The organism is Microbacterium sp. MMO-20 (assembly GCF_037147735.1).
Classification (GTDB): domain Bacteria; phylum Actinomycetota; class Actinomycetes; order Actinomycetales; family Microbacteriaceae; genus Microbacterium.
In genome coordinates, this window is record NZ_JBBCUU010000011.1 from 1 (window position 1) to 57,332 (window position 57,332).

56 protein-coding genes and 1 pseudogene (1 of these 57 running past the window's edge) are annotated in these 57,332 nt (G+C 67.6%); 26 read left to right on the top strand and 31 right to left on the bottom strand.

Annotation, left to right across the window (positions count from 1 at the left end; all coding sequences use genetic code 11):
• Together WFI52_RS12740 and WFI52_RS12745 are read left to right on the top strand one after the other, a co-directional pair.
• The coding region (locus WFI52_RS12740; RefSeq protein ID WP_336637415.1) for a hypothetical protein at positions 1–264 on the top strand (264 nt) is incomplete at its 5' end.
• A gap of 234 nt (positions 265–498) precedes the next feature.
• Positions 499–882 carry a hypothetical protein gene (locus tag WFI52_RS12745; RefSeq protein ID WP_336625010.1) on the top strand — a complete coding sequence of 128 codons (384 nt, stop codon included), beginning with the start codon at positions 499–501 and terminating at the stop codon, positions 880–882.
• On the opposite strand, the gene WFI52_RS12750 is transcribed toward WFI52_RS12745, so the two are convergent.
• The 6 genes from WFI52_RS12750 to WFI52_RS12775 form a co-directional block, all read right to left on the bottom strand.
• Entirely contained in the window at positions 883–2,121 is a 1,239-nt protein-coding gene (locus WFI52_RS12750; RefSeq protein ID WP_336625009.1) for a S1 family peptidase, read from the bottom strand.
• Between the two features lie 320 nt (positions 2,122–2,441).
• A complete protein-coding gene (locus WFI52_RS12755) occupies positions 2,442–2,837 on the bottom strand; it encodes a single-stranded DNA-binding protein (RefSeq protein ID WP_336625008.1) in 396 nt (131 codons plus the stop codon).
• 208 nt (positions 2,838–3,045) lie between these two features.
• Entirely contained in the window at positions 3,046–3,891 is an 846-nt protein-coding gene (locus tag WFI52_RS12760) for a CPBP family intramembrane glutamic endopeptidase (protein ID WP_044659927.1), read from the bottom strand.
• Complete coding sequence (locus WFI52_RS12765; protein ID WP_044659928.1) at positions 3,884–4,288, bottom strand: hypothetical protein; 405 nt, start codon at positions 4,286–4,288, stop codon at positions 3,884–3,886. Before WFI52_RS12765 ends, WFI52_RS12760 begins: the two co-directional genes overlap by 8 nt.
• Positions 4,289–4,336: 48 nt before the next feature.
• Positions 4,337–5,140, bottom strand: coding sequence for a hypothetical protein (locus WFI52_RS12770; protein WP_336625007.1), 804 nt, complete (start codon positions 5,138–5,140; stop codon positions 4,337–4,339).
• 109 nt (positions 5,141–5,249) lie between these two features.
• A complete protein-coding gene (locus WFI52_RS12775) occupies positions 5,250–5,417 on the bottom strand; it encodes a sodium-dependent bicarbonate transport family permease (protein ID WP_235281301.1) in 168 nt (55 codons plus the stop codon).
• A gap of 111 nt (positions 5,418–5,528) precedes the next feature.
• Between WFI52_RS12775 and WFI52_RS12780 the strand changes: the two genes are divergently transcribed.
• Complete coding sequence (locus WFI52_RS12780; RefSeq protein ID WP_044659931.1) at positions 5,529–8,267, top strand: cation-translocating P-type ATPase; 2,739 nt, start codon at positions 5,529–5,531, stop codon at positions 8,265–8,267.
• Positions 8,268–8,675: 408 nt separating this feature from the next.
• Positions 8,676–9,401, top strand: a complete 726-nt coding sequence (locus tag WFI52_RS12785) for a glycosyltransferase (RefSeq protein ID WP_336625006.1) — start codon at positions 8,676–8,678, stop codon at positions 9,399–9,401.
• A 116-nt stretch (positions 9,402–9,517) separates the two neighbouring features.
• On the opposite strand, the gene WFI52_RS12790 is transcribed toward WFI52_RS12785, so the two are convergent.
• From WFI52_RS12790 to nrdH, 4 genes are all read right to left on the bottom strand, one after another.
• Positions 9,518–10,774, bottom strand: coding sequence for a hypothetical protein (locus tag WFI52_RS12790; RefSeq protein WP_336625005.1), 1,257 nt, complete (start codon positions 10,772–10,774; stop codon positions 9,518–9,520).
• A 593-nt stretch (positions 10,775–11,367) separates the two neighbouring features.
• The gene (locus WFI52_RS12795; RefSeq protein ID WP_336625625.1) at positions 11,368–11,688 is read right to left on the bottom strand and encodes a helix-turn-helix domain-containing protein; all 321 of its coding nucleotides are present in this window, start codon (positions 11,686–11,688) and stop codon (positions 11,368–11,370) included.
• A gap of 5 nt (positions 11,689–11,693) precedes the next feature.
• Positions 11,694–12,692, bottom strand: coding sequence for a tyrosine-type recombinase/integrase (locus WFI52_RS12800; protein ID WP_336625004.1), 999 nt, complete (start codon positions 12,690–12,692; stop codon positions 11,694–11,696).
• 237 nt (positions 12,693–12,929) lie between these two features.
• A complete protein-coding gene (gene nrdH / locus WFI52_RS12805; RefSeq protein WP_336625003.1) occupies positions 12,930–13,217 on the bottom strand; it encodes a glutaredoxin-like protein NrdH in 288 nt (95 codons plus the stop codon).
• Positions 13,218–13,899: 682 nt separating this feature from the next.
• Here nrdH and WFI52_RS12810 point away from each other — a divergent pair.
• Positions 13,900–14,460, top strand: coding sequence for a hypothetical protein (locus tag WFI52_RS12810; protein ID WP_336625002.1), 561 nt, complete (start codon positions 13,900–13,902; stop codon positions 14,458–14,460).
• A 248-nt stretch (positions 14,461–14,708) separates the two neighbouring features.
• The gene (locus tag WFI52_RS12815; protein ID WP_336625001.1) at positions 14,709–14,978 is read left to right on the top strand and encodes a hypothetical protein; all 270 of its coding nucleotides are present in this window, start codon (positions 14,709–14,711) and stop codon (positions 14,976–14,978) included.
• Positions 14,979–15,074: 96 nt separating this feature from the next.
• On the opposite strand, the pseudogene WFI52_RS14235 reads toward WFI52_RS12815, so the two are convergent.
• From WFI52_RS14235 to WFI52_RS12850, 8 genes and pseudogenes are all read right to left on the bottom strand, one after another.
• Positions 15,075–15,662 (bottom strand): annotated as a pseudogene (locus WFI52_RS14235) (DUF6349 family protein); the annotation flags it as partial.
• A gap of 8 nt (positions 15,663–15,670) precedes the next feature.
• The gene (locus WFI52_RS12820) at positions 15,671–15,982 is read right to left on the bottom strand and encodes a hypothetical protein (protein WP_336625000.1); all 312 of its coding nucleotides are present in this window, start codon (positions 15,980–15,982) and stop codon (positions 15,671–15,673) included.
• Between the two features lie 260 nt (positions 15,983–16,242).
• Entirely contained in the window at positions 16,243–21,030 is a 4,788-nt protein-coding gene (locus tag WFI52_RS12825) for a DEAD/DEAH box helicase family protein (RefSeq protein WP_442927770.1), read from the bottom strand.
• A 134-nt stretch (positions 21,031–21,164) separates the two neighbouring features.
• On the bottom strand, positions 21,165–21,689 hold the full coding sequence (locus WFI52_RS12830; RefSeq protein WP_336624998.1) for a hypothetical protein: 525 nt from the start codon (positions 21,687–21,689) through the stop codon (positions 21,165–21,167).
• Between the two features lie 245 nt (positions 21,690–21,934).
• Positions 21,935–22,372 (bottom strand): ParB family protein, encoded by a 438-nt coding sequence (locus WFI52_RS12835; protein ID WP_336624997.1) that lies wholly within the window; start codon positions 22,370–22,372, stop codon positions 21,935–21,937.
• A complete protein-coding gene (locus WFI52_RS12840) occupies positions 22,369–23,253 on the bottom strand; it encodes a ParA family protein (protein ID WP_336624996.1) in 885 nt (294 codons plus the stop codon). Before WFI52_RS12840 ends, WFI52_RS12835 begins: the two co-directional genes overlap by 4 nt.
• Before the next feature lie 436 nt (positions 23,254–23,689).
• Entirely contained in the window at positions 23,690–25,522 is a 1,833-nt protein-coding gene (locus WFI52_RS12845; RefSeq protein WP_336624995.1) for a hypothetical protein, read from the bottom strand.
• A 645-nt stretch (positions 25,523–26,167) separates the two neighbouring features.
• Positions 26,168–26,491, bottom strand: coding sequence for an ArsR/SmtB family transcription factor (locus WFI52_RS12850; protein WP_336624994.1), 324 nt, complete (start codon positions 26,489–26,491; stop codon positions 26,168–26,170).
• Positions 26,492–26,963: 472 nt separating this feature from the next.
• On the opposite strand from WFI52_RS12850, the gene WFI52_RS12855 reads away from it, so the two are divergent.
• From WFI52_RS12855 to WFI52_RS12920, 14 genes are all read left to right on the top strand, one after another.
• The gene (locus WFI52_RS12855) at positions 26,964–29,579 is read left to right on the top strand and encodes a hypothetical protein (RefSeq protein WP_336624993.1); all 2,616 of its coding nucleotides are present in this window, start codon (positions 26,964–26,966) and stop codon (positions 29,577–29,579) included.
• Between the two features lie 122 nt (positions 29,580–29,701).
• Positions 29,702–30,844 carry a hypothetical protein gene (locus WFI52_RS12860; RefSeq protein WP_336624992.1) on the top strand — a complete coding sequence of 381 codons (1,143 nt, stop codon included), beginning with the start codon at positions 29,702–29,704 and terminating at the stop codon, positions 30,842–30,844.
• Between the two features lie 11 nt (positions 30,845–30,855).
• Positions 30,856–31,473, top strand: a complete 618-nt coding sequence (locus WFI52_RS12865; protein WP_336624991.1) for a hypothetical protein — start codon at positions 30,856–30,858, stop codon at positions 31,471–31,473.
• On the top strand, positions 31,470–32,189 hold the full coding sequence (locus WFI52_RS12870; protein WP_336624990.1) for a hypothetical protein: 720 nt from the start codon (positions 31,470–31,472) through the stop codon (positions 32,187–32,189). Before WFI52_RS12865 ends, WFI52_RS12870 begins: the two co-directional genes overlap by 4 nt.
• A 27-nt stretch (positions 32,190–32,216) precedes the next feature.
• Complete coding sequence (locus WFI52_RS12875; protein ID WP_336624989.1) at positions 32,217–32,801, top strand: M23 family metallopeptidase; 585 nt, start codon at positions 32,217–32,219, stop codon at positions 32,799–32,801.
• A 17-nt stretch (positions 32,802–32,818) separates the two neighbouring features.
• Positions 32,819–33,112, top strand: coding sequence for a hypothetical protein (locus WFI52_RS12880; protein WP_336624988.1), 294 nt, complete (start codon positions 32,819–32,821; stop codon positions 33,110–33,112).
• Between the two features lies 1 nt (position 33,113).
• Positions 33,114–34,598 (top strand): hypothetical protein, encoded by a 1,485-nt coding sequence (locus WFI52_RS12885; protein WP_336624987.1) that lies wholly within the window; start codon positions 33,114–33,116, stop codon positions 34,596–34,598.
• A gap of 29 nt (positions 34,599–34,627) precedes the next feature.
• Positions 34,628–36,088 (top strand): SCO6880 family protein, encoded by a 1,461-nt coding sequence (locus WFI52_RS12890; RefSeq protein WP_336624986.1) that lies wholly within the window; start codon positions 34,628–34,630, stop codon positions 36,086–36,088.
• Positions 36,085–37,719: a hypothetical protein gene (locus tag WFI52_RS12895; RefSeq protein WP_336624985.1), complete on the top strand. Its 1,635-nt coding sequence runs from the start codon at positions 36,085–36,087 to the stop codon at positions 37,717–37,719. The genes WFI52_RS12890 and WFI52_RS12895 overlap by 4 nt, the downstream gene beginning before the upstream one ends.
• 5 nt (positions 37,720–37,724) lie before the next feature.
• A complete protein-coding gene (locus WFI52_RS12900; RefSeq protein WP_336624984.1) occupies positions 37,725–38,498 on the top strand; it encodes an FHA domain-containing protein in 774 nt (257 codons plus the stop codon).
• Positions 38,495–40,276 (top strand): type IV secretory system conjugative DNA transfer family protein, encoded by a 1,782-nt coding sequence (locus WFI52_RS12905; protein WP_336624983.1) that lies wholly within the window; start codon positions 38,495–38,497, stop codon positions 40,274–40,276. Before WFI52_RS12900 ends, WFI52_RS12905 begins: the two co-directional genes overlap by 4 nt.
• Complete coding sequence (locus WFI52_RS12910; protein ID WP_336624982.1) at positions 40,273–40,653, top strand: hypothetical protein; 381 nt, start codon at positions 40,273–40,275, stop codon at positions 40,651–40,653. The genes WFI52_RS12905 and WFI52_RS12910 overlap by 4 nt, the downstream gene beginning before the upstream one ends.
• The gene (locus WFI52_RS12915; RefSeq protein ID WP_336624981.1) at positions 40,650–41,132 is read left to right on the top strand and encodes a hypothetical protein; all 483 of its coding nucleotides are present in this window, start codon (positions 40,650–40,652) and stop codon (positions 41,130–41,132) included. Before WFI52_RS12910 ends, WFI52_RS12915 begins: the two co-directional genes overlap by 4 nt.
• A gap of 148 nt (positions 41,133–41,280) precedes the next feature.
• Positions 41,281–41,967, top strand: coding sequence for a DsbA family protein (locus WFI52_RS12920; RefSeq protein ID WP_336624980.1), 687 nt, complete (start codon positions 41,281–41,283; stop codon positions 41,965–41,967).
• A gap of 578 nt (positions 41,968–42,545) precedes the next feature.
• Here the strand turns inward: WFI52_RS12920 and WFI52_RS12925 are convergent.
• Positions 42,546–43,394 carry a hypothetical protein gene (locus WFI52_RS12925; protein WP_336624979.1) on the bottom strand — a complete coding sequence of 283 codons (849 nt, stop codon included), beginning with the start codon at positions 43,392–43,394 and terminating at the stop codon, positions 42,546–42,548.
• A 504-nt stretch (positions 43,395–43,898) separates the two neighbouring features.
• On the opposite strand from WFI52_RS12925, the gene WFI52_RS12930 reads away from it, so the two are divergent.
• A complete protein-coding gene (locus WFI52_RS12930; RefSeq protein ID WP_336624978.1) occupies positions 43,899–44,618 on the top strand; it encodes a hypothetical protein in 720 nt (239 codons plus the stop codon).
• 70 nt (positions 44,619–44,688) lie between these two features.
• Here WFI52_RS12930 and WFI52_RS12935 read toward each other — a convergent pair whose 3' ends face one another.
• Together WFI52_RS12935 and mobF are read right to left on the bottom strand one after the other, a co-directional pair.
• The gene (locus WFI52_RS12935; RefSeq protein ID WP_336624977.1) at positions 44,689–45,141 is read right to left on the bottom strand and encodes a hypothetical protein; all 453 of its coding nucleotides are present in this window, start codon (positions 45,139–45,141) and stop codon (positions 44,689–44,691) included.
• A gap of 84 nt (positions 45,142–45,225) precedes the next feature.
• Positions 45,226–48,417 carry a MobF family relaxase gene (gene mobF / locus WFI52_RS12940; protein WP_336624976.1) on the bottom strand — a complete coding sequence of 1,064 codons (3,192 nt, stop codon included), beginning with the start codon at positions 48,415–48,417 and terminating at the stop codon, positions 45,226–45,228.
• A 223-nt stretch (positions 48,418–48,640) separates the two neighbouring features.
• On the opposite strand from mobF, the gene WFI52_RS12945 reads away from it, so the two are divergent.
• From WFI52_RS12945 to WFI52_RS12955, 3 genes are read left to right on the top strand one after another with little or no spacing between them, the layout of a single operon-like run.
• A complete protein-coding gene (locus WFI52_RS12945; RefSeq protein ID WP_336637416.1) occupies positions 48,641–49,039 on the top strand; it encodes a hypothetical protein in 399 nt (132 codons plus the stop codon).
• A 10-nt stretch (positions 49,040–49,049) separates the two neighbouring features.
• Positions 49,050–49,361 carry a hypothetical protein gene (locus tag WFI52_RS12950; protein ID WP_336624974.1) on the top strand — a complete coding sequence of 104 codons (312 nt, stop codon included), beginning with the start codon at positions 49,050–49,052 and terminating at the stop codon, positions 49,359–49,361.
• Positions 49,358–49,615, top strand: a complete 258-nt coding sequence (locus WFI52_RS12955; RefSeq protein WP_336624973.1) for a hypothetical protein — start codon at positions 49,358–49,360, stop codon at positions 49,613–49,615. The genes WFI52_RS12950 and WFI52_RS12955 overlap by 4 nt, the downstream gene beginning before the upstream one ends.
• On the opposite strand, the gene WFI52_RS12960 is transcribed toward WFI52_RS12955, so the two are convergent.
• The 7 genes from WFI52_RS12960 to WFI52_RS12990 all read right to left on the bottom strand — a co-directional run bounded on the left by WFI52_RS12960 (position 49,612) and on the right by WFI52_RS12990 (position 53,318).
• Complete coding sequence (locus tag WFI52_RS12960; RefSeq protein WP_336624972.1) at positions 49,612–50,850, bottom strand: hypothetical protein; 1,239 nt, start codon at positions 50,848–50,850, stop codon at positions 49,612–49,614. The genes WFI52_RS12955 and WFI52_RS12960 overlap by 4 nt on opposite strands.
• Before the next feature lie 3 nt (positions 50,851–50,853).
• Positions 50,854–51,141: a hypothetical protein gene (locus WFI52_RS12965; protein ID WP_336624971.1), complete on the bottom strand. Its 288-nt coding sequence runs from the start codon at positions 51,139–51,141 to the stop codon at positions 50,854–50,856.
• Positions 51,138–51,626, bottom strand: coding sequence for a hypothetical protein (locus WFI52_RS12970; protein WP_336624970.1), 489 nt, complete (start codon positions 51,624–51,626; stop codon positions 51,138–51,140). Before WFI52_RS12970 ends, WFI52_RS12965 begins: the two co-directional genes overlap by 4 nt.
• On the bottom strand, positions 51,619–51,903 hold the full coding sequence (locus WFI52_RS12975; RefSeq protein WP_336624969.1) for a hypothetical protein: 285 nt from the start codon (positions 51,901–51,903) through the stop codon (positions 51,619–51,621). Before WFI52_RS12975 ends, WFI52_RS12970 begins: the two co-directional genes overlap by 8 nt.
• Complete coding sequence (locus WFI52_RS12980; protein ID WP_336624968.1) at positions 51,900–52,484, bottom strand: recombinase family protein; 585 nt, start codon at positions 52,482–52,484, stop codon at positions 51,900–51,902. The genes WFI52_RS12975 and WFI52_RS12980 overlap by 4 nt, the downstream gene beginning before the upstream one ends.
• Entirely contained in the window at positions 52,481–52,756 is a 276-nt protein-coding gene (locus tag WFI52_RS12985) for a hypothetical protein (RefSeq protein ID WP_336624967.1), read from the bottom strand. Before WFI52_RS12985 ends, WFI52_RS12980 begins: the two co-directional genes overlap by 4 nt.
• Before the next feature lie 133 nt (positions 52,757–52,889).
• A complete protein-coding gene (locus WFI52_RS12990; protein WP_336624966.1) occupies positions 52,890–53,318 on the bottom strand; it encodes an ATP-binding cassette domain-containing protein in 429 nt (142 codons plus the stop codon).
• Between the two features lie 231 nt (positions 53,319–53,549).
• On the opposite strand from WFI52_RS12990, the gene WFI52_RS12995 reads away from it, so the two are divergent.
• Positions 53,550–53,729 carry a TetR/AcrR family transcriptional regulator gene (locus WFI52_RS12995; protein ID WP_336624965.1) on the top strand — a complete coding sequence of 60 codons (180 nt, stop codon included), beginning with the start codon at positions 53,550–53,552 and terminating at the stop codon, positions 53,727–53,729.
• A 35-nt stretch (positions 53,730–53,764) separates the two neighbouring features.
• Here WFI52_RS12995 and WFI52_RS13000 read toward each other — a convergent pair whose 3' ends face one another.
• From WFI52_RS13000 to WFI52_RS13010, 3 genes are read right to left on the bottom strand one after another with little or no spacing between them, the layout of a single operon-like run.
• Complete coding sequence (locus WFI52_RS13000; RefSeq protein WP_336624964.1) at positions 53,765–54,052, bottom strand: DUF6262 family protein; 288 nt, start codon at positions 54,050–54,052, stop codon at positions 53,765–53,767.
• Positions 54,049–56,004, bottom strand: a complete 1,956-nt coding sequence (locus WFI52_RS13005; protein WP_336624963.1) for a tyrosine-type recombinase/integrase — start codon at positions 56,002–56,004, stop codon at positions 54,049–54,051. Before WFI52_RS13005 ends, WFI52_RS13000 begins: the two co-directional genes overlap by 4 nt.
• Positions 55,967–57,055 carry a tyrosine-type recombinase/integrase gene (locus WFI52_RS13010; RefSeq protein WP_336624962.1) on the bottom strand — a complete coding sequence of 363 codons (1,089 nt, stop codon included), beginning with the start codon at positions 57,053–57,055 and terminating at the stop codon, positions 55,967–55,969. Before WFI52_RS13010 ends, WFI52_RS13005 begins: the two co-directional genes overlap by 38 nt.
• Before the next feature lie 163 nt (positions 57,056–57,218).
• Here WFI52_RS13010 and WFI52_RS13015 point away from each other — a divergent pair, with 163 nt between their 5' ends.
• Positions 57,219–57,332, top strand: the start of a protein-coding gene (locus tag WFI52_RS13015) for a hypothetical protein (RefSeq protein WP_336625015.1). Its footprint extends 195 nt past the window's final position; only the first 114 of its 309 coding nucleotides appear in the window; the start codon lies at positions 57,219–57,221; its stop codon lies off the right edge, out of view.

The following is a 57,332-nucleotide window of genomic DNA, read 5'->3' on the forward strand; positions in this document are numbered from 1 at the left end:
GCGTGCTTGACGGTGCTAGCTGCAGGCACCGCAGCCACCGCCGTAGTCCAAGCAACTGCACGACAAACCGAATACCGCGATGAGGGGCTTTCGCAGATCGTTGGATGGGCCCATAGCGCGGCTGCGCTCGGCATTCTGATCGGCGTATGGATCGGCCTGATTCTGGGTGTGTCAGAGATGCCGCTCATCGGATCGGTGGTCGCCGCGGGGTTGATCGCCAGCTCGGCTCTCTTGATACAGACGCCCTCAAGTCGCGAAGACTAACTGCAGGCGAAGTTGAAGTCCTGGCCGCCGGATCCTGCCGATATGACGCGGCGCGTCGCTGGGGGCCATAGAGCGATCCCCAAACGAGCACGCGTGGCCCCATTACAGGCGGGCACGCACGGAAGGGTGACCCGCTCCGAGTGATCAAGTGCTCGAGGGGAGCGAGCTACATCGCCTCGTTCTTCCCACCCGATCGTCAGTGGTTTCGGGTTTGATAGAAGAATGAGAGTTCCGATGAGTGCGTCGATCCTCTTGGTGCTGGCTCTCTTCGGCCTCAGCGCTTGCACGTCATACCCCAGCAGCGGATCGCTCCAATCCAGCGCTCCCGGCTATCAGGGGATGCCAACGGCCCAGGGAATTCCGCTCACGGTTCGAGGGAGCGACACGGTTCAGGCTCGGGCAATCGAAGGATCGCTCTTCATCACCACCCTCGGGCCCAGCAGCTGCCCGATCATTCCCGAGGTCGACGATGTGGACTCAGAGGATGAGTTGGTCCGGATCACCCTGACAGGCGACTTCGCAGGTCCGTGCACCGCAGATGAGAAGCCACGGACCTTTGAGTTCGCGATCGACGGTGACCTCGTCGGGTTCGTCGTCGAGGTCACCGTCGACTATTGATCAGTTCGCGTAGTAATTCACGCCGTACCCCAGATCGAACGCATCGGTAATCGGGGCATATAGAAGGTCCGCGCTGCACAGTCTTCCCTGGTCACCAGTGCAGTTGCTGGTGCCGTTGATCAGCCCGCTGATGATGCCGACGGCGTACGGTCCGCCGCTCGTGCCATAGACGGGGCCACCACTGTCGCCCTGGCCAGCTGCGGGCAGGCCGCCGCCCTGGAGCGTGCGTGCCAGGCGGTCATAGCAGAAGCTCATACCGGTGTAGCAGGCTGTCACGTTCACAGCCGTGACCTGGCTGCCGCAAACAGTTCCGCTACGGCTTCCCGAGTAGCACACGCTCGCACCCACAGTCGTGCCCATCACGCCCCTGATCGCATAGAGATACGAACCCGAAACCGTGTTGTTGCCAATGAAAATTCCCGCCGTCATCTGAGCCGTTCCAGACCCTGACCAGATCGCGACATCCGGTAGCCCGTTCATCGTCGGCGGAGGATTCGTACCCTGATACTGGCCGATCGTGTGAGTAGTCAGAGTCGAGTAGTACCACTGCTGACCTATGGTGCTTTCGCAGTGGTTCGCCGACAGCATTGCGGCAGTACCGTCCGAGATCTTCGTACCCCGGAAGCCAGTGGTGCACGCAGCTGAGCCGTGCATGTAGGCACCGGAGTAGCGCGCCGGGTCCGATGGCGGGTTGGGAGCGTGGTTGCGCGTAGCTGGCTCCAGGGCAGGTCCGTACTCGACACTGACCGCGATGCCAACGTCAGGCAGCGAAGGCTCCGCCTTGGTGCGTTTCGCGTCGTCCAAGACGAGATCGATTCGCTCACCGTCGAGTGAGGGTGTCGCCATCACGACCTTATGACCTGAAGCAAGTTCGCCATTCTTCCCGATGATCCGATCAATCTTCGCCTGCATCTCGGCATATCCGTGCGTCGCGCGTCGGTACTCGACCGCGCCAGCAAGCCCATACGCGTCGATCGCCTTCTCGACCGCCTGGCGGTTACCAGCGGCATACAACGAGACAAGTCCCGTCGTCGCGTCCCACGCCGTGCCCGAAATTGAGAGCTCGGGGTGATCGAATTCGAGGCGGACGAGCGCCTCGGACACGGCGAGCGGCACAGTGGGCTTCGATTGGTACTCAGGTGACGGATCCCCGTCGATGGCTCCGACCGGCAGATCACCCGGAACCAAATACGGGGCACCACCGGCTGCTGCGGCCTCGGGAGACTCCGTGGCTGCCACCGCCGTAGGCGCAACGATCACCCCCAGGACCAGCGCCCCCATGACTGCCGTACCCAGAAGTCGTATGCGTCTTTTCACCACGGTCCATCTCCATTCAGTCGATTGATGAGCAGTCCCTGAGGCGTGAGCCCCGTATGCGGAAGGCTATGGAATTCTCATGAGTAGGTCTATCCAACGAAAGGATGAGGAGCGTGAACCGCGGGCCTCGGAAGCGGGTGTGCGGAGTTCGGTGGCGAGGGTGACGGCTCCGCAGCCGGCGTGGAGCTCTCACCTCACGTGCGCGACTGCGCCCCCTGTAGGGCTCCCCTCTCAGAGTGGGTTTAGAAGGGGGTGTCGTCGCCGTGGTCGGCGGGGTCGGGGGTGGTGGTCTTGATGACGCGGATGGTCTGACCGGTGAGGCTGACAGCGATCTCGTCGGCGTTGACGCGGTGCTGCAGGCGGGTGCCGTTCTCGCCCCGGTACTCGGTGACCCGGTACCGGCCGGCGAACATGACGCGAATGTTCCCCGACTCGGTCGCGACGTCGACGAGCTTCACAGCCTTGTCCCCGCTCACGGCGACGTCGTAAGCGATCGCCGGCCCATCGACGTAGCTGCCGTCGTCCTGGCGGACGCCGTCGCTGACGAGGATGCGAGCGAACGCGTAGGGGCCTTTGTCTCCCTGCTTGAGTTCGGGGGTGGCGGCGAGGTTCCCGGTGCGGACGATGTAGCTGCTCATGATGTTCTCCTTGGTTGGTGTTTCTCAGTGGGTGAGGTGGGAGACTGGCGGAGAGGCAGTATTCCGGGTTGCGTTATTCCTGGTGCGAACCGTTGTCGCAGGAGGAGTCCGGCGCGGAGTATTGGCACCGATCCGCGTAGCAGTCCCTTCACCAGGCCACGCTTGGTGCGACTCCGCAGCTATCAGCTCAATTCTGCGGAACGCCAAATCAGCTCGCCCGGAAGGTTGGGCCTGTGACGGTGAGGGGTGTTGTTGCGGGATCGTCGCCGCGTGTTCGCCAGAGTAGCCAGGCGGCGAGGACGCCTTGCAGGATGACGATGGCGCTGATGGTGGAGGCGATGATCCCGGCGGACTGGTCGGCTGCGGTGAGCAGATCGAACCCGGCGTGCCAGATCAGCACGGGGATGATGCTCCACGCCGCCCTCGCAGTAATCCAGGACAGCAGGAGCGATCCGGCGACCAAAGCGATCATCCACCCGATGAGGCTCCACCCCATCTGCATGTAAGTGGGGTTGAAGAAGAACGCCGGCAGGTGCCAGCAGATCCAGACCCCCGCGACTACCAGCGCCGCGGTCAGCACGCTCATCCGACGAGCCAGATGGGGAAGCAGCCAGCCCCGCCATCCTGCTTCTTCACCGAGACCGAAGGTGAGCGTCCACACCAGCGCGACGGCGGCCGCGTTCATGCCGGGGAGTTTGTCGGTGAGCCCGAGCCGGGACAGGTCGGGCCAGGTGCCGGTCACGGCCCAGGCTGTGACGTACCCGATCACCCCGTACGCGAGCGGCATCCCGACCGCCGCAGCCCACCAGATCGGCGGGAACCGGACAGAGAACGCCCGCCGCACCCACACCCGCAGCTCGAGGAACCCTCCCGCGGACAGGGTCGCCGCAACCGCACCCAGGAGCGGGCCGAAGGAGGCAAGGAAGAACTGGTACGGCATCACGCTCAGCGCACTGCCGGTCTGTGCGTTCAGCAGCAGGGGAAGCCAGAGCAACCAGGTGACCCCGAACGAGACGATGAGGAACACCGGCAACGGTGCACGCAGCCTACGCATCCGTCCGCACCCGATCTCGCGGTGTCACGGCGGCAGCTGCAAGGAGAAGGATGCCAGGTCCGAGGTAATACAGGCCGAGCCCGAGGGCCGTAAGCACACTCCAGAAGAGCACGAGGATTCCCGCGATCCAGGTGACCGCCCGAACCGGGCGGCCGGTGCACTCAAGGACCAACACGGTCGTTCCCGCCACCGCAGGAACCCCGACGAGAACCAGCGAGAGCTCGCCGCTGTCCTGCCACGCTGGCACCAGCAGGACGACCGAAAGGGTTGTCGCGGCCAGTGCCGTGACGATGCGGACTGTGGCTGCCGCCTGGCGGCGCCGACTCGCCTCGGCACGAGCAGGGATCGCGGCGATGGCCAGCGCGGCGACGGCAAGTACGCCGACCAACACGATCATCGCCCCAGCTGGCCTCCTGTGCGAGAGGGACCTGCGCGCCGTGCTGACCTAAGGTGTGTGATGCCTCTTCACTCGAAGGACGATCGTGGCGCCGATCACAACGGCGACGCCGGCACCGAGTGCGATGGCGAGAGCGGTGAAACCGCCCGCGCTGGAGGAGATGCCCGCGCCGATCAGCGCGTAGCACGCCGCGGCCGCGAACCACGCCGAGCCGGCCGTAATCACGACGAACAAGACAGCGACCCCCGCGGCGGCAGCGATGACGAGCAGCTGCCATGTCGTTCCCCACACGCCTTCGATGGGGGCGCCGGCGGCTTGGAGGACGGTGGCGATGTTGACGAAGAACGCCATCGACGTCCACCCCGCGTACAGCCCCTGCGACAGGTACAGGACGACCCGGTCTACCCGCTTCCATGTGGCGATCTCGTCCCGCGCGGCGGTGATCCGCCGCCACGCGACGAAGTGCGCGGTGACGATGAAAACGAACACGACCAGGGTGAGCGGGAACGATTGGCCGAGCGCCGCCGCGGACAGCCAGAGCGCGAAGCCCGCGTAGACGCAGCTCAGCGGCACCACGAGGCGGTCTCGCAGCGGGGAGGTGCGGACGGACGGACGGATCTGCAGGATCGCCCACAACACACTGGCGGCGATGATGACACCCCAGATCGCGAACATCGGCCCGGGCGGGACCAGCGGGGAGAACTGCACCCCGGACTGCAGCTCGGTGGGTGACCACAGGTCAAACACGACGGTGGAAACGATCTGACCAATCGCGAAGACGAGGACGATCGCCCGTCCGGCGAACACCCTTTTCGCGGAGGGAGCGCGGTGGGTCTGCTGCCGGGTGGTCATGCGGGTCTCCCTAGGGGAATCGACGACGGGTCCGGGTGACGGGGTGAGTGTTGTCACCGTGCCACCTGTTCGGCGAGCCAGGTCAGCAGCGGGACACCGAGGACGAGATTCAGGGGGAAGGTGATGCCAATGCTGCGGTCAGCGACAGGGCGACGTTCGCGTCGGGAAGGGCGAGGCGGACCGCGGCGGTAGCGGCGATGTAGGACGCGCTCCCACAGAGCGCCTCGAGGACCACCGCACCACCGATGCCCATTCCGGTGAGGGATCCGGCGATCACGCCGAGGGTTCCGGCAGCCAGCGGGAAGAGCAGCGCGAATACGATCAGTCCGGTCCGCCGTCCGGAAGGATCTCCCGCGGGAGTTTGCGAAGTGAGCAGTACCCTGAGTGCATGAGCACTCCGACCTCGACCGTGCCGGAAATCTCGACTGCGTGGTGGTCGCTGGAGCCCGGAGCGGTCGCCGCCGATCTCGGCACCGACGCCGAGCAGGGCCTCGCCGCGGCCGAGGCTGCCCGACGGCTCTCGGCAGCCGGTCCCAACGCCCTCGTCAGCGCGCCGCCGCCGAGCGCGCTCAAGATCGCTCTCCTGCAGCTCGCCGAGCTGATGACCCTCATGCTCATCGCCGTCGCGGTGGTGTCGCTGCTGATCGGCCAGGTGTCGACGGCGATCATCGTCGGGGTGCTGGTCGCGTTCAACGTTGTGCAAGGCACTCGGCAGGAGCTCAAGGCGCGCCGCAGCGTCGACGCGCTGGCGAAGCTGCAGACGCCGCAGGCTCGCGTGCTGCGCGACGGGCGGATCGTGCTCGTGGATGCGACCGCCCTGGTGCCCGGCGACATCGTCGATCTCGAGGCCGGCGACCTCGTGCCCGCCGACGGGCGGATCGTGCGCTCCGCGACCCTCGAGACGCAGGAGTCGGCCCTCACGGGCGAGTCGCTGCCGATCGAGAAGGGTCGCACCGCGAATGCGCCGGGCGCCGCCCTCGCCGACCGGACGGCGATGCTCTTCCAGAACACGTCCGTCACACGCGGCACCGCGCGCATGATCGTCGTCGAGACCGGCATGCGCACCGAGGTCGGGCGCATCGCGACGCTGCTCTCGTCGGTGTCGAACAAGCGCTCGCCTCTGCAGCGCGAGCTCGATGGCCTCACCCGCGTCATCGGCATCGTGGCGTGGCTCGCCGTCATCGTCATCATCGTGATCGGCGCGCTGCGCGGGCAGGAGCTCAGCGAGCTGCTCTTCCTCGGCACGGCGGTCGCGATCTCGGCGATCCCGACGGGCCTGCCGACGTTCGTCCAGAGCCTGCTGTCCTGGGGCGCGACGCACCTCGCGAAGGAGAAGGCGATCGTCGCGAGCCTCGCCGACGTCGAGACCCTGGGCGCGACGAGCGCCATCTGCTCCGACAAGACCGGCACGCTGACGCTCAACGAGATGACCGTGCGCACGGTGTGGTTCGGCGGCCAGCGCTACCAGGTGACAGGAGGCGGCTACTCGTTCGACGGCAAAGTGCTCCACGCCGCGGGCGAGCCCGTCGAGGCGAACCGCGTGGGCATGGCGGTATCGCTGCCGAACGATGCGACCGTCTCGCCGGAGGGCGCCGTCGTCGGCGACCCCACGGAGGCTGCGCTCATCGTGCTCGCCGCGAAGTTCGGCGTCGACGCCGACGCGACGAGACGCGACCACCCGCGCATCGCGGAGGTGCCATTCGACTCCGAGTACAAGTTCATGGCGACGTTCCACCACTTCACCCTCGACGGCGAAGAGCGCATCCTCGAGTTCGTCAAGGGCGCGCCCGACATCATCGTGGGGCGCTGCGCGGCCCGCTACTCGACCGACGGCACGAAGTCCCCGATCGACCCCGCGGAGGTCACGGGGGTCCTGGAGGAGATGAGCTCGAGCGGCCTGCGCACGCTCGCGATCGGCATGCGCGTCCTCGATCCGGCGGACGAGGCATCCATCGTCGCCGACCCGATGTCGTACGTGACCGGCCTCGACCTCATCGGCGTCGTCGGGATCGTCGACCCCCTGCGGCCGTCGTCGAAGGTGGCCGTCGACATCGCCCAGCGCGCCGGCATCGAGGTGCGCATGATCACGGGCGACCACGCCGTGACGGCGGGCGCGATCGGCAAGGAGCTCGGTCTCGGCGCCGGCGCGATCAGCGGCGCCGATCTGCACAAGCTCGACGACACCGAGCTGCTCGGCGACCTGCCCGACCTGCACGTGTTCGGGCGCGTGACCCCGCAGGACAAGCTGCGCCTCGTGCAGCTGCTGCAGTCGCAGGGCGAGATCGTCGCGATGACGGGGGATGCCGTCAACGACGCCGCCGCCATCAAACAGGCCGACGTCGGTGTCGCCATGGGCTCGGGCTCGGAGGTGACGAAGCAAGCGGCGAAGCTCGTCCTCACCGACGACAACTTCGCAACGCTCGTGCGGGCGGTCGAACTCGGCCGCGTCGTCTATGACAAAATCACGTCATACCTGCGCTTCCAGATGTCGCAGCTCGTGTCGCTGTTGCTGCTGTTCCTCGCGGCATCCGCTTTCAACATCGCCGACGGCGTCGCGCTCACCCCCGGCATGGTGCTGTTCCTCAACTTCTTCGTGACGCTGTTCGCCGTCTTCGCGATCGCCGCCGACGCGCAGCCCCCGGGGATCATGGACCGCCCGCCCCGCAACCCGAAGCTCGGCGTCGCGAACGGCGGAGCCCTCGCCGAATGGGGGCTCTACGGCTTCGCGATCTTCCTCGCCTCGTGGATCCCGCTCGTCTGGGGGCCCGACGAGCCGAGTCCGACCGAGCCGTCGCACGCCATGACGATGGCCTACGTCGTGGTCGGCCTCGGCACCGTCATCAGCGCCGTGCTCATGCGCCGCTCCCCCGAGACCGGGCTCGCCGCACCGATCGCCGCCGTCGCGAAGCTGCTCGTCTGGCCCGTCGTCATCATCGTGCTGTCGACCGAGATCTCGTTCCTGCAGAACGTCGTTGGCGCCACCTCGCTGACAGGTGCGGAGTGGCTGATGTGCTTGGGCCTGCTGGTCCTCGTCACCGGGTTCGTCGAAGGCCACAAATGGACCCTCCGTCGCATCAGCCAAAACAGGTCTGCGAGGGCGGCCAGCCCTTCGGAGCCTGCAAGGTGAAAGGTCCCACCGGATGCGCTGGTGAGAATTGCTGTGGACGGCTTGACCCACCAAGGCGAGCGTCGCGCCTCAGCCTCCGCGGGGGCGCGCACGACATGGAATATCGGTGACTTACTGGGCACTGTGAACACGCTGCGTTCAGAGTGTTTCCTTCGGCCGGCGAGGGCGCCGCCCCTCAGACGAAACGATCGAGTCGTCGGGAACTTCCGACTACCCAACCGGGATTCGGTGCAAGATTGGCTGCATGATGGTGAGCGAATGACGACGCAGGGTACGTTGATGCGCGCTCACCTGCAACCCTTGGAGGCCCCCAGCAGCCACTACCCCGGCGCCCTCTTTCCTCGACTGGACGGCAGCGCCCTGACCCGCCGCATCTCTCACCGCCTCACTGCCACCGGAGTGCGCCTGATGACACAGGCACCGGAACACGCCGCGCGGGACGAGCTCGGCGTCAAGGGCACAGGGTCCGTGCTCCCTGAGATCATCTACGGTTTCAGTCCCGCCGTCATCCCCGTGGCCTCAGACCCCCGCACCGAACGCACCGCCACCGGATACTGGACCCTCCCCACACCCGACGTCCGCCTCCCCGAGCTCGAGGCGTTCCTCGCAGGTGGGCGTCCAGTCGTCTCGGTCGGTTTCGGCAGCATGCACGGCCACGACCCCGACGCGCTCCGCGAGGTAGTCGTCGGCGCAGCCCGCCGGGTCGGTGTTGCGGTCGTCCTGATCTCCGGGTGGGGCGCCCTCACCCCCGGGGACAGCGCTGACCCGGACGTGTTCACCATCGACTCCGTCCCACACTCCTGGCTGTTCCCCCGCGTCGCCGCAACCGTGCACCACGGTGGGGCCGGGACAACCGGCGCCGCCCTCGCCGCCGGGGTCCCCACCATCGTGGTCCCCTTCGGCGCCGACCAACCCTTCTGGGCCAGACGCGCCCACGAGCTCGGAGTCTCTCCCGCCCCCATCGCCCGAACGAGACTGACCGCGGACCGGCTCGCTGAAGCCATGGACACCGCGCTCACCAACGCACGAATGGAGCAATGTGCCTCCGAGCTCGCCACCGTCTTTGGCGAAGAAGCCGGCACCCCAACCGCCCTCGACATCATCGAGAGCGCGGCCAGCAAGCAGCGACGCTAGGACTCCCTCGCTCAACCGCGGGTGACCGTCCGCCCACCCCCGGTTGCGGGCTCCATGTGTCCGTGTAGTCGCGGCTGAACTGCTCCAGGGTGGTCGCCGGACGGCTGGTCAGTTCATTACAGCAAGCCTTCGCGCGTTGGAGTGCGTGCTCTCGCGACGATGTATTCGACGCTGTCGCGTTGCGCGAACTGCGCCCAGCGGCCGGCGGCCTGCGCTGTGATTCCCACCTGCGTCGCCACCACAGCGGCGGGGAGGTCGCTGGTGAGAGCGAGCATGGCGTAGTTCCGGGCGATCCGCGGACTGACCCCGGCCCGCGCCATCCACCGCCCCAGGGTCGTGGGATGGATCGGTTCGTGATGCCGCCGAGGAGACACGAAGAGATATGAGCCTTCGCTGTCCCGGCGCAGCGCACGCGGATCGCGCTCGGCATCAGCGACGAGCCGTGCGAGGAGCCCCGCAACCGGGCTCGGGATCTCAATGGGCTCTGCCGCTAGCGTAAGGTATGTTCGTTCTCCCACTGTGCTGGTGTCGGCGGTGGTCAGTCGGTGGATGCGGTCGATTCGGGCGCCGTAGAGGAGTACAAGCAGCGCGGCAACTCTCGTCGTGAGGTTCGCCGTCTCGTCCGATCCGGCTATGAAGCTGCGAATCAGAGCGTGATGCTCCTCCGCGTCGCTGATCTCGCTCGGCTTGGCCATCTTTCCGCGCTCGACGTGGAGTCCCGGGTAGCGACCGGTTCTGCTGAGCCATGAAATGAATGGTGCGATGTCGCCGCTGCGGGCGGCGTTGCCGCCGGTCCACCGGTCCAGGGCCTCCTGTGTCAGCGATGAGAGACCGTCGCCGTCTTGCTCGAGGTGGTGCAGGAGTCGCGCGGCCGCACGGATGCGCCCCCGCGCGGAGTCTGCGACACCGATCGACGTGCGACGACGCGCCGTCCGCCGTCGCACAGTGCGCAGCACTCTCCATTGCGCGTAGGGAGTGATCACGGCGGCATGCTGGGGAGGAAGCTGGGTAAGGTACTCCTCCATCCAGGTTTCGAGGCGCTCCGTCTGTTCGTCCCGTATCGGGAGGACGCCGACGTCGACCAGCAGAGCACGGAGGTGATGTCGTGCCTGCCCGGGCGGACACGCATCGACGCTGGCATGGGTGATCGACTCTTCCGCTCCGATCTCTTGGAGCAGGGCTCGCGGGGTGGGCTTGAGGAGCCATCTCATGGTGGAGTCGACGCGACCTCGCTGAACGAGCGCGTCCGGGAGCCCAGCCAGGCGCTCGGGGGTCACTCCGGTCGCGGACGCGAGGAGGTCGCCGGCGGCGCGGATGACGGAGCAGCGAACACAGGTGTTCTCGAAGTGCTGGTCACCCGCGGCGCCGCACACGCCGCAGATGTAGTCGCGTGCAGATCCGGCGCACGGCCCGCAGACGCGCTCTCCCCGGTCGTTGCGGCCGATGAGCGCTTTCCGCTGCCCACAAGACCCGCAGTCGACGGGGTGGCGGAGCTCCCGGCGGTAGCAGCCGCCACACGCAGGCCCGAGGGGCCAGGTCGTATGGATCGCGCGCTCTTCCTGGCAGATGGCGCACTCGGCGATGGTGGTGCGGTAGCAGCGGTGGCACAGGTCTGCGACGCCGTCCTGTCGGCGGGTTGCGATGCGGCGGTTCCGCCCGCATTGCCCGCACGCCCTGACCGGTGCGGGGTAGCAGCGCTGGCAGAGATCTTCGCCGTCAACGATGGCGGTGACGTGATCGACGCGGCCGCAACCGGCGCACGGACGCTTCGGCCGCGCGCAGTGCCCGCACAGCGGCGCGCCGTCTTCTGTTCGAGCGCTCGGTGCACGGACACGACTGCACCGCGAGCATTCCACCCGTCGGCTGACGTTGTAACACGGGCGGCAGAGCCCTCCCCCATTTGGCAGTCGCTTCACCCGAGGTGCGCGATTTCCGCACTCGGAGCACGGATGCTCCGGCGCCTTGGTCACTTCGCGTGCCCGGGCCGGTTGATCGTCGTCCGGCGAGCGGATACCCGGCTCTTCAGCGGGACGACTTCTCCCGATACCTTCTTGGCCGAGGCATCGACGATGCGACGCTCGATGAGGTCGTTGGGTGTGCACGCAAGGATGTCGCACAGTGCGATCAGCGTCGCCATGCTCAGACGCTGCGGCTGACCCGTCACCAGCCGGTAGGTCTGCTCACGAGAGAGCGCAACACCACGCTCAGCGAGCAGCGGCTGCAGGTCCGTCGTGGCGAACATCCCGCACTCCGCCATCTTCGCTCGCAGATGCCAGACGTAGTCCATCTCCTTCACCGTGCTGCCTCCTCAAGGTCAGCGCCGTAGCGGGTATGGATCGCTTGGGTGAGTAGGCGGTTCCGGTACTCGTTGGAGACGCCCACATAGATCGCGGTCGTTGAGGAGAAGGAGTGCCCCACCTGCTCCTGAATGAACCGCTCCGGGTAGTCGAACTCCACAAGGTGCGTCACGTACGAATGCCGCAGCGAATGCAGATCAAGCGAAGAGTCGATGCCCGCTGCGTCCCTAGCTGTGCAGAACGCCTCATTCGCCGCACGCCTACTCAATCTCGTGCCCCGCTCCGTCACCCACAGCGCAGGCGACGAAGCCGGCGAGGACGACAGCGCCGGTCGGACCTCTTCGAGGTAGTGCGCCAACGTCACCGCAACCCACCCCATCTCAGGAACGGTAAGCACCGTGCGCCGCTTCGACGGCCCACCACGGCTGGCTTTGCCATGTCGCACCGACAGCGCGCCGAACCGGTCCAAGTGCGGCAGCTTCGCGTTGCGGCGCAGATCCACGAGATCAAGCATGACCGCCTCACGTCGTCGCAACCCGAACGCGTAGACGCACTTGAGCAGCGCAGCATCCCGTACCGCCTGCACCGCGCCCTTCCGCCGCCGCGACCGGATCCCAGCGGCAAGCCCATCGGCCGCATCGAACAGCGCCTGGACCTCGTCGAAGGTCAACGGGCGCCGCGTAGCATCGCCCTCGTACTCGCCAACATGCACGATCGAGTTGTCCTCAAAAAACACCTGCCGAGGCGCGACGCCGAACCGCCCTTCGCACTCCAACATCCACGGGTATCGACGATCAGAGATGTACTCGCAGAACATCTTGATGTCGATCTCGTACCCGCGCAGCGTAGACACCCGCAACGGCTTCGCACCCGAACGAAGCTCACTGATCCACGCCTCCGCCTCCACCGGCGTCCACTGCCACGGGTACATGCCCGTGAAATCCACGAAACGGCGCACGAGCCGCTCTCTCGCCGCAATCGTCGGAGACTTCAAGAAGCGTGCAGTCTGCTGAGCTCGCCACCCATCCAGCATCCCGTCAAGCACGGCCCTTTCCGGGTCAAGGTGAACGACGTTCCGCGCGGATACGCGCCGCTGCGCAGGCGATTGATGAACTTCAAGCACATCTCCATGTTGCATCCAACACAACATTGATGCAAATGAACCAGGTTGGATGAATCGAGGGCGGCGCAGCGAACTCAGCCTCCTCGATATCCCCTTTGAACTCAGGCCCTACCGCGCGCTCGTTCGTGCTTCGCGTGTTGCATCGGATGGCAATATCGCCCGCTTGGCGATGCGGTCGATGTGGTCGGGCCGGAACCCGGACCAGTGGTCCTGGTCGTCGACGACAACCACCGGCGCCTGCTGGTAGCCGAGGTCTTTGACGTACTCGAGCGCGGCCGCGTCTTCCGCGAGGTTCACGACCTGGTAGTCGATGCCTTTCGCGTCGAGCGCCCGGTAGGTGGCGTTGCACTGCACGCAGCTGGGCTTGCTGTACACGACGATCTGCGGCTTGGTCATCTGGGCCACCTTCCTTTCTTGTCTCTTCCCCCCGTTGTTTTCCCGGTGGGTGCCGGGGGCACGTAGTGGCCGGTACCGGTGGCGGAGCGCAGTGCCCGGAGGACGCGGTACCGGACTGACCAGAGCGCAGCGGAGGGAGGGAGGATAAGGAGCGTCCGGAGGGAACGGAGCGACAGAGCCGGTTTAGGCTCGGAGTCCCCCGACACACCCCGGGCGCCCGCCCGAGGGGCGGGCTGAGATGGGGGCCGTGGAGCGGCCCTGGGGCGGCGTAGGCGCCCCATCGGCGGCAGCGCGTCGCGGTGCCGCGTGGCTTGTGGAGCGGCAAGGCCCATCCCAGCACGGCAGCTCCCGTCGAGTCACCCATTCGCGCCTGAACCTTCAAGTCGAGATTGAAAGTTGGGGTCGGGTGCTGATGCCCGCGCGCGTCGCCACGGTTACGCTCCCCACGCAGTTCATCGATGTGATGGATTGCGCGCCGAGATCCGCGTCATAGAACTCGGGTTCGTGCATCTCATGAGTGCGACCGCTTCACGTCTGCGGCGGTCGCGCGGGACGGTGGGTGGCCGGGGGGCCGCTCACCGTGCGGATGACGTCGATACCCCTTCCCCAGGGGTAACTCTCCGCCCGTGCGGGGCCCCGGCCCCGCACGGCCCGCCCAACAGCAGGCGGGTACGGGGAGAAGATGGGCAAGCACCGACCCGGTACGCCTCGAGGCGTCGCAGCAGACCTCCGGTTCGAGCGCACGCTCGACGAGCTCGCCGACCTGGTTCGTCGGCTGGGCGTGCTGCCGTCTGCGGGATCGAAGGAACCGGACGAGGTGCGCTTGGCCCGGTGGCTCGCGAAGCGACGCTGGGAAGCGAACACCGGCATCCTTCCTCCGAACAGGGCAACCGCCCTCGACGCCGCGGCGCCGCGGTGGCGGGAATCGACGCACTCCCGTGAGGGGTTCGAAGCCACCCTCGCCGCGTGCGCCGCGTGGCGGTACGAAACCGGATGGCTCCCCCGCTCCGCGGGCGGGGGCGACACCGAGACCCGCTTAGGCGCGTGGCTCGTCGCACGCCGCTACGACGCACGCGTCCGACGGATGCCCTCAGAGCTCGAGCAGCTGCTCGACACGCAACTCCCGGGGTGGAGATTCAGGCCCACCCCGTTCACCCGCGTCACCGAGGCCTCCGCGTCCGCGCAGCGGACCGCGTGGGATATCCGGCCCCGCTCGATCACACCGTCCCGGAAGTCCGCCTGACGCCAGTCCCGGTGGACAGTCAGGAATGGACGCGGTGCACGTGCCACTCCCCCACCCCGCCATACACATCGAACACGAGCGACTCCCCCTCCCCATCCGCGCCTTGGAATCGCCACCCATAGAGCCCGAGGCCTCGGCGGAGACGCGGAGCCCGCGGCGAGGTCGACTGCGTGGTGTGGCGCATCGGGCGGCAGCCCAGACGACGGCGGAGGGGCGCGGTAGACTGGGATCTCCGATAGGAGGCTCGCATGTCGCACGTGATCACTCACCGCCCCTCCTCGGATGCCGCGCAGATCCCGACCGTCGTTCTCTACGACGTGATGCGGGAGGCCGCGAATCGTCTGCGTGGTGAGCTCGTGCACCTCGAGCGGGAGCACCCCGAGGATGCCGGTAAGTACCGTCAGGCACGGTTCGATGTGTCCGACCGTGCGGATGCGGTCGACGCGCGGGACCGGCGTGCGATCACTGCGGCCGACGCCGCATTCCGGGCAGAGTTGGCCCAGCTGCACGCCGCGTGAGCGCGGAGGACAGCTGGATCGAGGCCGACTTCGAAGCCCTCGTACTCCCTGAGCTTTTCCGTGCCGCCCCCTCGAACGCCAAGCCGGTCTGGATCGGGATCGGGGGCCGCGGTCGGTGAGGATCGGGGCGCCCTGCACGCGGAAGCTGGCGGGGTAGTTCGCCTCGAACCATTCCTCGTGCTTGGGGGTCATTTTCGCGGTGCCCATCTGGCCGCGGAGCTTGCTCGGGAGGATGGGAAGGTCGCGCCATCCGGGGAAGGCGTGGTCGTGCCAGGCTTCCACGATCGCGTTCCAGTCCCGGTCTATCCAGTGCCGTTCGCACGTGTCGCAGACAACGAGGTAGAGCAGGTCCCCGATGCATTCGCAGGGGACGCGCTCGGAGACGAGGCGGGGCCGCTGGCCTTCCTCGAGCTGGTGGTAGTCCCACATGCACCGGGTGTCGGACATGTACGTGGTCATCGTGTGCGCGCCGAGGGTGCCGCGCATTCCGCACGGGTCGGCGTTCCACCCGTGGCGGATGCGCTCGCGCCAGGGCTTGAGGCTGTTGATCTCTGCGCGTCGGACCGCGGCCGCGTCGAGGTCGGCGGTGGAGTGGTAGTGGCTGGTGAAGCCGAGGGGCGCGCCCTCCCAGGTGGGAAGAGCGGCCAGGGCGTCTTCGGCGATCAGCTGGTCGATCGCTTCCATGAGCGTGCTCACTTGCCGTCCTCCGTCCGGATCTGGTCGGCGCTGAGGTCCTCGTACGTGGTGTCGCGGGTGATGACGATCGCGGGGCGGTTGCTTGCTCGGCCCAGGTAGTGGCGGAGGAGTTCTTCGGCCAGCCCACGGCGGAGTTCGTGGAGGGGGGCGCCGATGAAGGTGGCGGTGTTCTCGGCGGCTTGCCAGGCCCACAGCACCTGGTAGTTCGTGAGGCCGGTCGGCGCGTCGAGGCCGTAGGCACCCTCGATCAGCCGGTGGGCGATGTTCGCGTACTCGAGCGGTGTCGGTGTCAGGTCGATCGTTTCCATGCGCTTCCTCCTCGTTGTTTTCCCGGTGGGTGCCGGGGGCACGTAGTGGCCGGTACCGGTGGCGGAGCGCAGTGCCCGGAGGGGGCGGTACCGGACTGAGCGGAGCGAGGGAGGATAAGGAGTCCCCGGAGGGACCGGAGCGACAGAGCCGGTTTAGGCTCGGAGGTCCCCGACACACCCCGGGTGCCCGCCCGATGGGCGGGCTGGGAGGCTGCCGCAGAGCGGTCGTCGAGGGGAGCCCGCGGGGCTTCCCTCCCCTGTCAGTTCAGGCCGGGGCCGGAGCTGGCAGGTGCGGCGGGACCGGTGTGTGGTGCCGGCGCGTGCTCGTGGGCCGGTGTCGGGGCGTCGGGCACGGCTTGCTGCGTGAGGGCCTGGTCGATCGTGTCGAGGCGCTCACGGGCGGCGTGGAGCGCGTCACGGTGCTTGAACGGGGCTTCGAGTCCTCGTTCGGCGTCGGCGCGGGCGTCTGCGATGGAGGCGAGGTCGCCGCGGGCCCGCCCGATTTGCTCGTCGATGGTTCCCACACGGTGTTCGAGGCTGCGGAGTAGGCCGAGGTCGGCGGGATCGAGGGCGCGGTCCGTATTGACGCGGACGGGCGGTCCGGGGATCCCGTCGACGGTGACGTGCAATTGCACGATCCCAGTGTCCGTGACGGTGCGGGCGTGCAGAGGGAATCCGCTGATGCTGCCGAGGGTGCCGCGGGACCGGTCGTCGACCATGGGTCTGGCCCATTGGATGCCGGCGGATGCCGCCCAGCTGGCGATCGCGCGTTGCGCTTCGGCCCGGGTGGTGTACTCGCGACCGTCGATGGTGATCCGGAACCGGTCGCCGGTGAGGTGGCGGGCGTGGGGTTTCGCTTCCTCGAGCTGGGAGATGCGGTTGTCGGTGCGCTGTCGGTCGTGGTCGAGGGAGCTGATCGTGGCGCGGAGGGTGCGCTGGTTGCGGTGGTAGGCGCGTTCTAGGCGTTCAAGGCGGCTGGTTTCGTTGAGCGCGGTGGAACGGGCGAGCAGGAGCGGGTTGCCGCTGGCGAGGGCTTTCGCTTCCGCGGCGGTGAGCGAGTCGGAGCCGAGGTCGTTGATCTCGCGCACGTCGAGCCGGCCCCGCATGACCTGGTTGATGAACCGGCTCTTGCGTTCGATCGCCTGCCACATGTACGCGGCGAAGGTCTGCTTCACGACGTACTGGTAGATCTCGATTTCGGCGTTCTGGTTGCCTTGCCGTTCGATGCGGCCGTGGCGTTGGGCGACGTCGGCGGGGCGCCACGGGCAGTCGACGTCGTGGAGGGCGACGGCGCGCAGCTGCACGTTGGTGCCGACGCCCATCTTCGAGGTCGACCCGAGCAGCACGGCCACGCGACCTTCACGGGCCGCGGCGAACAGGCGCGCCTTCTCCTTGTCGTTCTTGGCTTCGTGGGCAAACCGGATGCCACCTTCTGGGACCCCGCGTGTGACGAGCTGAGCCTTCAGCTCGTCATACACGTTCCACCGGTCCTTGTTCGGGGTGCCGAGGTCGCAGAACACGATCTGCAGCGCACCCCGCAGCGGGGACTCCTCGCCAGTGCGCGGGTCGGTGAACACGTCGTCCTGGTGCTCACGGTGGATGCGGGCGATGTTGTCGGCGACGACGGCCAGCGGCACGGAGGTCGGGATCGCGGTGTCGTCGACCATGCGGATGTCCAGTGCGGCTTTCCGGCCGTCGCCGGAGATCTTCAGCATGTTGTCCTGCTCGGGCGACACCTGCTTGGCGGCGACCTTATCGGCGCGCTCCCCCAGCTGACGCACGTAGTCGAGAACCTCGGGCGACGGGTCGATCGCGATCGTCTCCGGGGCGCGCCGGCCGTCGGCACGCATCCGCAGCGGCGGAGTGGGCAGGTCGAGATCCTCGGCGGTCTTCACGTCGGCGAACACGTGCCACATGCGCAGCATCTCGGGGACGTTGCGGAACCGGGCGAACCGGGTCTTCAGGCGGAACGACTCGCCGCCCTGGGGTGCCATCTCGACCTCGTCGACGGTCTCCCCGAACGTCGCCGCCCACGCGTCGAACGATTCGACGCCAGCGTCGCGCAGCAGGTCGGGGCGCAGGAGTCGTTGCATGACGTGAGCTTCGGTGATGCTGTTGGCGATCGGCGTGGCGGTCGCGCCGGTGATGACCCGGTCGCCGTGGGTGCGGCGGAGGTAGTCGAGCTTGACGGCCAGGTCGGTGGCGCGGGCGGAGCCGGTGATGTTCGCGTCGCGGATGCGGCTGACGGTGGCGAGGTTCTTGTAGTCGTGGATCTCATCGACGATGAGGTAGTCGATACCGGTCGACTCGAACGTGATCCCTGCGTCGCGGGGCGCGTCGAGGAGACGCTTCTGCGTTTCCTCGGCCGCGGCGATCCGCTTCTCGATCTGCTTGACCGTGAGCCGGTCCTCGGAGTCCAGGTTCGCTAGGCCCTGCCGGAGAGTATCGACCTCGTTGTCGATGTAACGGGCCATGGTGTCCGGTTCGACGGGGAGGCGTTTGAACGCCTCCCGGGTGAGGATGATCGCGTCCCAGTCGTTCGCGGCGGCGCGGGCGATGAAGATGCGGCGCTTGTCGCCGGAGAGGGTGTCGGTGTTGGCGGCGAGGATCCGCGCCTGCGGGTACAGCTGCAACCACTCCCGGGTGAACTGCTCGAGCATGTGGTTCGGCACCACAACACCGACCTTGTTCACCATCCCGCGGCGACGCAGCTCCATCGCACCGGCGACCATCTCCGCCGTCTTCCCGGCGCCGACTTCGTGGAACAAGCCGACGGCGGGTTCGCTGACCATGCGGGCCACGGCGGTCTTCTGGTGGGCGCGGAGCTCGAACGAGGCGACCATTCCGGGGAGGGTGAGCGTCTCCCCCTCGGGGGTGTAGTCGCGGAGCACGATGCCGTTGAAGCGGCGGTTGTACTCCGCTGCGAGGTCAGCGGCGCGAGCGGGATCTTCCCACACCCATTCCTCGAACCGTTCCCGGATGAGGTCGGCCTTCTCCTGCGCAGCAGTGGTTTCGATCGGGTTGAAGACGGAGCGTTCGGTGCCGTCCGCGTCGCGGACCTTGTCGTCGACGCGGATCTGCGACTGGTTGGCGAGCTGCTCGAGGATGTCGTGCGCCGGGCGACGCTCGGTGCCCCATTCGCTGGTCGCTCGGATGCTGCGGCGGGTGCCGCCGCGGACCTGCCAGGTGCCCGGGAGCGGGTTCGATACCGTGGCGGTCGTGTCCGCGACGAGTTCACGGAGGAACTGCTGATGGTAGGCGGCGCTGATCCACACCGCACCGGGACGGGCGGTGATCTCTTCGGGGGTGAGCGGGGTCGGCAGCACCTGTTCGAGGGCGCGCACGTTCGCCCGGAACCGGTCGTCGGTCTCGGCCGCGGCACGGGCCGCGTCGAGCTTGGGCGGGATCACTCCGGACAGGTACTCGGCCGCGGTGAGCAGCTGGCCAGTGTCGGGGTCGTCGTACACGAGCGTGCCCAGCTGGGTGCGCGCCTGCTCGGGGCTCTCCCCGAGGAGGGAGGCGATGTAGTCCAGATCGACGCGACCGTCGTGGTGGAGGCTGATCTGGAGGGCTTCAGCGGCGGTGTCAGCGCCGAGCTTCTCCGGGCGGGGCAGGATCACCCGCCGGCTCATCATCGCCGCAGGGTGGGCTTCCTGCGACTCGTCGTCGAACACTTCGAGGGCGAACACGAGCGGCCCGAACGGGTCGTCACGCAGCAGCCGCGGCGCGGTCGGCATCCGCCGTGCGAGGATCGGTTCCCCGTCCTCCCCGGTGCGCCCGGTGCCGGAGAGCGTGTACCGGTTGATGGGCCCGAAACGGGCGATGTAGCCCTCCCACGAGGCTTTGAGCTCGGCGCGGGCGGCGACGATCTCATCGGAGTCGTCGAGGCTTGCCCGTTCCAGCTCGAGCTGTCGCACGGCCCGGTCGCGCAGCTGCAGCAGAGCGCGAAGCTCACGGGAAGCGGACGCGGGGACCTTCAACGGCTGCGGGCCCTGCCGTGTGGCGGTCGTGAAGGTGCCGGTGGCCTCGTCGTAGCGGATCGTCCCGTCCCACTCGTCCAGCGCCGGCAGCTGGTCGACGACGGGGCCGGCGGATGCGGTGCGTGCGGTGGCGCGCAGGCCTCGCTCGGTCGCGGAGGTGACGATCTGTCCGAGCGCGCCGCGGAGGCGCTCGTCGACGGTGGCGAGGTCGCTGCGCACGTGGAGGCTCTGCGCGCCGTACATGCCGTGCTCGACGGTGAGATCTCCGAAGATGTGCTCGGGACGTGAGTCGAAGTAGCTGTTGATCTTCACCAGCTGCTCCCCCACCATCCGCGGCGTGACGCTCTCCCACGCCGTATCAGCCGGATCCGTCCCCGGTTCACGGCGGCGGAAGATGAGAACGTCGGTGAGCGCCTCAGTGCCGGCAGTGCGACGATGCGCACCCGAGGGAAGACGAACGGCGCCGATCAGGTCCGCGTAGCGGCCCATCTCCCGGCGGGCGGCAGGGTTGCCGGCGTCGAGGGTGTAGTGGCTGGTGAGCACCGCAACGATCCCGCCCGGACGGGTCGCGCGCAGCGACTTCAGGATGAAGTGGTTGTGCAGCGAGTGCCCATTGGCGTTGTCGATCGGATCGTGCAGCACCAGGTCCGCGAAGGGGACGTTGCCGACCGTGGCGTCGAAGAACCCGTCCGGGATCCTCGTGTCCGCGAACGATTGCGCGTGGATCGTCGCTTGCGGGTACAGCAGCTGGGAGATCCGTGCGGTCGTCTCGTCGAGCTCAACACCGGTGAGCTCGTACCCGGATGGGGCCAAACCGATGAACGTGCCGCTGCCCGATCCGGGCTCGAGCACCCGCCCGGACTCCAGGCCCAGACCGTCGACGGCATCCCACACCGCCGCGACGTAGCGAGGATCGGTGTAGTGGGCGTTCAGGACGGTGCGGCGCGCCTGCGCGTACTCGTCCGCAGTCAACAGTGCGGCAAGGATCGCCCGGTCGCCGGCCCACTCGTCGCGGGCGTCGTCGAACACCTGCGGAACAGCACCCCAGCTGGACCACCGCGACAACACCGTTTGCTCGGCAGGCGTCGCCGGCCTGCTCTCCGCCTCGCAGGCGCGCAACACACGAAGCGCGGCGATATTCGCGTCGACGCGGGAGCGTTGGCCCGACGGGACCAACGGCACGGACGGGTCAGGACGAAACGCTACCGACCCTGAAACGCCGCCCAGCGGGCTTCGACCGACCCTTCCCACACCGCCCGGTTCTCCGACTCGTTCAGGAACTCGTACGGCGACGTCGCCGCGACCAGAGCCTTCAGAAACGGCACCGGCAGCAGGTACTCCGCCGCGGTCTCCTCGAACGAGAACGTCGTCTGCTCCAGGCCCTCCAGCTGCGCCTGCATCCGCCACGCCCACTCCTGCAGACCCAGAAGCGTCTGCTGAGTGTCGCTCTCCCACTCCTCGCGGGAGGCCTCCACCTGCAGCAGACCCGACTGCGCCCACGCGATCTCCGTCGCGGTCGCCTGAGCGTTGCGCAGTCGCGCGACCTTCTCGAGGTACTGCTCCCCCGGCAGATCCGGGCCGGCCATCTGAGCGGACAAGGTGGCGATCGTCGTCGACAGCTCCTCCCCCGCCTCCGTGAAGAACCGTTCCGGATCCTCCAACGCGGCCAATTCCTCGGGCCGGTACGTCTCCCAGTGCGCCCGGATCCTCTGCCCGTAGTGATTCATCGCTCTCCCAATCGACGCCGAACAGACCACCATCGCCGCCCACACCAGCGGGTACGCGATCAACGGAAGACGCTGCCGGCTCATGCGCCGCCCCAACCGTCAGCGCCGCACCGACAGCGTCGTCGCTGACGCCCCACAGATCGAACTCCAGCTGAGTCGGAGGCACACGAGGGCGACGGCGAGCCATTAGGGCAACGTAACAAAGTCACTCCCCCGCACGTCGGAAAACGGCCCATATTGACCACCTAGCCTCCCGCGCGGCGCCCGCGGGGGAGTTCTTCGGTTGCGGGGCGCAGAGGTGACCCGTCGTTGTACGCCTTCTCGATGCGCTTGATCTCGGCTTCGAGGGCGTTGGCGACGAACTGGCTGAACGTTGACACTGACTCGTGGAACGCGGCGTGACGGAACGCTGCTCGAGCTCGTCCGCGCAAGTCGGTCGTCACGTCTGCGGCGAGTTGTACCCGGGTCGGTGTCGGCGCGGATGCCGGCTTGGTCGTGCGCTTTCGCGGTGCGCGCTTCGGTTCCGCCTCAACTGGTGTGTCGGGAGTCCGCGGCGGCGTCTCTACGGACTCCTTCTGGGGCGGCGGTGTCACGGCGGTGCGATCCGCGGCCTGGAGATTGTGAGCTGCGCCCTGGGGGCGTGCTCGGGGGGTCAGTACGGCGATCTTCCGCTCGTCGTTCATGCTGTGGCGCCCTCCAGTGCGGCCTCGCGGGTGACGAGGCGTTCCATGATCTCTGTGGTCAGGGCATGCAGGTCGTCCGCGACACTGGAGGCCGTCCGCGTTACGCGTTCCCCGCTCGCTTCGCCTCTCCGAATCCGCCACCATTCGGGCTGGGCCTTCGCGTACTCGTCGAGCTCATGGACCAGTTTGCCGAAGCGTCGCGCCTGCTGCGCAACGGAGGTTGAATGCCGGATCGCGGTGTTGAACAGCACCTCCTCGGTGCCGACTACCTCGCTGATCATTCGGCGCGCCTCCTGCTCAACTCGCGTCGCGGACTTCTCGACGTCGAAGAGGGCGACGCCCAGCAGATCGAGGTTGGGGTTCACCTCGACGACGCGTTCGAGGCGTTCGGCGAGCTCCATCAGCCCGCGTCCTGTGCCTTCGTCAGCCTTGGAAGGGGCGATGACCCACCGTGCCGCACCGATGGCGGCGGTCTGCAGGGATTCGTTGCCGGGCGGGCAGTCGACCAGGATCAGGTCGTAGTGATGAGCTATCGGCGCGAGGACCCGCGCGAGCGCATCGCGCGCGTCTGAGCCACGCTGGGACGCCGCAAGGGCGGCAGCGGCGCCGTGGAGCGCCGCGCCGCCGACGACGACGTCCAGGTTCTCTCGAACCGCGCTCAGTACGCGAACCTCGACGGTGAGCTGCTGGAGCGCGGCCGACAGGCCACGACCCGCATCGTCATCGGATCCGTCCGCGTATCCGAGGTCGAGGCCGAGGTTGCCCTGGGGATCCATGTCGACGATCAGGACGCGGTAGCCGCTGCGGGCCATAAGGCCGCCTGCGTTCGCTGTCAGAGTGGTCTTCCCCACGCCACCCTTGCCGTTGATGACGGCGATCACTCGTTGCAGCCCATCCCGCTGTACAAGGTCTCTACTCACAATGCTCACCTTCCCAGGGTAGTTAGCAATCCTCACAGTGCGGGAATTGCAAACAAAGAGTCGCATGCTCACATCCCTCACAAAGCGATCATTGCACACTTTGTTAGCTTTGTTGGCATTCGTAGGATTGTGGGGTTATTTAGCCGTATTCATAGCGCTGTGCGCAACGTGAGAATTGCTAACAATCCTCACGTCGACGCATCTCGAGGAGGAGAGGAGCGCTAGGCGCGCGACCCTGCTGATCGGGAAACACGTGGGGAGTTGCGTCAGCGCGCGACCGTCCACATTGGGTGCAGGCCAGCCGGCGGTAGCTGGGCTATGCCCACTGGGGGCGGGTCACACCGTCCGTTGACACTGCTGCCGCCCTTCGCGCTTCGCCCTGCGGTTGCCTTCGGGGTCATGCGGCGAGTTCGGTGTCGCGGAGCTGCTGGAGAAGTCCTGCGGTGACGTACTCCCAGGCCGTGTGATGGTCCGCTGTTCCGTCGGGGTGGCAAGGATAGGAGGGCCAGGCTTCTGGCCCTCCGTGGGCGTCGCTGAGCTGGAAAATAAGGGTTTGGGCTGAGCCGGTCCGTTCGCGTCCGCGCCGACCGGCCTTGCGTCTGAGATGGTTCTGCCACCAGGCCCATTGCTCACGTTCGTTGGCGTGGCGAGCCCGTCGGCGCTTGAGGATCCCGTCGACGCCGAGCTTACGTGCTGCCCAGTCGCGAAGGTCATGCGCGGGGCGCCGCCATGAACGGCTGGATTCGACGGCCAAGCGGACCTGCTTAAGCCGGTAAATGATGCGGATCACTCGGCGGTGAGGGATGCCGGCTAGCCAAGCCACAGCGACTGTGTCCCTGGCGGTCATAGAGAGTGCTTCGTACACCCGACGTGCTGTTGGTCCGAGGGCTGCACGGGTGAAGACGTCGTGCCTTCCCGCGTCTAGTCGGGCTTCCAGCTCTGCCAGGAGTGCAGATCTGGCGTCGAAGAGGTGACCGGGGGGGCGGGCGGTCACGTCGTGAAGTGGCCCGTCTTGTCCGGGATCTGTGGAAAACCGGTTTGTGACTCTAAAAATCGCGGCATCTACGCCTTCAGCGGAGCGGGTTCGCAGGGCGAATCCCGCGTCCTGTAGACGGCGGAGGGACCGGTCGACGGTGGTGGAGGCCATGCCGGCGGCGTCAGCGACGGTGCGCAGGGAGGCAGCGGTGTCGCGAGCGCCGGAACGGAGGGCGAGCCAGGCGAGGGCGGTGAGGACACGGGCGTCATGGAGAGCTGGTTCGGTGGTGCCCCAGCGTCCGGGGGAGACGCGGAACGCACGCAGGAGCCCCTCTGCCATGTCGATGATGCCGGCGAGCTCGGTGAGGTCCTTGTCGGCACGGTCCTGTGGGGCGTACCGGTAGAGACTGGCCCGCGCGACGGCCTTCTCCCACTGCCGGTCAAGACGAGCGGTGGCTTCTTGGGGTTTACGGGGCTCTCTGCGGCCCGTGGTGGGGTTACGACGAGTCCGGTAGTGCTCCATACCGGGAGCGGTGCGCGCGGCGTGCTCGACGTCGTTGCGGGTCCAGCCAGCGACGGCCGCCGCGAGCAGGCACAGGTAGCCGGTGCGTGACGGGTCGCCACCGCCGCCGAGGGTGGCCATGTGCGCGGCGCCCCAGGCCGGCAGCTCACGGTGCGCGCGATGCGTGGGGGAGACCGGGCCTGTCGCTGGCTGAGTCGCGGGGTCGACGGTGGGACGGAGCTGCTGCAGGGCGGCGATGAGCCGCTCGAGGTCGGCAGCGGTGATCGTCGGCGTCGCGAGAGAAGCCGCGTCGCCGTCCATGACGGCGGATGCGCCGCCCTTGGCGTGGGGTGCACCTGGTGGGCGCACGGCGCCGGTGCGGTCGTTACAGAGCAGACCGTGGTCCAGAGAGGGGAGGACGGCACGGGCGGCCGCGGCGAGGCGCACCATGACGGTCTTGTCGACGCCGTCGACGGCGAGGAACACGTGGAACCCGCCGGTAGGGGACGACCTGCACACGACGTGCGGGAGCCCCTGTGCGCGGAGGGTTCGGACCAGGACGCCGAGATCCTCTGCGGCCTGTTCGAAGTCCTCGACGCGCTTCGCGTCGAGGTCGAACACGCCCAGCCAGAAACGACCGTTCTCGTCGGTGAGATCGATCGTCCACGGCGTCGACGGGAAGAACGGGCTCGAGGCCGGGTACTTCCGCGGGTAGGAGTTCGCGCGGACAACACCGTCCGCCTCGGCAATCATCACGTTCACGTAGCGACGGCGTACGAGCCCGCGGGTCAAATCCCACGCCGCAGTGACGCCGGTGTCAAGGCGCGCCCCAGGATCGCGTGGCCAATAACGGCCCGAATCGGGCACGAAACGCGCGTTTGTGCTATGGCTTGCAGCCAGGTTTTCGGGTACGATCAACGCATAACCTTCCGGTTCCCCCGGTGGGTACAACGAAGGTCCGGGTCCTTCCCGGTTCTTCTTTAAATCGCCCAGATCCGATTAGGTCGCCAAACTTCAGCGGATCAGGCATTCAGCTTCGGCCCCCGCCTCGAAAGAGGCGGGGGCTCGCTCGTTCTACGCGGCGGGGATCGGCAGCATCTCCTTCTGAAGTCGAGGATGAGGAACAGCAGGGAGTTGCCCTTGCTCTTCGACGAGCTGGCTAATGAGCCCCTCGAGGTAGTAGGCGATCGACACTCCGCTTCGTTCCGCAGCCTCTTGAACCTCCGCGCGAGCCTCCGGGGAGACTCGCCCTTGAAGGAGGACGGTCGGCGCCCCGTCCGATCGACGGGAGCGATTCCTCATTGCGCTCATGGCTCTATGGTGCCGGACCGTATGCATACAGGCGGCACGCTGGCGGCGTGTTGCTAATAAGCCGCTGTCGCGCGTGGGCGCGGTGCGTCACTCCGCGTCGAAAAGATAGTGACGGTAATCGGTCAGGGCGCGGTCGACGGCTTCGCGGTCAAGTGTGTAGATCGTCCGGCGTCCTTGATTGACCTGTTCGTCAACGAGCACCGCGCCCTCAGCCACTAGTGCTTTGAGGTGGCGGAACACCGTTTGGTAGCTGGCGTTGAGTTCGCGCTCGATCTGCCCCGAGGTCAAGCCGTGGGGGTGAGCGCTGAGGGTGCGGATGATCGCCCCTCGCATCGCGTTTGCACCGAACATGTCCATCGCCTTCCTCGCGCCATGAGGCAGCGGGTCAGGGAGGGTGGCGTACTTCGGCACGCTCCCATTCTCGCGCACGCTGCCTTCTTCCGAAGGCTACCATTTAACGGTAGACTCTGAACGTGCCGAAGCTCGCCTCAGCTGAGGCGCGATGGCATGTCGAGAACGGGTATAGACGAAAGTCGCAAGCCTATGTAGACGAACAGCTAGTAGATGCCGAAGTGGCGTTAGGCCCGACGGCGAAAGACGTCTCATGGAAGGAGGCATCTGGCTCGATCGACCGAAGGTCGGGCAAGAGGTCATGGCTCTGGGTGCTCACTAGCGGGGCGGCACCTGGCATCACCACATCACGTGAGGGTGTGGCGACGGGAGCCCGAGGTACGAACTCGGACTCCCGTCTAGTCCCCAACGGGCAACACAACGAAGGTGGAACTTCATGCATTTTTCGGGAACTCAGTCAAGAGTAGAAGGTGGAGAGGCCCCCGTCAGTAGGGGGACGCTGCACAAGCGCTGGCGGCGCGTGGCGCGCCGTGTGAAGAAAACGGTGGCGGTCGCCGCTGTTGGCGGCGTCGCGATCGCTGGCTTTGCTCTGGCGACACCGGCTTCTGCGACGTCGGAAGGCGCCGGCCTGACGCTCGAGGGCGACTACGGGGCGTGGGGCTTCCGCGGTGCGCAGATCCAGGACGGCAGTGTTGTCTTCTGCCTGGACTGGACGTACGACGCGCCGATCGGATCCAGCCCGACCAGCGTGTACCGCGCGACGGGTCTGGGGGCGAACTCCTCCGGTAATCAGCACGGCGTTGGCGGGACTGAGCTGGGGCGAATCAACTACATCCTCAGCACGTGGGGCGGCACGGGCGACAACGTGACCGCGGCCGCGGTCGATCTCGCCGTGGCGTCGTACCTGCAGAACGGCGGCGTGGACGGCATGGCCAAGTACGTGTCGCAGTCCAGCGAGGGGCCCGCGGTGCTTGCCGCGTCGCGCTCGATGGTCGATCAGGCCAACGGCATCACCATTGGTGGTTCGACCACGCCCGGGTCGGGCGTACTGACGTTCACGGTCAACCCGGAGGACAACTTCGAGGGTGTCGTAACGATGCAGGGCACGGCGGGGTCGACGGGTGATATCACCCTGACGAACGGGTTCTTCGACGACAACGGCAACGGCGTGCAGGATGCTGGCGAGTCGAACGTGAAGGCGAACGCGCAGGCAAACACCGCCTACAGCGTGTACGGGCTGCCGCCGGAGGGTGCGACGACGTACAAGATCTCCGGGACGGGTAACTGGTCGACGGGTGGCGGCACGGTGTGGCCGGCTGAGGTCGACGTGCTCGAGTTCGGTGGCGGGATGCAGCGCATGGCTCGGGCGATCGGTCCGGTGCAGGTGCAGACGGGCTTCCAGGTGTCGGGTTCGGACCCGAACGAGCGCTCGGTGGTGTTTGCTCCGGTGCTGTCGACGACGGCGACGACGTTCGTGCAGGCGGGTCAGCCGTTCACGGATCAGCTGGTGTTCTCCACGGCCGCGGTCGACGGGACCAACAACCCGTGGTTCCGGTCGGCGACGACCGGCAACTACGCCCCGGTGAAGGCCACGGGGACCGTCTACGGCCCGTTCCAGTCGCAGCCGGCGGAGTCGGACACCGTTCCGGCTGGTGCTCCGGTTGCGGGTGAAGCGACGATCACAACGACGCTGACGGGCGGTCCGACCGCCCCGTACACCGCGAACACCAATACCACGGCGGCCACGAGCGGCTTCTACACGTGGGTGTGGAAGATCAGCGCCGCCGATCAGGGCGCGGGCACGCAGCGCGTCATCCCCGAGGGCTACTCGTGGCAGGACCGCTTCGGTCAGGTCGTGGAGTCGTCGGTGGTGCCGATGAACATCACGGGCACTACGCAGGTGAAGACGGACGAGGTGCCGCTCAGCGGCATCGCTCAGGACACGGCCACGATCAACTCGGGCGGCTACTGGCTGCAGGAGAACGCGGCCAACGTCCCGGTGAAGATCACCTGGAAGGCGTACCACGACACGAGCGAACAGACCCCGGCGCGCGTGCCGGCGACGGCGATCCCGTCGACGGCGACCCTGTTGGGCACGTACTCGACGCAGGTGACGAACGTGGGCAACATCACCACGCCTGCCGCTCTCGCTGACGGCGGCATTCAGGCGCCGGACGCCAAGGGCGGATGGATCGTGTGGGTGCTGAGCATCGACGACCAGGATCAGCCCCGTCCGGGCTACGTCCGGCCGTTCTCGGACGACTACGGCGTCCCTTCGGAGATTCAGAAGATCACCCTGCCCGAGGTTGCGACCGAGGCGCACCCTGGTGCGAAGCCTGGTCAGACGATCACCGACACCGCGACGGTCACCGGCACGCTGCCGGCGGACGGCGCGGACCTGCACTTCGAGCTGTACAAGGCGACGAAGGACGAGGCGGGGGAGTGGCTCTGCGAGGCGGGCAACCTCCTGTGGACGTCACAGTCACAGCATGTCGAGACGACCGGTGACTACGTGTCGCCGGCCGCTCCCGGCCAGGTCGAGGGCGAGTACCACTGGGTTGAGGTCCTGAGCTCCACGAAGGGCAACGAGATCCACCGTGGCCTGTGCGGCTTGCCGAACGAGACGACGTTCGTCGTCGACGTGACCACGAAAGCGAAGACCGAGAGCGGTAACGCTTCGGCCAAGCCGGGTGAGGCGATCTTCGACACCGCTCTGCTGAACGGCCAGGTGCCCGAGAAGGGCACGTTGACGTTCGAGGCGTACAGCGTGTTCGACGGTGCGAAGGTCTGCACCGACGACACTCGCATCTGGACGTCTGACCCGATCACCCTCACGGGTGGTCTGGTGAAGAACTTCCAGATGGACTCCGCGAAGTTCACGCCGGAGCAGAGCTCGAAGGCCAGCACCGTGTACTTCATCGAGACGACCCGTGACGCCACGGGCCGGATCGTGGCGCAGGGCGAGTGCGGGGAGCCGTCCGAGACGATCCCGGTCGACGCGGCGCGCCTGGCGGTCACCGGCGGGGACGCGCAGGCGTCGGCCTGGGTCCTCGGCACGGGAGTCGGTGCCCTTGGTCTCGGCTCGCTCGCGGTCCTCATGGCCGCGGCAATCCGTCGCCGCCGGCAGAAGGCCGCCGCCCGGCAGTAACCCCCGGAGGCGTGGCGTCACGTGTTGCCCAGCACGCGACGGCACGTCCGGGTAGCAAGAACCCCGCGGGGGCTTCCCCAGAGCCCCCGCGGGGATCCACAGCCAGAACGAGGACGAGGATCATGACCGAGACCAGCACCCCTGACCAGGGCATCGACGAGACGACGACGCAAAGCCGTCGGCGACGAATGCCGTGGTGGGCGTGGGCAGCGATCGCAGCCGTCGTGGCGATCGCGGCCGCGATCACCGTCCCACTGTCCGTCAGCGCGGCCAACCATGCGACGGCACTCGATGCGTACCTGCAGGCCACGTCGACGGCAAGGGCCGCTGCAGACTCCGCGGCGAAAGCCGCCGCCGACCTCGCGGCATCCAGTAGCGCCGCGACCTCTGAAGCGGACGCGCTGCATGCCCTCGTCGACCAGACGCCCGGAGATCTCCTGGCAGACCCGGCGGTACGTGATGCCGCGGCCGCCGCGATCGCGCAGCTGCGCACCACCGCGGCACCGTCATCGATCCGCATCCCCAATATCGGCGCCTGGGGCACCCTAGAGGAGTCGGCGTCCACCGCTGAACTCACCAGTGCGGCGGACAACGCCGCCTCCCACACTTCGACGGCTTCGGCTCTGGTCGACCAGGTCGGAGCCGCACAGGCGAAGATCAGCAAGGATCTCGCCACGGCGCAGAGCACTATCGACGACCTCGTGGCCTCCGCGGCGGCAAAGGGCGCCACCCTCGTTTACGACCGCGCTGGCGACGGTGAGAAGCAGACGCTCGCGGCCGCTGTCGCCGCCCTGCAGGCGCGAAAGAGCGGCTCCGACCGCCCCTCCACCGCGGACACCGCCACCCTCGTCAACGCGTACGTGAACGCGGTGACCGCGGCGAAGGCCTCCCACGATGCCGCGATCGCCGCCGACCAGAGCAACTCCGGCAATCGAGACTCTGGTGGGTCGGGCGGCGGTTGGGGTGGGTCCACCGGCGGCGGCAGCGCTGGTGGATCGAGCGGGTCCGGTGGCTCGAGCGGCGGCTGGGGCGGGTCTGGTGGCGGGAGTTCCGGCGGGGGCAATTCCGGCGGAGGACCGGTGTCGTACCCCCGGGGGTCGGTGGTCCATTCGAGCTCTGCTTGCACGGGATCTGGAGGATCTGCGACCGCCAACTGGGCCAGCAATCTGATGCCGCCCGCGGACTCCACGGTCACGAATGTTTGGGAGAACCAGGCCGGTGACGCGTGGGGGATCTCGTGGCAGTGCAACGCGATCGACTTTTGAGCGGAGGCACTGTGCTGGCTGAGGGGGATGTTCGCGCGGTGCCGGCGGGGGCCGGACTCGTGCGGTTTCGAGGTGGGGCGCTGATCGTCCACGATGACGACGCTGTCCACTGGATGCTGCGGTGTGTGACGCCGGCTGTGCTGCTGGCCAGTATGGGCGCGAGCGCGTATGCGCTGGAGATTCGACACGCCGCCGACGCGCTGCTTGGCGCGAGCGAGATTACTGCGACCAGGCACCGAAGGCGGAATGTGGAGAACGTCGCGCGTTGGTTGGGAGAGGCACGAACGGGCCTGCTGCGGGATGCGGAAGACTTCGCCGGTCAGCTGGAGCAACAAGGCAAACCTGTGCGGTTCCTTGCGCTGCATGGGTCGGTGGTGGGGATGCTGGACGCCCGGTTCGCAACGCTCGTCGACGTGGCCGAGCTGATCCGCCATCTTCCGGGCACGGGGGTGGTTGTGACTGAGGCGTACCGCGCGGCTGTCGCGGCGATCTGCAGGTCGCTGCTCTTGGGGCAGCTGTGTATGGACCGGAAGGTCGTGCCCGACCGTCTGGATGACGCGTACCGGCGGGCGATGGCGCTGCTGGACGCGACGAGCGAGCGAGCGAGCGGAATGGAGCGTCGCGCATGACGAAGAAGACGAGGACCCTGATCGCCTCGGCAATCGGGCTGGCGGCCGCTGCGGTGGCGGCCGCTGTGGTGGTCTCGGTGACACTGGGGAGTAGCGGTGGGTCGGTGGCGGAACCGTCGCGTACTCCGCTGACTGTGGTGACGCCGGGTGAGCCCGTCGAGCCCAGCGCGGCGGTGTCGTCGCCGGCAGCGATCACTGATGACGACGCTACTGAGGCGGGATGGGTGGTCGAGCCGACCACGACGGATGCCGCGGCGTACGCGGAAGCAGCGCTGCGCGCGGTGACGACGTTCGATACCCGCAAGGCCACGAGGGCACAGTTCCTCGAGTACTTGAAGACCTGGATGACGACATGGGTCAACGACAGCCCCGGGAAAGAACTCGATCCCACCCAGACCGACGTACTCGTCGCAACTCTGAACCGCGACGTACTCCCGCCGGCCGATCTGTGGGACGAGCTAACGACGATGCAGGCTACGGCGGAGCCCTCGTTCCCCGACGGAAACCTTAGAGCGGACCCGCCATCACGAGACGGTCAGGGGTTCGCGGTGACCGTGGATGTAACCTTCCGGCCGCACGATTCGACGGAGGAGCCGTGGGTTCAGAGCCGCGGACTTGGCGTCTTCATCCGTTGTGACGAGTACACGATTCCTCGTCCGGGGAGCGATCAGAAGCCGGGGGACTGCAAGGTCCTCGGCTGGTCGAAGTCGGAGTGACTGGTGCCGGCTCCAGCGGCGGCCGCAGTGGTCGCGAAGGCGGGATTGGTCCGCAAGCTGTTGCGGGTCGCTGTGCCGCTGGTGCTCGCGGGCTTCGTGCTGGCGGGCATGGCGGGCTCGTTCTTTTTCATGGCGGTGTCTGCGACCGCGTCGACCGGGTCTTCTTCCCAGCCGGGTCCGTCGGGTCCGGTGGTTCCGGGGTCGTGGATCGTTCCGGTCTCAGACGCGTACACCGTAACCAGCTGGTTCGGATACCGGGCGGACGCTGTCCCGCATCAGCACAACGGCGTCGACCTGGCGATGGCGGGAGGGTGCGGCTCCGTGGTGGTCGCTGCCAACTCCGGCACGGTGACGTATGCGGCGTGGGCGGACGGTGGCTGGGGCAATCGAGTCCTGATCACGCATCCAGACGGAACGATGACCGGCTACGCGCATCTACAGGACAACTCGTTCGTGGTGCACCAAGGGCAGACGGTCCAGACGGGCGCACCGCTCGGGCTCGAGGGCAACACCGGTGTGGGTACCGGTTGCCACCTCCACTTCGAAACCTTCATCAACGGCATCAGGGTCGACCCCGTGCCATTCATGGCTGCACGCGGCCTCACCCTCTAACGAAAGGACCAACCCTCATGACTCTGCTTCACCTTCTTCCCCTGGTCGACGTACCCCCGATCCAGCCGCGCTTCGATGCTCCCTGGATGAGCGGCTTGCAGGTGCTGGTCTCCTACATCCTCGGCACCGCGATCGTCCTCGCGTTCCTCGCCCTCGTTTTCGCGATTCTGGCGTTGCTCACCCGGATGCTCCCGGATGGGGCGCGCACGTGGGCGGGCAAGCACATCGTGACGGTCTTCATCGCGACCGCTGCGCTGTCTGCGATCGGCGGCCTGTTCCAGTGGTTCGTGAACTTCAACTTCGGGTTCTGACATGCCCGTCGTCCTGCGCTGGTGCGTCGGCGCCGCGATCGCCGCGCTGCTGTCCCTGACCGGGGCGGGCGCGGCGGTCGCCGTCGAACCCGCGCCGGCGTCACAAGCACCTGTGGTCACGGCCTCCGCCGCCGATGGACCAGTGGAGGGGGAGTCGTGGTCCGCTCCTACCGTCGCGGCCAACTGCAGCCGCACGGGTAACACGGTCACGTGCACTCCGGCAGATTCTGCGAGCACGGTGGTGATGAGCTGCTACCTCGGTGTGCCCCTCGGGACCGAGCGCGTGACAGTGTGTGCGAGCTCGAAAGAGGCCCAGACTGCGCTCGAAAGGAAGGGCGTCCCGAAACTGGATTATCAGTGGGGGTGCGCGCAGACGTGGGACTTGTGCGGAAGCTTGGAGAGTGCCGCGGAGGCGATGTCGGTGCAGGCGATTGACGCTGCAGGGCGAGCCACTGCTGCGGTCAGTTTCACGACGAAGAGCGCGTTGTGGACGGCCGCGCTCGGCCAATGGAGCTTCTGGGTCTGGGCGGTCTGGATCATCCTGCTGATCGCGGGGATCATCGGGATCACGCAGGCCGCGTTCAGCGGATCACCCGCTGACGTCCTCGCCGCCATCGTGCGTCTCGCGGTGACCATTCCTCTCACCCAAGCCACGTTGTGGCTGATGGGCGAGCTCAGCGACATAGTCAATAGCCTCACCATGGATCTGTTCGCGTCAGCAGACCCGTTCGGGACGATCGTGGCATTGCTGTTCAGCGGCGGCCAGGTGAACCCCTTCTTCGGCTCGACGGCCGCGCTGGTCGTGCTGGTGGTGTGCGGGCTCATGCTGCTGGTGTTCATGGTCCGCAACGTCGCTCTCGCCGCGCTGGTGATGGTCGGGCCGGTCGCGTGGATGCTGTTCCCGTTGCGGACAATCGGGAAGCAGTGGGTGGTCGGGTACGTGTCGGCGTTCGCCGCAACGCTGATCACCGGCCCCTTGATGATGAGCCTGCTCGCGTTCACGACGAGCGGGCTGAGGTCCGTGAACTCGCTCTGGGATCCCGCGATCTGGCCATTCATGATCGCGATGATCGTGATCTGCTTCGCCCCGCTGGCCGTGTTCGGATTGTTCTCGTTCGCGGGCGGGTCGGTGATCGACGGCGCGGCGGCCGGTGCCGGCCGTGCCGCACACAGCGCGAGCAGTCGCGTCTTTCGGCAGATCCCGTCGCCCCGCGTCGGCGGCGCAGGCGGGGGATCACGCCCGCGCCCGCCCGGGGGCCGAGCTGGTGGTGGGGGCAAGCCGGGCGGAAGAACCCCGCAACCGCGCTCGGCGTCCTCCCACCCGGGCGCCGGGGGCCCCGCAGGTGGCCCCTCGGCGTCACCTCGGGTCGGGTCGCCGGTGGGTAGCCCCCAGTCGGCGCCAGCTCCCCGTGGGGGCGCCGGCCGAGCCCCGGGCGGGGCGCCGCCGCCGTCGTATCGGAGTCCAGGAAGGAACCAGCAGTCGTGAGTGTCGACGAGAAAGAGATCGCGCGGCCTGTGCGCCTGCCGGCGCGGTCGTCACAAGGCATCGTGCTGGGTCTGGACCCGTGGCAGGTGACGTCGCTGTTGATCGCGGCGGGGATCGTCCTTATCGCGGTGCAGCAGTTTGGGCCATTGGGTCTGGTGTTCTCCGCGCCGCTGTATCTGACGTTCGGTGCGGGCGCGGTGATCCGCAAGAACGGGATGTCGCTGCCCCGGTGGCAGGCCGTCAGTCTCAACCATGCGATGCGGACGCACCCGTGGGTGCACGCAAACAAGGAGGTCTTCATGCCCGAACGTCCACGTCAGGCAGGAACGGTGCGGCTCCCGGGACGCCTGGGAACGATACAGCTGTGGAGCGGGAGCGGGCATGCCGCGATCTACGACCCCCACGGCGAGACGGTGTCGATCGTCGCGCAGCTGGAGGTACCCGGGTTCCTCATGCGGGACCTCGAGGAGCGGATGGAGCTCGCGGAACGGTGGTCGATGGTCCTCGCGTCGTTCACCCAGCGGCCGGGCGTGAAGCGAGTCACGACCCAGGAGCGGACAACCCCCGGGACCATCGATGTCGCCCGAAGCTATTTCGCAGCCCACGGGGGAGCGACCGGTGCGCCGAGCGCAGTCGACAGATACCGGGAGGTGATGGACGTCTCGGAGGGATTCGCGATCAACCACCGGTGCTACCTGACGCTGACGTACGACCTCAGGAAGATGACCGGCCAACTGAAGGCCCTCGGCGGCGGGCAAGCGGCCATCGAACGCCTCGCTGCGGTCGAGGCCGGGAACGTATCGGATGCGCTGGAGGGCACCGAGATCCGCATCACCCGGTGGCTATCGGTTCGAGGCGTTGCTGCGCTCGCGCGTACGGCGTTCGATCCGGCTTCCGTTGCGGAAATCGAAAGCCGCACGGGTGAAGACGCCGGCGTGGATCCAGCGGCGATGGGTCCGATGTTCATGGAGGAGCCGAAAGGCGCAAGCGGCCTGGTCCGGACCGATTCGGGGGTGCACACGACGATGTGGATCCACGAGTGGCCGCGCTCAGCGGCACCGATCGGGTTCGTCAACGACCTGGTCTTCGCACGGCACCCAGTCACCCAGGAGGCGATCTCCCACATCTTCACGATCGTGCTCACTCCGGTCACGGTGCGGGAAGCGTTCAAACGGATCATGCGGGAGAAGAAGACGTGGCGCTCCAACGAGAAGATGCGGGCACGCCGCGGCGAGGGTGGCAACGCGATCGACCAGAAAGACCTCGACGCGCTCGAGCAGCAGGAGGAGGACCTCGTGTCCGGTCAGGGCGAGTACCGGTATGGGGCCTACCTGACCGTGACCGCTACGAACGAGGCGGAGCTGGAGCAAGCGGTCGCCGGGGCCCGCAACGCCCTCTCCCGCAGCCGCATGGAAGCGCAGGTGCTGTACGGGCAGCAAGGGCAAGCGCTGCTCATAAGCGCCCTCCCGATCGGGCTGGGGCTGAAATGAGCCAGGTCGACCGCACGGGCTGGCACATCGAAGAGGCAGGGCTCACCCGCGCTGAACGGCGCGCGGTCCGCCGACAGCTGCGGCAGCAGTCGGGCACCATCCAGACGGAGGAGCGAGCGACGAAGGCGAACCTGCCCCCAGCGACCGGGCCTGTCTTCGGGAACGGGATGCTCGAGCGGGGCTGGTGGAACCTGTTCCCGATCACGGTGCCGGCACACAACGCCAGCACGCGCGATCTGTCCGGAATCTACCCGTTCGTCGCGGATGCCGGGATCGGCATGAAGGGCCCAATCCTCGGCGTCGACATGAACGCGGACAGCTTGTTCTGCTACTCACCGTGGGAGTCATACAACGACGACTCCGACCGGGGCGCGCAGTCGACGAACATCCTCGTCCTCGGCGCGTATCGGGGCGGGAAGTCGGGGACCATCAAGCTGCTTGTGATGCGCGGGCTCGCGTGGGGCTACCAGGCGGTCGTCCCCTCGGACCCGAAGGCGGAATGGGTGCCGCTGGCGCGCGCCACCGAGGGTGGCCTCGTGATCGTGTTAGGTGACGGATCCCGGTTGAATCCTCTCGACCGCGGGCCACGGCGCGCGGAGGACCAGGACGAAGAGGATCGGGAAATGGTGAAGCTACGTCGGTCGACGGTGCTCACCCAGCTGCTGGAGATCGCCCTGGGACGGTCCCTGACCCCAGCGGAAAGCGCGGCCGCGAACCACGCCCTTCAACTGTCGATCGGGGCCACGAACGACAACCCCACCCTCCGGAACGTGCACGTACAGCTGACCCGGATGATCGCGGGGGAAGTGCCCGTCGACCCGAAGCCGCGTGAGGCGGCAGAAGACGTGCGGTTGACGCTCGACCGGTTCATCACCGGGGAGCTGTCCGGCATGTTCGAGGACGACTCGACGGTGCAGTTCGACGAGGATGCCCCGATCGTCGTGGTCGACACGTCGCGGTTGTTCCAGCGCAGCGACCTGGTCGCCCAGGTTGCGCAGCTGTGCACGTCGAGCTGGGTGCAGGCGGCCGTCTCCGATGGGGGCGCCCACCGGCGCCGCTTCCTCGTGCGCGAGGAGGGCTGGCGCGACATGCAGAGTGAAGAGGCCCTGAAGATGTACCAGCAGTGGCTGAAGCTCTCCCGCAAGTACGGCATCAGCAACATCGTGATCCTGCACACGATGCGCGACCTCGACGCCGTCGGCCCGGACGGCTCCAAGGAGCGGGCCCTCGCGTACGCATTCGTACAGGACATCGAGAACAAGTTCCTCTTCCATGTGAACGCTCAGGAAGCCGACAACCTGCGGGCACGTCTCAGCCTCCCGGCACCGCACGTCGCCGTCGCGCGGCGGTTGCGGAAGGGAGAGTTCCTCGCGTACGTCGGCGGGTATGCGTACGTCGTCGACTGCTTCGCGACGTCGACGCCCGCGGAGTACGAGCTGACGAAGACCGACGACGCGCTCATCTCTGACCGGGCGGTGCCCGACCCGCGCCCGGCCCTGCCGGGCCTGACGCTCGATGACCTGTGGCCGGCGCAGCCGACGACAGAGCAGGACTGGGATCTCGATCGGGTGTGGGCTGCCCCGGCCACGGAGACGAGCGCCGATGAATGGATCGAGTCGTGGGAGGGATGAACGAGATGACGCACGCACGACCCGTGCTGCAAGCGACGATCACAGGACGCACGGCAACGATCGTCACCCCCAATGGGGAGACGGAGCACCTGGCCGGCGCCGACGGCCAGGACATGCGAAACGTGGTCGTCGGTCGGGCCTATCAGGTGGCGGTCGCGCTCGGTGTGCCGGTCGAGATCCTCACCGCCGGCGATCAGGGCGAAGTGCACCTGGTCATCGACGGCCGCGGCCTGCTGGAGAAGGTCGATTTCGACGTGACGCCCGATCCGGACCAGCCCCTGTCGGTCGCCTCGCAGCTTCCGACGACGGCCCCGGTTCGCACTCCGGTCCGGGCGGGGGAGCCTGGTCCCCTTCGGAGGCCTCCGGCGCCGCCGGAGGTGAGAGCGGAGACCGTGCCCGACGTCGACGACGAGTTGGATCGGACCGTGTTGGTCCGTCGCGCGCTCACCGTCGTCTTCGACGGTGCAGACACGCCCCCGATCGCGGGCGTTGCGGTCGTCGGCCGGCGCGGCCGCGCCGCGCCCGCGGGAGACACGGTCACGATCGACGATCACACCGGCACGATCTCGCGCCAGCACGCACGGATCGAGACATCCGCGGAGGAAGCCTGGATCACAGACCTTGGTTCCGTGAACGGCACAACCGTCTCCTCCGGGGACATCTCCGTGCAGTTGGCGCCAGGTGTCCCGCATCCCCTTCAGGACGGAGACCGCGTCCAGCTGGGCGACGTCGTGCTCGTCGCGCGAGTCGGACGGAACCGGAGAGGCGGCAACGCATGACACAGGAACGCCGCCAGCTGACCACGATCGGCATCCTCATGGGTATCGCCGCGGTCGTGATGGGCCTGGTGATGCTGGTGGAGTCGATGATCGCGGGGGCATGCGGGCAACGCCCCACCGCCCGCAACCCGATCGCGGCGCTCGAGCTGCTGTTCACCGGCAAGACCGACGGGTACCTTGTCCCCGACGGGTGCACGGTCCCGGTCGCCGGGATCCAGATCACCGCGGCCGCGATCGCGATCGCCGCGATCGCGCTGCTCGTAGCGGGCCTAATCGCCTACACGCGGTGGCGTCATAGCGATGCTGGCTTCATCGCGGAGCTGCAGGCCCGAAGCGGATTCGCCGATCGCCAAGAGGTGAGAAAGCACCTCTCCGCGAAGGCGATGCTGGCCCGGGCGGCGCAGCTGCGCCCCGGCCTGCAGCGCCCCCGTCCGACCGACGTCGGCTGGCAGGTCGGGCAATCGCGGGGAACAGACGTGTACGTGTCGATCGAGGACTCGGTGGCGCTCGAGGGCCCGCCGAGGTCGGGCAAGGGGTACCGCATCCTGATCTCCGCGATCCTGGACTGGTCGGGGCCACTCATCACCACGTCGACGACCAATGACAACCTCACCGCGACGCTCCGGATGCGGCAGGCCCGCGGAGACGTGCACGTCTTCGACCCGCAGGGCCTCTCGGGCATGCGGGACGTGACCCGCATCGACCCGATCGCCGGGTGCGAGGATCCTCTTGTCGCGATGCAGCGGGGCGCGGCGATCGTCACCGGGACGGCGCTGGGCGCCTCGAGCACGAACCAGGAGTGGGCGCAGGCCGCCGGCACCATCCTGTCGCGGCTGCTGCACGCGGCTGCGGTCGGCGGCCGGACCGTCAAGGACCTGTACAACTGGGCGTCCACACCGGGGCTCGCGGAAGCCGCTGTCGACATCCTCCGCTACGACGGAGCGCCCGGGTGGGGTGAGAGCCTCCACGCGGTGCTCTCCGGCGACGAGAAGCTCCTCTCGAACACGTGGTTCGGGGTCCAGGGCGCGGTCGCGCCCCTCGCGGTCCCCGCCATCCGTGACGCCCTGCTCCCGCAGGAGGGTGGCCGCCGGTTCGACGTCGAGGAGTTCCTCTCCGGGCAGAACACGCTCTACCTGCTCGGCACCGCATCCGGTGCCGGCGCCATGGGCGGGTTCCTCTCCGCGATCCTCGACGACGTCGTCGAGGTCGCACGACGCAAGGCACTCGCGTCCCCGTCTTCCCGCCTGCAGCTGCCGCTCGGACTCATGCTCGACGAGATCGTGAACATGTTCCGATGGGGTGGGTTGCCACGCGCCATGGCCGACGGCGGCGGCCGCGGCATTTGCACGTTCGTCGTACTGCAGGCGCTCTCCCAGGCCGAGACCGCCTGGTCGCGGGCCGAGGCCGACACCATCTGGGCGGCCGCGACCGCGAAGGTGCTCCTCGGTGGCGCGTCGCACGTCGACCACCTCCGCGACATCGAGGCCCTCCTCGGGCAGCGGGAAGTGCACCGAGTATCCGAATCGTGGAGCACGACATCGTCCGGCAGCAACATGAGCGAGCAGCACGAACGGCGACCGCTGATGACCGTCGACGAGATCCGGCGGATGCCGCCCTCCCTCGGGCTCCTCGCCTACAGGAACCGGCGCGGCGTGCTCCTCGACCTGTCCGGGTGGGACGCCCGCGACGACGCCGCCCAGGTCCGCGCCGGGAAGGCCCGCACCGAAGCGGAGCAGCACGAAGTGTTCTCCGCCGCGTACCGGGGCGAGAGGCCGTGAGCAACCGGCGTCGCGGCGCCGTGAGGTACCGGTCGGGGTACCTGCGGTCGATGGTCTGGTTCCGGCGCCGCGACGCGTGGTTCACCGAAGAGGCCGCCCGGGCGGGTCGGCTGTCCTGCGCCGGCTGCGGCGCCGTCGACGTCAAGGCCCGCCTCGAGCTGCACCACCTCGACTACACCGGGGTCCTCGAAGACCCCCGCGCCGGCTGGGTCGCGGGGGAGGACCACGAAGACCTCCTCAGCATGCACCCCAGCTGCCACGAGCTGCTGCACCGGTTGATCGACCGCGACAAGGTGCTCTCCCGATACCGGTCACGGCGAGAAGCCACCCGTATCGCCCTGCAACGCCTGCAGGCGGCCCTGAAAGGCACACGATGACCCCCCCGAACTCCGGCGGCGACGCGTTCGACGCCTCAGTGGACGAATTCCTCGAGGAGAGCTACAACCCGATCGACCGAGACACGAGCTCCGCGATCATCGGTGGGTTCGTGGTGAACTGGCGGGCCCTCGAGGACCGGGAGGCGATCGTAGAAGCGTGGACCGCGCTGCGGGACTGGGTGGAATGGTTCGTCGTCCGGTACGAGATCCCCAACACCCTCATCCCGGACTGCTGGTGGCAGCACGGCGCGCTCGTCGAGGAGCTCTCCGCGCTGCACACCGCGCACGTGGCATCCTTCGACCCCAGCGACACCGGCTACGGGCCCGTGTCCTGGCACGAACGGCTGACCCTCGCACGCGCGCGCTTCGGCACGGCGTACAAGAACGGATGCCTCGACGGCCACGTCAAGCCCCGGCGACGCACGTTCCCCCATGCCGACGCCGAGTGGACCACGTGGATCCGCACCACGCACGCGTGACGCGGCGAGATCGTAGGTAATCCACAACAGCGGCGCCGTCGCAGGATGAGAGGACGCGCCTCTCTTGTAGAGCCGCGCCTTTGAGCTCGGCCGATCGTTGTGGGAGAGAATAGAGGCGGACTGAAACCGGACACGGAGGCCGACACATATGGCGCAGGCAGCAGCGGGCAAGACCAACTGGTTCGCGATCTGGGTGAGCGTGGCGGTTGTCGCCGTCGTGGGGCTCGTGATCGCGCTCGTGGTGTGGATGAACAACGCCGCGACCGACCCGGGCACCCCGCCGAGCGGGTCGGGTGTCAACCAGGAGACCGGGGCCGTGGTGGTCGGGTCGGGGGAGCAGACGCTCGACACCTATATCGACTTCATGTGCCCGATCTGCAACAAGTTCGAGGAGACGTACGGCGACGAGATCCTCGATCTCGTGAACAACGGCACGATCACCCTCAACATCCACCCGATCGCGATCCTCGACCGCTACTCGCAGGGGACGGCGTTCTCGACGCGCGCAGCGAACGCGATGTACTGCGTCGCCGAGGCCGACCCGGATGCCGCGGTGCCGTTCATGCAGGCGATGTTCCAGGGTCAGCCTGCTGAGAACTCGACCGGCCTCACCGATGACGAGATCCTGACGATCGCGAAGGGCGTCGGTGTGAGCGGCATCGACTCCTGCGTGACCGAAGGCACCTACAAGAAGTTCGTCGCCTCGATGACCGAGAAGACCCCAGTCGCGCCCGGCTCGAGCGGCATCGGCACACCGACCGTCGCCGTCAACGGCGAGACGATCGCCAACAACACGATTCCAGCGAAGGGCCAGTTCGCGTCGCTGTTCCAGTAAGCGTTCCTTCGTTGGGCTCAGCTGACGTTGTATGCGGTGAAGAACCAGCTCGCACCGAGGTTTCGTCCACAAGAGGTGGCCGTTGATCCCGGGTTGGCTGCGAGGACCGCAGAACGCTCATAATTGCACGAGCCCGCGTTTGGGAAAGGCCCGTAGGAACGAGTCACTGCGAATGCTGCTGAGGCTGCGCCGACGCTCAAGCCGACGGCGAGAACGGCGGCTGTCGCACTCTTGAGAATGGTCGAACGGATCTTCGACATGTCAACTCCCCTTCTAGTGGCTCAGAAGCTACGCCCAAGCGGGATCGAGGTATACCGACTTTCGGATAGTTTCTTGGCGTGCGAGGGCCCGCGGTGACACCGGTTCAGAGGGCGATCTTGGCCAAGATCATCGCGGTGGAAATCGTTCTGGTGATAGTGATAGTCACGGTGGGAGTGATTACCCACTTTCCCCCGGTTCATCACTGAACCCCAGGCCCTTCCTCCTGCCGACCATCCCCTCCGCTCGCACCCGTACCCCGTCGATGAACGGATGCAGGACGCCGGGAGAATCGTGCACGCGCCAGTGTGAGTCTTATGTCAGTATTTCGTTGGTTGTCCGGAGGCGAGGCTGTAGGGGACGGTCTTGTCGCCCAGGGATCGTCGGAGGATGCGTACGGCGCGCCTGACCCGTCGAGGTGGCGCGTCGGCGAGAGAGACGAGCACTATTCCAGCGGCTGCGATGAACCCTCCGAGAAGCATCGCGACTGCAACTACATTCACGATCGGCTGGAGCACCGGAACGCTGGAAGACCCCACCTGATCCGCGCTCAAGAGGCAGATCAATAGAACAAACCCAGAGAGCCCGACCACCACGCCCCCGCCTTTCAATAGAGGGCCACCGAGGAGCTTCAGGGTGCGGCGCAGGGAGGTGCTCGTATGGTGTCCGATGGCACCAACGGCAAGATCGGCGACGGGGTTTGACGTCTCTAGTGTGGGCTCGCCGTCTGTGATGAACCGGTAGTGTCCGGCCATCCTCTTTCTGATGATGCTCGGTCCCATCACCACGCTCCCCGTTGACGAGACCGTGGCGCGTGTTTCTTCCATCGCGGCGAACGAGCTGCCGTCGAGTTCACCAACGATGGGTACGCCGAGCTGGAAGGTCAGCGAACGGCCTGCGTCGAACTGGTCGGAAGTGATGTCCCGCTTTCCGACGCTCCAGATGTATAGGTCGGCGACGTGTGGATGCTGGACGGTGCGACCGTCCCACACGTACTCCAGCTGAGCCCCGATGCCGTCCTCGCGGGTCTCGATGCTGGAGGACACGAGTTCTGCCCAGAGCTCGTAGTCGTCACTGACGTTGCGCCACCGGTCGCCGAGGAGCTGGACGAGATACCCCAGGATCGCGCCGCCGAGAAGAAGCAAGATGTCTTTGAGTTCCACGAGCACCTCGGGTTTGGCTAGAGAGTTGCCCCCAAGGTACTGGTTTCCAACGGTCCGTTACTCGGACGGCGAAACCCCTCACCGTCATGGGTCGCTGCGCAGACGATGCCGGCGAACGCCTACTCGGGCTGCGGCCGAGGGCCACTCGGGCGCGGCCACGGGAAATGCTCGACGCGTTCCCGTCCTCGTCGACCTGCGCACGTGCGACAGCGCCGCCGTCGAAGAGCGCGTCCAGGTGTCGAACAGCGCCTACGGGTGTCGATTAACTACCGGCGGCCCTTCCCCCGCCAGTGGAGCACCGAAAGGCACCAATGAGCACCCAGGCCCGGAACCCGTATCTGGTCTCGTCGGCAGAATTCACGCGACGCAGCAGGCCAAAGAAGCTTCCGCGGTCGAGGAGGCGGCATCCGCCTGTAAACAGAAAGACCCTCACCGAAACGGCGAGGGTCTTTCAGAGGTATGCGCAACGGTCCAAGCCCGTTGCTCTGCAACCAGGATACGGTGTCACCCGTGATCAGTCAACGTCAGACGCGTGCTCGTCTACTGAGCGCGCCCCGCTTCACGCCCTATCTCACGGCCTCGAACCAGGACGACGATGCCGCGTGGGAGCTTTACTCCTGGGCCACCGAGCTATCCGGTGCCATGCACGCTCAGATCTCGTTTGTTGAGATCGCCGTGCGGAATACCCTCGACCGGGAGCTTTCGAGGTGGAACGCTTCTCAGGGCGGTCCAGTGGAGTGGACCGCCGAGCACGGAGCGAAGGGCGATCTGTATGGGTTGCTCGGCAAGGAACTCCGGGAGGCGCGGGCGCGTGCCCGCAAGGAATCGAAGAGGCGGCCGAAGAACCATCCCCGACACGGCGTCACACCTACCCACGACGACGTCGTCGCCCAGATCATGCTCGGAACATGGGTGAAGGTGCTCATCCCGCTCAGCCAGACCGAACCTCACACGCGCCAACAGAACCTGTGGGCGCAGGGCATATCGGGCGCATTCGCCAACGGTAACGATGGGAGTGATGCAGCCCGCGTGGGGATCGGCACTCGACTGGACAGCATCCGCAGACTCAGGAATCGGGTGGCGCACCACGACAACATCCTGGACGTCAAAGTCGCCCACCGCCTCAACGAGATCCTCGGCGTCGTCCACAAGATCGATCCCAACTACCCGGCTCTGGTGATGCACAACAGCCGCGTTCGAGTCATCAACAGAGCTGACCCAAGAAAATAGCTTTCAACCAGGACTTTTCCCGATAATTGCGATTATGTCAGTAGTGCGCCAGTCGTGGGCGCCGCTGCTACTACTCGGTTCGAGGCGTGTTGTACGCGGCGTCGTATGCGGTCTGGGAGATCGAGTTGCGCCAGCGGTAGAACTCGCTGCTGGACGCCGGCGAGGATCCATGCGCGTTGTAGAACGCTTCCTGGTCGCGCTCGTGCTGCTCCCACTCCGCTTCGTACCGCTCTGAGTCGCTCACCTTGACGACGGAAACCACCGAACTCCACGGGAAGAATGCTCCGCCGTTTCCGGTGAGGCTGGACTCTTCGATCTTGTAGCTGTCGTCCGCGAATAGCGGCATGCAACGGCCGCCGTCGCTGTACACCCGTAGGCCGACCGTGTCCGCGAAGATCACTCGCCCCTGCAAGCCGTTGCGAGTCCCTCGGGAATCAGTTGGGTCTTGGACGAACGGAAAGGCCTCCTCTGTCAGGACGACATTCACCACGTCTCCGAACGACAGGAATTCCGCCACACCCATTGCGTCTCCTCGCTGTTCGCGGGCACAGCGCCCGCCGATCACTGAGAACCTACACCGAGCGAACCGCGACCGGTGCAGTGAGCGTCAGCGGCCGAGGGACGGTCCGCGCTGCAGGCTCTGCTGTGCCGCAGCACCGCGGGTGCGGGCGAGACGCGCCTGATCCTCCTGGCCACGTACGGCCGGGGGTTGCGTGGTGCGGGCGGAGGCTTCGGCGGGTGCGGCGTCCACGATCCGGGTGTCGCGGCGGTACTGCTCGAGCAGCTCGGCGCGTTCCTGCTCGAGCTGGGTGAGCCGCTCCCGGACCTTGTCCCTGCTTCCCTCGGCCGTCGCGCGGTCCGTGAGAGCCCGCCCAGACGCCGCCGCGGCGTGGTTGCGGGCGTCGATCGCCGCGAGGCGGCCCTCGACGCCGGCGAGCGTGCGTTCGCCACGGGCGGTGAGGTCGGTGAGCTGGTCGAGGCGGTCACGCAGCGGGACGACCCTGGCGGCCGCGGCCGCGACGTACCTGTCGAGATCCACGATCGCTCCCAGCGGGCGTCGGCGCCGATCATCCCACCGCGCGACGGGGCCGTCGGACGGCACAGGTCGACGAGCGGCACGTCCCAGCTCGACAGCCGCCGCGGCGGTGGCGTCGTCGAGTGTGACTTCCTGCGCTCCGCGCATCATCGTGGCCGCGAGCTCGTCGACCGCGGCATCGCGTCCTCGGCCGAGAACGATCGCTTCGTTGTGGATGCGGCCCCGGGTCATCCCGACATACAGACCGGCGGCGTTCACGCCGGGACCGACGACCGCGGCCGCGGTCGTCTCCCCCTGCACCCCGTGCACCGTCGACGCGTACGCGAGGTGCACGTGCCGGGCCATGTACTCTGCGGTCACGTCGCGGACGTCGCCGGAATCCCCCGTCGCGACCAGGCGAACACCGTCGTCGGCGATGTCTGCGACCTTCCACAGGGCTCGGTTCTCGACGCCGGCGCCGGCGTCGTTGCGGCGGGTCTGCACGACGTCGCCGACGAGGATGCGCTGCTCGTTCTGCCCGACCGTGACGAGCCGGTCGGAGACCTGCCCCAGCTGCACCCGCCGGGCCTGGATCGCCTCGTTGATCTGCTGCGCTTCCTCGTTGGTGCTGGTCACGAGCGCGACGTCCTGCCCCTTACCGGCCCACTCGAAGTACGCGTCGACCATGCGCTCTCGCGCGGCCTGCCCATGCTCGACGACCGCGACGTGTCCACGCGCGTCGAGCTCCTTCGCCGTGGCGATCGCTTCGTCGCGGGATGCCGGCTCCCGGAGCCGGAGGGACAGCTGCGCGTACTCCTGGTCGACGAACCGGTGCACGGCGGTCAGTTCGACCACCGTGGTGCTGCGCCGCTTCATCATCGCCATGGCGCCGGAGTGCCCCACGGGCATCGCCTGCAGGTGATCTCCGACCATCGCGATCCCAACGCCTGTCTCCAACGCGAGCTGCGCGAGCGCGTTCGCGGCCTGCAGGTCGACCATGCCGGCCTCGTCGACCACGACCCGGTCCCCCGCCTGCAGGATCGTCCGGGGCCCCGCATAGATCGCTGGGGCCCCGTCGGCGCCGCGGCGGGAGGGGTCGACCTGCCCTGGCTGCAGCCGCACCCACACGTCCCTGCCGGTGGCGTCGGTCGACCACCGGAACCCGTGGTCGTGGAGCAGCCCGTGGAGGCTCGACGCAGTGGTCCCGACCTCGCGGCCGGCGACGGATGCCGCTTTCTTCGTCGCGGCGACGACGACCATCCGCCGGCCTTGCCGCTCGAGCGCTTCGCGGGCGACGCGGAGCATGGTCGTCTTGCCGGTGCCGGCGGGCCCGGTCACGGTGACGAGCCGGTCTGTGCCGGCGATCGCGCCGGCCGCGGCGGTCTGTCCTTCGTCGAGCGTGCGTCCTTCCTCGAGGACCTCACTGGCGAGGGCGGCGACGTCGCCCTGCGGCAGCTGCACGCCCGTCGCGGTGAGAGCGTCGAACCGTGCCGCCAGGTCGACCTTCAGCGAGGCGGTCGCGATCGACATCATGCTCTTGATGTGCTGCGGGATGTCGCTGTCCCCGTCGACGAGATCCACGGCCAGGAGGCGTGCCCGGGCGACCACGTCGTCGATGACCTCACCGAGCAGTGCACGATCGGCAACGACACCGGATGCCGCGACGGCGCGGGTCGCTCCGGCGCGCAGATCGAACATGCTGAACCGGCCGCCGTTGCCGGCAGAGCGGTTGTCGGCGTCGACGGCGGCCGCGGACGCGAGGAGGTCACGGTCCAGCATTCCGACGTCGACGCGGGGCGCGTCGACCGGGCCCCGCGGCAGCAGGATCGCCGGGTCGAGGTCGGTGAGCTCACGGCGCACCATCTGTTCCCAGTCGGCCTCGTCGACGTCGCCGGGTTTGTTCGGGCGACCCTGCGCCCACGCCCACCGGTCGATCTGAGTGAGCACCAGGTGGTCCGGTTCCTGTCCCGGGTGAGCGTCCTTCCACTCCGCGATCCGCATCGCCCGGTTCGCTTCGATCTGGTTCGATCGGCGCGACATCGGCTTGACCACCTGTGCCAGTTCGGAGATCTCCCCGTCGGCGCCGAGGGTGTATCCGTGGCGTGCGAGAGCGGCTACCCACTGCGGGTCCGTGCGCGCCGCGAGCTCTCCTTCCGCGTTGACGAGCGTGTGCATCTTCATCGCGACGCGCGAATCGATGTTCGACCACCGCCCGTCTTCCCCCCGCACCTTCACGTTGAGCCACAGGTGACGGTGCACGTGCGGATCGAGGGCACGGGACCGCTTGTGCTGCAGCTCGACGACCTCGACCCGGCTCAGGTTCTCCCGGATGCGCCCCGCCGCGCCGCGGCGCGCGTTGAGCTCCCGCTGCCACGACGTGATGACCCGATCCCGCAGCCGATCCTGCAGCTGCTCGAACTCGGCCGCGAGTTCCGGATGCAAGATCGCGGCGAGGCTGTATGACTTCGGGGCGTTGATGGTCCCGTCCAGCACCAGGTCCGCGACCGGGGACGCGAGCTCACGCCCACGCCGCTCCCCCGTGTCCGGGTCACGCCCGTCGACCCACGCCGCCAACCGGGCCTCGTCGAGCTCGTCGACGGCGATCGCACCGTCCTCGACGACGAACCGGGAAACCGAGGCGGCGTCAGCGTAGTGCTCGAGGGCGTCGACGCCGGAGCTGGCCCGAAGATGCGAGTCGCACGTGCCCTCCATCGCGTACGCGATCGCCTGCTTCAAGCCCTGGGAGTTCACCCCCCGCTTCCACCGCTCCAGACCACCGCGCATGCGACCAGCGTAGCTCATCCACTAAAAGTGCCTGCGTGCATTTCTCGTGTTCTTCATCTCTCAGCCTTCAGATTCGGCTTCCGGGTCGAGGATTCGCGCAGCGGGTCGGGCAGAGCTGTAGCTCGGTGCGACAGGGCTTGAGGCGGCCAGGCAGCGCTCACGGCGGCGTTCGCGCGACAGCACCCGGCACGCCGCGGCGTCGGCACCGTGCATGTGCATCTACGTGACACTCACTAACGACCTCTCCCGTCATCAGAACCCCGAGCAGCACCGCCTCCTGTCGCGGCTGCGCGCACGAACAGCAGAGCGGGCGGTCGACGTGCTCCTCTGGACGACCGCCGAAGATCATCGGTTCCCCGCGCTCATCGACCTGATGACCGAGGTCTTCACGGTCGCTACGTCAACTGGAGCCGGATGGAGCGCCGCTGCTGCTTGGTCGCTGCTCACCCTCGTTATCGACGTGGCCGGCGGCGCATGGGCACGCCGAGACGCATACGCTCGGCGGCGGGTGCGCGCGAAGGACACAGCGACCCCCGCCAACCCGTCTCGCGCGTCAACGGCATCAGGCACTCGCCCGCCCGACTCGGGCGACACTCGCGCGGGAAGCGAACAGATGTTCTAATCTCTACGTCATGGGTTCGAACAAGCGATACGGCTCCGACGTGAGCGAGGAAGCCATCAACGAGCTTCTCCTACGTCCCTGCCCGATCTCTCTCAGCGCCGCCGAGATCGGCGCCGATCCCACCACCACACCCCACGCCCCGGCGCCGGTGCCTGTCACCGCATGGGTCCGTTTCCCGGAAGCCGCGGTGCGCGTCAAGGCGCACGCGATCGCCTGGACCGACCGAGCCGTCGAGGTCGAGTTCACCCTCCGTGACGGGCGGTCGCTCCGCAGCTGGGTGTGGCGCGGAGCGGTCACCCAGCGACCTGGAGGAAAGACATGACGACGTCCACCACCACCGACCAGCCGGCGACGATCTGGTTCGTCGACGACCATCCCACCCGGATGCTCTACGCCGGCAGGCGATGGCGCGTCAGTGACAGGCCGACCCGGCTCCGGGCATCCGTCTGGGAAGTCGCGCACGGAGGCCACATGTCAGGATGGCGATTCCAGGCAACCGACGAGGTCGGTGAGAGCTACGTCTTCGACGTCTTCGCAGACCCGGACGGTTGGCACGTCCACCGTAGCTACACCTAACGCGCGAGACCTGGCGAGGACGACGTGCGCGGGATGAGAGGCTGCGGAGCCGCACGCGTGCGATCGGCGGAGATCTGCTGCGGTCGATCGTCGAACAGTGCCGGGTGCGACTCGTTGGCCCGGGTGATCGCCTTCGCGACGTCGGCCGGGGCGAGGCGGTCGAGGACGAGCTGGTCACGGACGGCGTCGAACGCGATCCGGTGAGCCAGCACGCCGACCGGCGCCGACGACTTCCCGGCCTGGGCACGGGCACGGTTCTCGAGAGCTGCATCCGCCCGGAGGGCGACCTGGTGCTGACGCACGTACGTCACGAGCGCGGCCCGCAACGACTCCCGCTGAGCATCCACCTCCCGGCGTGCCTGCAGCTCGCGGACGGACTCCACCGCGCGGCGCACGTCGGCGCCAGCCAAGCTGTCGAACCTTCCCCGCTCAGCGAGCACGAGCGCGACCGCATCTGCGTACACGACGTCCTCCCGGTCCGGGACCGGCAGCCCGACCCGGGCACGGGCGTCGCTGCGTGCATCCGCGATCGCGCGCAGCGACGATCCCCGCTCCGCGATCATCCGGTCCAAGGCGTCGTGGAACACGGCGTACTGCGCATGCCAGATCCTACGGTCCTCAGAGGTGAAGAACTCCTCCGCGTCACGGGCGTTCGCACGCCGCGCGGCGGCCGTGGCGCGCTGCACCCGATGTGGGGGCAACCCCAGCGCCTGCAGGCGTCGACGCAGCCGCTTCGCCTCGCGGTTTCGCTGCAGCTGGAGGGCGTAGCGTTCGGGATCCTGTCGATATCGGCGCCCGTACTCGGTCGCGTAACCGGGGTTCCGGGCGTGCCAGTCGCGGCTGCGCTGCAGGTACTTCTCCGGGTCGCGATCGCGGGCGTCTTTGCCTCGAGCGGCGATCGCCTCCCGGTTTCGCGCGTAGGCGGCGCGGCCCTGCTCACGGATCCTGTCGCGGTTCGCGTCGCGCCACCGCTTCAGCTGTGCTCGGCGCTGCTCCGGGTGTGCCTCGTTCCACTCCCGCGCGCGGTCGACGGCGACCTGCCGGCGCCGCTGCGCCTCAGCCTCCCTGCGCGCGCGACGGACAGCGGGCGGCTGCTGCGCGTCGTCGCGGGCGGCGTAGCGGGCCTGCCAGGCGCGGGTCCGATCCGCGCTGAAGAACCGCGCGGCCGCGCTCTCATGAGCGCGACGTCGGGGATCCGTCGAGGACCGCGGCCTCGGGGGCGGAAGATCGACCACGACTCAGCCCTCGAAGGACCTGGCGGCCTCTTGGGGGATCGCGGCGAGCACCTGGTCGACGAAGTCGCCACGGTACGTGGTGGGGTCAGTGATCGCCCGCCCGCAGAGGATCCGCAGCGTGTCCCGGTCGTCGTCGGTGAGGTCCGCGTCAGCGACCGCTTCCATCACCCACGCGAGCTCCGCGAACGCGGTGCGGCCCTCGTCGACGAGCGCGAGATCCTCGTTGTGATGAATGCTCGCCAGCGCGACATTCGTGATCAGGGTAGTGGCCTGCTCCTCGGTCAGCTTCATGCGAGGCTCCTTGCCTTTACTGGGGTGACGCGGGGGAACCGCGCGTGGATCGGACGCTGATGGGGGCGCAGCTGCCGCAGGGTCAACTGTCGCGGGGTCTCCCCCGCCGGCAGCGTCACCCACACGTCACCGAGCGCGGTCGCGCCGGGGTTCAGGATCAGCCGACCCCCGTCAAGGGTCTCCCAGTCGTCGACGGTGGACACCGTGGCGGTGTAATGCGCTCGACCAGCACGCACGAGCGCGATACGCTCGAGAATGAGGACCGGGCGGGGCCGGCGCGACGGGTTGGACACGATCACCGGGATACGCCAGGTGGCCTCGAGCACCATGTCCTGGTGGATCGTGGCGGCGGTGATCTCCACCCGCACCCCGTCGATCGTCGCCGGCAGCTCACGAAGCCGCATGCCGACGACGAAAATCCAGACTCCGACGACCATCCCGGCACTGCAGACCACCAATGCCAGTGAAAACGCCCACTCAGGCATGACTACCCCCTCCGTCGATCGCCACGGTACCGTCCGGGTCCGACGGCCCGTCCTGCAGCTGCAGCAGCCACCCCCCGAACGCCGCCGCAGCTGCGGCCTTGTCGTAGTGCTCACCGAGGTTCACCCGGTACAGGGGCATCCCGTCGACCTTGAGCTCCACGCCGACGAGGACTCCCGTTGCGCCGCCGCGGTAGACGGGCATCACGCTCACCAGGTGGTCGACGTTGATCCAAATCTGCGGAGTTCCGTCGGCGTCGGGAATCGGTATCAGCTTCATCGCTCACTCCCCACACGGGCGCGATGCCTGGCCACGGCCCGGTACACGCCGCTACGCGAGATTCGGAACATGCGCGCGACGTCGGCCGCGGACCGGTCGTCCTCCTCCATCGCCTTCGCGATCGCCGCGTCCGTTTCGGGCGGGATAGCCGGCTGTCGGCCCTTCAGCTTCTTCCGCACACTGGGGCGCGCCATCGCCTCTTGCGTACGCAGACTGATCCACCCGCCCTCGGCTTCCGCGATCGCGGCGAGGAAGGTGAGGAACAGCTTCGACCACGGGTCGCGCGGGTCGTAGACCGTGTGACCCATCTGGAAGATCACACCCCGCTCCGTAAGCTCACGCACGATATGCAGGGTGTCCTCGACGTTGCGAGCCAGGCGGTCCATCTTCGGCACAACAAGCGTGTCGCCCTCGCGGACGGCGACGAGAGCCTGGTGCAAGCCGGCGCGCTGGGCGTTCTTGCCGGTGAAGCCGACGTCGGTGTAGATGCGGTCCTCGCCGACGCCGGCAGCAACCAGGAACGCGTGCTGGATCTCGACGTCCTGCTCGTTCGTCGAGACGCGGGAGTAGCCGACCTTCACGAGTCGCCCTCCACGCTCTTACGCGCGTCGCTGTTCGCGTCGAGCTGCTGCTCGATAGAAGCGAGCATCCGCTGCAGGCGAGCCGCGGAGCCCCGCAGGTGTGCGATGTGCACCGCGTCCTCCTCATAGTCGAACGCGCGCGCGGCCGCCGCCTCGTTGTCGGCTTCGTGCTCGAGCTGGCCGGCATAGTCGTGCATCGCGGCGACGAGCACCGTGTAGTCGTCGGCGTCACTCAGGTCCAGCAGCACCGGATCGAACGGGCCCTCCGTCATCGGTCGTCCGCCCCGGAGTGTGCTTCGCGGAGGTGAGCACGTTCGCCTTCCGCTGCGCTGTACTCGTCACCGTAGGGCTCCTCCGAGTGCTCATCGCACCGCTGACAGAACCAGTGCCATTCCGCGATGACGCTCACGACTGACCGCCGTCGGGCCACGTGTACAGAGCATCGACGTCGACGATGCGAGGCGCGCCGTGGACCATCTCAATGGTGCGCCCGGGCTCGTGGAATCCGGCCGCATGAGCGATCGCTGCGAGCACAAGCTCCGCATGCTCTCGATCAAGTCCCGGAAGCTCGTCCGGAAGGCTGATCGTTACGGGCGCGTCCTGGTCGGCGCCGAGGGAAGCAGCGATCATCAGCAGACGCTGCTCTCCTCCGGAGTATCCGCCGATCATGTCGGGGATCTCCGAGAAGTTGATCCAGCCACGCCCGCTGTCGTCGCGGTGCACCCACCCTCGGCCCGGACCCGCCCATCCCGCGCGAATCAGCAGCTCGGTCGCTGCCTCGAGCGGGAGCAGACCCCTCGCCCACGCCCGCAGTTCGGCCTCGTGATCAGGCATCCCGTACCTCCGAACAGTGTTTCGTTTAGGCTACCCCAAACGGGATTCTCTGTGAACACCCTAAACGGAACAGCCGACACTGCGAGATCTCGCGCTCGTCGACGTCGGCCGCGATGTGTCGGTTGGCGATCCCTAAACGGGCAGTTCCGTTATCGAGCCCGGCGGGGCAGCAGCTCTCCGCTATGAACATGCCGGAGGCGCGCTTAACCAACCGGATGGTAAAGTAGATGCATGGCATCGAACTCGCGTGAAGAGATCCTCGCGCACGCTCTCGACATCATCCGTGGCGGTGGGGCGATCTCGTTCGACTCGGTGGCGCAGTCTTCCGGGCTGTCCAAACCGGGTCTGATGTATCACTTCCGAACGAAGGAAGCGCTCATGCTCGGCCTTGTCGATCACTTATCCGGCTAATCGAGGTCGGGGCTGGTTTTGGCCGGGTAATGCTGTCAGTCGCGGGTCAGTCTGCGGAGTTGCGTGTCGTGGTGACGGACGGTGGCGGCGAGAGCCTGGACGGTCGTGCGGAGTGTGGCGAGTTCGTCGGTGATCGCGGTGATCGTGCCGTCGGGCGCGGATCGGCTGTGGTGCTGGATGATGGCGCGCAGTTCGGGGTTGCGGTAGATCGTCGACCTGGCGATTCCGGCATGCTCGGCGACGGCAGCGACCGTGATGGGCTCGCCGTCCTGGGCGAGGTCGGCGCAGGCGCGTTCGATCTTGTTCAGCGTGGGGCTGGTCATCCGGTCTGGGTCTCCGTGTCGGCGATGAGAGCGTCGAGGCGGGCGATGAGCTTGTGATGGCGGTCGGCCTCGTCGATCCATCCTCGCTGTTCCGCGTCACGGGCCAGCGCGGCCGCGTCGACGCGTTGCGCGGCGAGGATCGGCAGGGACGAGGGTTCGGCCCGGTAGGAGGGGCAGTGCTCGCAGATGTTCGCGTAGGAGCATGCTCCCTGCGCGGGCGCGCGGAGACAGAACCCGCCGGCCATGCGGGACTTCAGCAGCGGGGTGTCTTTCCAGTCGCGGCCGCCGGTGATGACTGTGAGTGGCAGCTGGGTGCGCCCGGCCAGGTCTCCTGCCGTCGCGGCGGGGGTGTTCTGTTTCGCGAGGTCGAGGGCGCGTTCGTATTCGGCGCGGACAGTCGCGTCGAACAGGCGTCCGTAGCGGAGGCTCATCTCTGCGCTCTGGTGGCCGAGGAGCGCCATGAGCGCCTGGAGGGAGACGCCGGCGTTGACCAGCGCGGTCGCATAGGTGTGCCGCAGCTGGTGGGAGGTGACGTGCCCGAGCCCGGCGGTCTGGGTGGCGTGGTCGAGCTCGCGGCGGACGCCTTGCTGCGTGAGGCGGCGCCCGAGGTAGGTGAACAGGAACTGCGCGGGCCGCCGGTATCGCGGGTGCGGGAGCGGTCTGCCGTGTGAGCGGATCTGGGTGATCCGGTCGATCACTTCGAGGGTCTCGTCATCAAGGGGGACCATGCGTTCGGTGGCTAGCTTGCCCAGCGGAACCTTCAACCAGGCCCCGTTCCCGTCGAGCTCGTGGACGCAGTCCAACTCGAGGTCGAGCAGTTCCCCGATCCGCAGCCCGCAGGCGCGTTGCAACCGCAGCGCCAGCGCGGCCAGCTCGTTGTCGGGGTGCTCAATCAGCGCCGCGGTGAGCCGCCGATCGGCATCGATGGGGAGGTAGCGGGGCAGCACCTGCGGCAGCTTCGGGATGTCGTCACGGAACAGCACCCTCCGCGGAGGGGCGGCGTCCCAGCCCCATTCGGTGATGTCACGGAGGAACGTCGCGACCGCGACGACCCGCCGGTTGCGGTCGCCGATGCTGATCGGGCCGCCGTCTCTGTCGTTGACCGCGTCGACCAGCGACGCCAGGAACGGCTCGACGTGACGCCGCCGATCCAGATCCCTCACCGAGATCAGCGCCGGGTCGGTTTCGGTGATGAAGACCCCGAAGTGTTTCAGCCGGGTCGCCATCGCCGACACGGTCTTGCGGTCGCAGGTCGCGCGTTTGCGTTCCAGGTAGCCGACCAACTCGGCCCGCAACGGCGCGGTGACTTCCGCGAGCCGCTCCTCGTAAGGGACCGGTCCGCCGCTGCGGGGCGGGGAAGCGAGGACGCCGAGATGGAACAGCACCATGTGCGCCATGCTGATCGACGAGAGGTAGTGACGGTGCGAGATGCCCGTGGCTTGCTCGCGGCGCCGACAGGCCGCAGTGAACTCCTCAAGATCGTCGAGGGCGAGCGCGGTGATCGGTCTGCCGGTCTGGATCAGCAGCCGTGCCGGGACCTGGGAGCCGGTCGCGAGCCGCGTGCGGGCGGTGAACCCCAACGATTCCGCCTCGTCAAGGAACCGGTCGATCTCGGCCCGCAGCGGGCTGGTCTGGATCTCCCGCCAAAGCGGTGACAGCTTCCGCGACAGCAGGTAGTCGTATCCCGGCCGCAACCGGCCGTGCAGCATCAAGAACGTGATCACCGGACGCGTCGCCGACCCCGCTGACAATCGCTCCTCGAGCGGCGTCGCCGCCCAATCTTGCGGGTCCGGCCATGTCTCGAAGAACCGAAATGCGGCCCGCTCATAAGAGACGTTGCCGCGACCGGTCGCCGTCAGATGCTGCAGATAAGCGTCCCGCAGTTGATCGCCTCGCAGCGAGGCGATCCCGCCGTCACCGCTGCTGAGCGCGAATGCGTTCGCGTGCCGCATCGAACTCTGCCTTCACGTGAGCGGGAGCGAGGTGGACGTAGCGGGCCGTGGTATCGACATGCGCGTGACCGAGGAGGGCCTGCATCACCGCGAGATCGACGCCGGCCTCGGCCAGCACCGTCCCGAACGTGTGCCGCAATGCGTGCGGATGCCCACCAGTCACCCCCGTCAGCCCGCGGTGGTAGCGGAACACCGTCCGCAACCCCGCCGCCGTCAACGGGCCGCCCCGATTCGGGCCCTTCCCCACCAGGAACAGCATCTCGGAGTCCGACTCGGGACGTTCGGCGAGGAGGTAGACATCGATCACCGACGCGACATCCGGATCCAGCGGGACGCGACGCTGCTTGTCGCCCTTGCCGGTGACCGTCACCCAGCGGCCGCCGATATCGACGTCCTTCACGTGCAGGCCGAGGACTTCCATAGACCGCAGCCCGCACCACAGCATCAGCCCCGCGATCGCCCGATCCCGCCAGGTGCGCAGGCTCCCGACCAGTGTCGCCGCGTCCTGCGGTGACAGCGCGACCGGCAACCGGTGCGGCTCCCGCAGCCGCAACGCCGACCGCGGTGCGGGGCGTCGGACGGTGTGAGCGAGCATCCCCGACCGCTCGCCACTCGTCCGCCAACGCGCCTCCCTGCCCCGCGGGACCGGATTGCGCCGAGCAGGGTCCCGCAGCCCCGCATACGTGAACAGCCCCGAGATCGCCGCCAGTCTGCGGTTGATCGTCGTCGCCGCATACTGATCCAGTCGGCGCCCGTCCATTCCAACCGCGTTCGGTCCCGGCCGACCCGGCAGCGACGCCTCCCGACACGCTCTCAGGAACCCAAGCAGGTCATCGGTCGTGACCTCCTCCAGAGGATGTTCCTGCTCGGTCAGCCAGCGGCAGAAGGCGAGCAAGTCATACCCGTACGAGCGCACCGTCGCTGGCGAATAGTTCCGATCCAGCAGATGCGCGAGATACTCGTCCACCAGCCCGAACCGGTCGGCATACTCCCCGACGAGCACCCACTCGCCGGCATGCCGCTCGAGCCGCAGGACTTCCTTGTCCGTCATGCGACACATGTTGCACCCGCAACCCAAGAACATCACGCACCTCGCCCCGCTCGGCGTGTCGCCGCAAGGGATCCAGGATGGAATAGCCGGTTAAGAGGGAGTCGCCGACGAGTGGCAGCGCGAGATGGACGCCCGGCTCACATCCCCGTTCCAGGGCTCGACAATGCGCGAGCGAGCGGGCATCTACGTCGAGGCCTGCGTCACCCGTGAACCCGACCCTGCCGACATCGTGATGCTCACCGACCCCCGCCTGCGCCAAGAGCTCACCGCCCGGTGG

Coding starts and splice junctions, on each gene's coding strand:
- WFI52_RS12765 (WP_044659928.1), bottom strand. CDS start 4,288: ATGATCGTGTTGGTCGGCGTACTTGCCGTCGCCGCGCTGGCCATCGCC.
- WFI52_RS12915 (WP_336624981.1), top strand. CDS start 40,650: ATGACCCCCCCGAACTCCGGCGGCGACGCGTTCGACGCCTCAGTGGAC.
- WFI52_RS12785 (WP_336625006.1), top strand. CDS start 8,676: ATGACACAGGCACCGGAACACGCCGCGCGGGACGAGCTCGGCGTCAAG.
- WFI52_RS12905 (WP_336624983.1), top strand. CDS start 38,495: ATGACACAGGAACGCCGCCAGCTGACCACGATCGGCATCCTCATGGGT.
- WFI52_RS12835 (WP_336624997.1), bottom strand. CDS start 22,372: ATGAACGACGAGCGGAAGATCGCCGTACTGACCCCCCGAGCACGCCCC.
- WFI52_RS13005 (WP_336624963.1), bottom strand. CDS start 56,004: ATGCGGCACGCGAACGCATTCGCGCTCAGCAGCGGTGACGGCGGGATC.
- WFI52_RS12995 (WP_336624965.1), top strand. CDS start 53,550: ATGGCATCGAACTCGCGTGAAGAGATCCTCGCGCACGCTCTCGACATC.
- WFI52_RS12745 (WP_336625010.1), top strand. CDS start 499: ATGAGTGCGTCGATCCTCTTGGTGCTGGCTCTCTTCGGCCTCAGCGCT.
- WFI52_RS12985 (WP_336624967.1), bottom strand. CDS start 52,756: ATGACGGAGGGCCCGTTCGATCCGGTGCTGCTGGACCTGAGTGACGCC.
- WFI52_RS12955 (WP_336624973.1), top strand. CDS start 49,358: ATGACGACGTCCACCACCACCGACCAGCCGGCGACGATCTGGTTCGTC.
- WFI52_RS12770 (WP_336625007.1), bottom strand. CDS start 5,140: ATGACCACCCGGCAGCAGACCCACCGCGCTCCCTCCGCGAAAAGGGTG.
- WFI52_RS12950 (WP_336624974.1), top strand. CDS start 49,050: ATGGGTTCGAACAAGCGATACGGCTCCGACGTGAGCGAGGAAGCCATC.
- WFI52_RS12830 (WP_336624998.1), bottom strand. CDS start 21,689: ATGAATCACTACGGGCAGAGGATCCGGGCGCACTGGGAGACGTACCGG.
- WFI52_RS12860 (WP_336624992.1), top strand. CDS start 29,702: ATGACCGAGACCAGCACCCCTGACCAGGGCATCGACGAGACGACGACG.
- WFI52_RS12795 (WP_336625625.1), bottom strand. CDS start 11,688: ATGGACTACGTCTGGCATCTGCGAGCGAAGATGGCGGAGTGCGGGATG.
- WFI52_RS12820 (WP_336625000.1), bottom strand. CDS start 15,982: ATGGAAACGATCGACCTGACACCGACACCGCTCGAGTACGCGAACATC.
- mobF (WP_336624976.1), bottom strand. CDS start 48,417: ATGCGCGGTGGTCTGGAGCGGTGGAAGCGGGGGGTGAACTCCCAGGGC.
- WFI52_RS12935 (WP_336624977.1), bottom strand. CDS start 45,141: ATGGGTGTGGCGGAATTCCTGTCGTTCGGAGACGTGGTGAATGTCGTC.
- WFI52_RS12885 (WP_336624987.1), top strand. CDS start 33,114: ATGCCCGTCGTCCTGCGCTGGTGCGTCGGCGCCGCGATCGCCGCGCTG.
- WFI52_RS12870 (WP_336624990.1), top strand. CDS start 31,470: ATGACGAAGAAGACGAGGACCCTGATCGCCTCGGCAATCGGGCTGGCG.
- WFI52_RS13000 (WP_336624964.1), bottom strand. CDS start 54,052: ATGACCAGCCCCACGCTGAACAAGATCGAACGCGCCTGCGCCGACCTC.
- nrdH (WP_336625003.1), bottom strand. CDS start 13,217: ATGACCAAGCCGCAGATCGTCGTGTACAGCAAGCCCAGCTGCGTGCAG.
- WFI52_RS12780 (WP_044659931.1), top strand. CDS start 5,529: ATGAGCACTCCGACCTCGACCGTGCCGGAAATCTCGACTGCGTGGTGG.
- WFI52_RS13010 (WP_336624962.1), bottom strand. CDS start 57,055: ATGACGGACAAGGAAGTCCTGCGGCTCGAGCGGCATGCCGGCGAGTGG.
- WFI52_RS12990 (WP_336624966.1), bottom strand. CDS start 53,318: ATGCCTGATCACGAGGCCGAACTGCGGGCGTGGGCGAGGGGTCTGCTC.
- WFI52_RS12975 (WP_336624969.1), bottom strand. CDS start 51,903: ATGAAGCTGATACCGATTCCCGACGCCGACGGAACTCCGCAGATTTGG.
- WFI52_RS12880 (WP_336624988.1), top strand. CDS start 32,819: ATGACTCTGCTTCACCTTCTTCCCCTGGTCGACGTACCCCCGATCCAG.
- WFI52_RS12965 (WP_336624971.1), bottom strand. CDS start 51,141: ATGAAGCTGACCGAGGAGCAGGCCACTACCCTGATCACGAATGTCGCG.
- WFI52_RS12900 (WP_336624984.1), top strand. CDS start 37,725: ATGACGCACGCACGACCCGTGCTGCAAGCGACGATCACAGGACGCACG.
- WFI52_RS12815 (WP_336625001.1), top strand. CDS start 14,709: ATGTCGCACGTGATCACTCACCGCCCCTCCTCGGATGCCGCGCAGATC.
- WFI52_RS12970 (WP_336624970.1), bottom strand. CDS start 51,626: ATGCCTGAGTGGGCGTTTTCACTGGCATTGGTGGTCTGCAGTGCCGGG.
- WFI52_RS12755 (WP_336625008.1), bottom strand. CDS start 2,837: ATGAGCAGCTACATCGTCCGCACCGGGAACCTCGCCGCCACCCCCGAA.
- WFI52_RS12845 (WP_336624995.1), bottom strand. CDS start 25,522: ATGATTGCCGAGGCGGACGGTGTTGTCCGCGCGAACTCCTACCCGCGG.
- WFI52_RS12760 (WP_044659927.1), bottom strand. CDS start 3,891: ATGCGTAGGCTGCGTGCACCGTTGCCGGTGTTCCTCATCGTCTCGTTC.
- WFI52_RS12810 (WP_336625002.1), top strand. CDS start 13,900: ATGGGCAAGCACCGACCCGGTACGCCTCGAGGCGTCGCAGCAGACCTC.
- WFI52_RS12895 (WP_336624985.1), top strand. CDS start 36,085: ATGAGCCAGGTCGACCGCACGGGCTGGCACATCGAAGAGGCAGGGCTC.
- WFI52_RS12920 (WP_336624980.1), top strand. CDS start 41,281: ATGGCGCAGGCAGCAGCGGGCAAGACCAACTGGTTCGCGATCTGGGTG.